51 protein-coding genes and 3 pseudogenes (1 of these 54 only partly in view) are annotated in these 57282 nt (G+C 66.5%); 28 read left to right on the top strand and 26 right to left on the bottom strand.

Annotated elements, in window-relative coordinates; all coding sequences use genetic code 11:
- The 9 genes from E7744_RS16420 to E7744_RS14805 form a co-directional block, all read left to right on the top strand.
- Positions 1 to 670: the 3' portion of an NAD(P)/FAD-dependent oxidoreductase gene (locus E7744_RS16420; protein ID WP_256376045.1), read on the top strand. It extends 242 nt beyond the left edge of the window; only the last 670 of its 912 coding nucleotides appear in the window; its start codon lies beyond the left edge, outside the window; the stop codon is at positions 668 to 670.
- A 36-nt stretch (positions 671 to 706) separates the two neighbouring features.
- The gene (locus E7744_RS14840) at positions 707 to 901 is read left to right on the top strand and encodes a ferredoxin (protein WP_137775129.1); all 195 of its coding nucleotides are present in this window, start codon (positions 707 to 709) and stop codon (positions 899 to 901) included.
- A 29-nt stretch (positions 902 to 930) separates the two neighbouring features.
- Positions 931 to 1716, top strand: coding sequence for an SDR family NAD(P)-dependent oxidoreductase (locus E7744_RS14835; RefSeq protein ID WP_246858704.1), 786 nt, complete (start codon positions 931 to 933; stop codon positions 1714 to 1716).
- Positions 1717 to 1792: 76 nt separating this feature from the next.
- The gene (locus E7744_RS14830) at positions 1793 to 2023 is read left to right on the top strand and encodes an MFS transporter (RefSeq protein WP_137775128.1); all 231 of its coding nucleotides are present in this window, start codon (positions 1793 to 1795) and stop codon (positions 2021 to 2023) included.
- A 14-nt stretch (positions 2024 to 2037) separates the two neighbouring features.
- A complete protein-coding gene (locus E7744_RS14825) occupies positions 2038 to 2961 on the top strand; it encodes an MFS transporter (RefSeq protein WP_137775127.1) in 924 nt (307 codons plus the stop codon).
- 65 nt (positions 2962 to 3026) lie between these two features.
- Positions 3027 to 4430: an FAD-dependent oxidoreductase gene (locus E7744_RS14820; RefSeq protein ID WP_137775126.1), complete on the top strand. Its 1404-nt coding sequence runs from the start codon at positions 3027 to 3029 to the stop codon at positions 4428 to 4430.
- A gap of 58 nt (positions 4431 to 4488) precedes the next feature.
- A complete protein-coding gene (locus E7744_RS14815) occupies positions 4489 to 5238 on the top strand; it encodes an HpcH/HpaI aldolase/citrate lyase family protein (protein ID WP_246858703.1) in 750 nt (249 codons plus the stop codon).
- A 112-nt stretch (positions 5239 to 5350) separates the two neighbouring features.
- On the top strand, positions 5351 to 6046 hold the full coding sequence (locus E7744_RS14810; RefSeq protein WP_137775124.1) for a GntR family transcriptional regulator: 696 nt from the start codon (positions 5351 to 5353) through the stop codon (positions 6044 to 6046).
- Positions 6043 to 6555 carry an HtaA domain-containing protein gene (locus tag E7744_RS14805; protein WP_137775123.1) on the top strand — a complete coding sequence of 171 codons (513 nt, stop codon included), beginning with the start codon at positions 6043 to 6045 and terminating at the stop codon, positions 6553 to 6555. The genes E7744_RS14810 and E7744_RS14805 overlap by 4 nt, the downstream gene beginning before the upstream one ends.
- 88 nt (positions 6556 to 6643) lie before the next feature.
- On the opposite strand, the gene E7744_RS14800 is transcribed toward E7744_RS14805, so the two are convergent.
- The 3 genes and pseudogenes from E7744_RS14800 to E7744_RS14790 form a co-directional block, all read right to left on the bottom strand.
- Positions 6644 to 8152, bottom strand: coding sequence for an aldehyde dehydrogenase family protein (locus tag E7744_RS14800; protein ID WP_138424645.1), 1509 nt, complete (start codon positions 8150 to 8152; stop codon positions 6644 to 6646).
- A gap of 117 nt (positions 8153 to 8269) precedes the next feature.
- The gene (locus E7744_RS14795; protein WP_168199874.1) at positions 8270 to 9589 is read right to left on the bottom strand and encodes an MFS transporter; all 1320 of its coding nucleotides are present in this window, start codon (positions 9587 to 9589) and stop codon (positions 8270 to 8272) included.
- A 91-nt stretch (positions 9590 to 9680) separates the two neighbouring features.
- Positions 9681 to 11008 (bottom strand): annotated as a pseudogene (locus tag E7744_RS14790) (cytochrome P450).
- Positions 11009 to 11217: 209 nt separating this feature from the next.
- Here E7744_RS14790 and dctP point away from each other — a divergent pair.
- From dctP to E7744_RS14760, 6 genes are all read left to right on the top strand, one after another.
- Positions 11218 to 12426 (top strand): TRAP transporter substrate-binding protein DctP, encoded by a 1209-nt coding sequence (dctP, locus tag E7744_RS14785; protein ID WP_137775121.1) that lies wholly within the window; start codon positions 11218 to 11220, stop codon positions 12424 to 12426.
- A gap of 61 nt (positions 12427 to 12487) precedes the next feature.
- Complete coding sequence (locus E7744_RS14780; protein WP_168199873.1) at positions 12488 to 13045, top strand: TRAP transporter small permease subunit; 558 nt, start codon at positions 12488 to 12490, stop codon at positions 13043 to 13045.
- Complete coding sequence (locus tag E7744_RS14775; RefSeq protein ID WP_137775119.1) at positions 13038 to 14597, top strand: TRAP transporter large permease; 1560 nt, start codon at positions 13038 to 13040, stop codon at positions 14595 to 14597. The genes E7744_RS14780 and E7744_RS14775 overlap by 8 nt, the downstream gene beginning before the upstream one ends.
- A 20-nt stretch (positions 14598 to 14617) precedes the next feature.
- The gene (locus tag E7744_RS14770; protein ID WP_168199872.1) at positions 14618 to 15154 is read left to right on the top strand and encodes an HtaA domain-containing protein; all 537 of its coding nucleotides are present in this window, start codon (positions 14618 to 14620) and stop codon (positions 15152 to 15154) included.
- A gap of 119 nt (positions 15155 to 15273) precedes the next feature.
- Positions 15274 to 16731: an aldehyde dehydrogenase gene (locus E7744_RS14765; RefSeq protein WP_137775117.1), complete on the top strand. Its 1458-nt coding sequence runs from the start codon at positions 15274 to 15276 to the stop codon at positions 16729 to 16731.
- An 83-nt stretch (positions 16732 to 16814) separates the two neighbouring features.
- On the top strand, positions 16815 to 17972 hold the full coding sequence (locus tag E7744_RS14760) for a zinc-binding dehydrogenase (RefSeq protein ID WP_137775192.1): 1158 nt from the start codon (positions 16815 to 16817) through the stop codon (positions 17970 to 17972).
- Positions 17973 to 18039: 67 nt separating this feature from the next.
- Here the strand turns inward: E7744_RS14760 and E7744_RS14755 are convergent, their stop codons facing one another.
- From E7744_RS14755 to mobC, 5 genes are read right to left on the bottom strand one after another with little or no spacing between them, the layout of a single operon-like run.
- Positions 18040 to 18471: a DUF4913 domain-containing protein gene (locus tag E7744_RS14755; protein WP_137775116.1), complete on the bottom strand. Its 432-nt coding sequence runs from the start codon at positions 18469 to 18471 to the stop codon at positions 18040 to 18042.
- A complete protein-coding gene (locus E7744_RS14750; protein ID WP_137775115.1) occupies positions 18468 to 19070 on the bottom strand; it encodes a hypothetical protein in 603 nt (200 codons plus the stop codon). Before E7744_RS14750 ends, E7744_RS14755 begins: the two co-directional genes overlap by 4 nt.
- Positions 19031 to 19384: a hypothetical protein gene (locus E7744_RS14745; protein WP_137775114.1), complete on the bottom strand. Its 354-nt coding sequence runs from the start codon at positions 19382 to 19384 to the stop codon at positions 19031 to 19033. The genes E7744_RS14750 and E7744_RS14745 overlap by 40 nt, the downstream gene beginning before the upstream one ends.
- A gap of 11 nt (positions 19385 to 19395) precedes the next feature.
- Positions 19396 to 20799: a relaxase/mobilization nuclease domain-containing protein gene (locus E7744_RS14740; protein ID WP_168199871.1), complete on the bottom strand. Its 1404-nt coding sequence runs from the start codon at positions 20797 to 20799 to the stop codon at positions 19396 to 19398.
- A 38-nt stretch (positions 20800 to 20837) separates the two neighbouring features.
- Positions 20838 to 21230, bottom strand: a complete 393-nt coding sequence (mobC, locus tag E7744_RS15885; protein WP_168199870.1) for a plasmid mobilization relaxosome protein MobC — start codon at positions 21228 to 21230, stop codon at positions 20838 to 20840.
- Between the two features lie 418 nt (positions 21231 to 21648).
- Between mobC and E7744_RS14730 the strand changes: the two genes are divergently transcribed.
- From E7744_RS14730 to E7744_RS14705, 7 genes are all read left to right on the top strand, one after another.
- On the top strand, positions 21649 to 21957 hold the full coding sequence (locus E7744_RS14730; RefSeq protein ID WP_137775111.1) for a helix-turn-helix domain-containing protein: 309 nt from the start codon (positions 21649 to 21651) through the stop codon (positions 21955 to 21957).
- 5 nt (positions 21958 to 21962) lie between these two features.
- On the top strand, positions 21963 to 22166 hold the full coding sequence (locus tag E7744_RS14725) for a helix-turn-helix domain-containing protein (RefSeq protein ID WP_137775110.1): 204 nt from the start codon (positions 21963 to 21965) through the stop codon (positions 22164 to 22166).
- A 26-nt stretch (positions 22167 to 22192) separates the two neighbouring features.
- Positions 22193 to 22483 carry a hypothetical protein gene (locus E7744_RS14720; protein WP_137775109.1) on the top strand — a complete coding sequence of 97 codons (291 nt, stop codon included), beginning with the start codon at positions 22193 to 22195 and terminating at the stop codon, positions 22481 to 22483.
- Between the two features lie 119 nt (positions 22484 to 22602).
- Positions 22603 to 22935, top strand: a complete 333-nt coding sequence (locus tag E7744_RS14715; RefSeq protein WP_137775108.1) for a hypothetical protein — start codon at positions 22603 to 22605, stop codon at positions 22933 to 22935.
- A complete protein-coding gene (locus E7744_RS14710; RefSeq protein WP_137775107.1) occupies positions 22932 to 24434 on the top strand; it encodes a hypothetical protein in 1503 nt (500 codons plus the stop codon). Before E7744_RS14715 ends, E7744_RS14710 begins: the two co-directional genes overlap by 4 nt.
- Before the next feature lie 35 nt (positions 24435 to 24469).
- Positions 24470 to 24592, top strand: coding sequence for a hypothetical protein (locus tag E7744_RS16415; protein ID WP_256376042.1), 123 nt, complete (start codon positions 24470 to 24472; stop codon positions 24590 to 24592).
- A 21-nt stretch (positions 24593 to 24613) separates the two neighbouring features.
- A complete protein-coding gene (locus tag E7744_RS14705; RefSeq protein WP_168199869.1) occupies positions 24614 to 25693 on the top strand; it encodes a DUF4192 family protein in 1080 nt (359 codons plus the stop codon).
- Positions 25694 to 25724: 31 nt separating this feature from the next.
- Here the strand turns inward: E7744_RS14705 and E7744_RS14700 are convergent, their stop codons facing one another.
- From E7744_RS14700 to E7744_RS14680, 5 genes and pseudogenes are all read right to left on the bottom strand, one after another.
- Complete coding sequence (locus tag E7744_RS14700; RefSeq protein WP_137775105.1) at positions 25725 to 26438, bottom strand: hypothetical protein; 714 nt, start codon at positions 26436 to 26438, stop codon at positions 25725 to 25727.
- Positions 26435 to 28252, bottom strand: coding sequence for a DEAD/DEAH box helicase (locus E7744_RS14695; protein WP_137775104.1), 1818 nt, complete (start codon positions 28250 to 28252; stop codon positions 26435 to 26437). Before E7744_RS14695 ends, E7744_RS14700 begins: the two co-directional genes overlap by 4 nt.
- 2 nt (positions 28253 to 28254) lie before the next feature.
- Complete coding sequence (locus tag E7744_RS14690; protein ID WP_137775103.1) at positions 28255 to 30039, bottom strand: site-specific DNA-methyltransferase; 1785 nt, start codon at positions 30037 to 30039, stop codon at positions 28255 to 28257.
- A gap of 122 nt (positions 30040 to 30161) precedes the next feature.
- Positions 30162 to 30536, bottom strand: coding sequence for a recombinase family protein (locus tag E7744_RS14685; RefSeq protein ID WP_246858702.1), 375 nt, complete (start codon positions 30534 to 30536; stop codon positions 30162 to 30164).
- 122 nt (positions 30537 to 30658) lie between these two features.
- Positions 30659 to 31933, bottom strand: a pseudogene (locus E7744_RS14680) (IS3 family transposase).
- A 1317-nt stretch (positions 31934 to 33250) separates the two neighbouring features.
- Between E7744_RS14680 and E7744_RS14675 the strand changes: the two are divergent.
- The gene (locus E7744_RS14675) at positions 33251 to 33910 is read left to right on the top strand and encodes a DUF6308 family protein (RefSeq protein WP_137775101.1); all 660 of its coding nucleotides are present in this window, start codon (positions 33251 to 33253) and stop codon (positions 33908 to 33910) included.
- A gap of 386 nt (positions 33911 to 34296) precedes the next feature.
- Here E7744_RS14675 and E7744_RS14670 read toward each other — a convergent pair whose 3' ends face one another.
- The 3 genes from E7744_RS14670 to E7744_RS14660 all read right to left on the bottom strand — a co-directional run bounded on the left by E7744_RS14670 (position 34297) and on the right by E7744_RS14660 (position 38260).
- Positions 34297 to 35547: an IS256 family transposase gene (locus E7744_RS14670; protein ID WP_137774762.1), complete on the bottom strand. Its 1251-nt coding sequence runs from the start codon at positions 35545 to 35547 to the stop codon at positions 34297 to 34299.
- A gap of 382 nt (positions 35548 to 35929) precedes the next feature.
- Positions 35930 to 36907 (bottom strand): MBL fold metallo-hydrolase, encoded by a 978-nt coding sequence (locus tag E7744_RS14665; RefSeq protein ID WP_168199868.1) that lies wholly within the window; start codon positions 36905 to 36907, stop codon positions 35930 to 35932.
- Positions 36908 to 37213: 306 nt separating this feature from the next.
- On the bottom strand, positions 37214 to 38260 hold the full coding sequence (locus tag E7744_RS14660; RefSeq protein ID WP_137775099.1) for a carbon-nitrogen hydrolase family protein: 1047 nt from the start codon (positions 38258 to 38260) through the stop codon (positions 37214 to 37216).
- A 159-nt stretch (positions 38261 to 38419) separates the two neighbouring features.
- Between E7744_RS14660 and E7744_RS14655 the strand changes: the two genes are divergently transcribed.
- On the top strand, positions 38420 to 39358 hold the full coding sequence (locus E7744_RS14655; RefSeq protein WP_137775098.1) for an AraC family transcriptional regulator: 939 nt from the start codon (positions 38420 to 38422) through the stop codon (positions 39356 to 39358).
- A gap of 272 nt (positions 39359 to 39630) precedes the next feature.
- Here E7744_RS14655 and E7744_RS14650 read toward each other — a convergent pair whose 3' ends face one another.
- From E7744_RS14650 to E7744_RS14620, 7 genes are all read right to left on the bottom strand, one after another.
- Positions 39631 to 40233, bottom strand: a complete 603-nt coding sequence (locus E7744_RS14650) for a recombinase family protein (protein ID WP_305764219.1) — start codon at positions 40231 to 40233, stop codon at positions 39631 to 39633.
- A gap of 550 nt (positions 40234 to 40783) precedes the next feature.
- Positions 40784 to 41989: an MFS transporter gene (locus E7744_RS14645; RefSeq protein ID WP_246858701.1), complete on the bottom strand. Its 1206-nt coding sequence runs from the start codon at positions 41987 to 41989 to the stop codon at positions 40784 to 40786.
- A 408-nt stretch (positions 41990 to 42397) separates the two neighbouring features.
- On the bottom strand, positions 42398 to 43741 hold the full coding sequence (locus tag E7744_RS14640) for an MFS transporter (protein ID WP_137775096.1): 1344 nt from the start codon (positions 43739 to 43741) through the stop codon (positions 42398 to 42400).
- Positions 43742 to 43942: 201 nt separating this feature from the next.
- Positions 43943 to 44683 (bottom strand): SDR family NAD(P)-dependent oxidoreductase, encoded by a 741-nt coding sequence (locus E7744_RS14635; RefSeq protein WP_137775095.1) that lies wholly within the window; start codon positions 44681 to 44683, stop codon positions 43943 to 43945.
- A gap of 37 nt (positions 44684 to 44720) precedes the next feature.
- Positions 44721 to 45485, bottom strand: a complete 765-nt coding sequence (locus E7744_RS14630; protein WP_137775094.1) for an SDR family NAD(P)-dependent oxidoreductase — start codon at positions 45483 to 45485, stop codon at positions 44721 to 44723.
- Between the two features lie 59 nt (positions 45486 to 45544).
- On the bottom strand, positions 45545 to 46873 hold the full coding sequence (locus tag E7744_RS14625; protein ID WP_137775093.1) for a dihydrolipoamide acetyltransferase family protein: 1329 nt from the start codon (positions 46871 to 46873) through the stop codon (positions 45545 to 45547).
- Between the two features lie 29 nt (positions 46874 to 46902).
- Positions 46903 to 49119: a thiamine pyrophosphate-dependent enzyme gene (locus E7744_RS14620; RefSeq protein ID WP_137775092.1), complete on the bottom strand. Its 2217-nt coding sequence runs from the start codon at positions 49117 to 49119 to the stop codon at positions 46903 to 46905.
- A 173-nt stretch (positions 49120 to 49292) separates the two neighbouring features.
- Between E7744_RS14620 and E7744_RS14615 the strand changes: the two genes are divergently transcribed.
- Positions 49293 to 49946 carry a GntR family transcriptional regulator gene (locus tag E7744_RS14615; protein WP_210417239.1) on the top strand — a complete coding sequence of 218 codons (654 nt, stop codon included), beginning with the start codon at positions 49293 to 49295 and terminating at the stop codon, positions 49944 to 49946.
- Positions 49947 to 49970: 24 nt separating this feature from the next.
- The gene (locus E7744_RS14610; protein ID WP_246858700.1) at positions 49971 to 50519 is read left to right on the top strand and encodes a VOC family protein; all 549 of its coding nucleotides are present in this window, start codon (positions 49971 to 49973) and stop codon (positions 50517 to 50519) included.
- A 74-nt stretch (positions 50520 to 50593) separates the two neighbouring features.
- Here E7744_RS14610 and E7744_RS14605 read toward each other — a convergent pair whose 3' ends face one another.
- On the bottom strand, positions 50594 to 52009 hold the full coding sequence (locus E7744_RS14605; RefSeq protein ID WP_137775090.1) for an MFS transporter: 1416 nt from the start codon (positions 52007 to 52009) through the stop codon (positions 50594 to 50596).
- Positions 52010 to 52441: 432 nt separating this feature from the next.
- Positions 52442 to 53476, bottom strand: a complete 1035-nt coding sequence (locus E7744_RS14600) for a zinc-binding dehydrogenase (protein ID WP_137775089.1) — start codon at positions 53474 to 53476, stop codon at positions 52442 to 52444.
- Between the two features lie 1323 nt (positions 53477 to 54799).
- On the opposite strand from E7744_RS14600, the gene E7744_RS14595 reads away from it, so the two are divergent.
- Positions 54800 to 55426, top strand: coding sequence for an SUMF1/EgtB/PvdO family nonheme iron enzyme (locus tag E7744_RS14595; RefSeq protein ID WP_137775088.1), 627 nt, complete (start codon positions 54800 to 54802; stop codon positions 55424 to 55426).
- A gap of 270 nt (positions 55427 to 55696) precedes the next feature.
- Positions 55697 to 55825 (top strand): annotated as a pseudogene (locus tag E7744_RS16320) (recombinase family protein); the annotation flags it as partial.
- A gap of 71 nt (positions 55826 to 55896) precedes the next feature.
- Here E7744_RS16320 and E7744_RS14585 read toward each other — a convergent pair.
- On the bottom strand, positions 55897 to 57282 hold the full coding sequence (locus E7744_RS14585) for an aspartate aminotransferase family protein (protein WP_246858699.1): 1386 nt from the start codon (positions 57280 to 57282) through the stop codon (positions 55897 to 55899).

Genomic DNA, 57282 nt, shown 5'->3' with positions numbered 1-57282 from the left:
CGTCGTAGAACCGGCCCCGAGCGCGCTGATGGGCAAGTTCCCGGCGGAACTGGCTGAGCGCATCCATGACACCCATGTGGACCGCGGTGTGCGCTTCCACTTCGGCCAGGTCGTCGATCAATGGCACGTTGAGAACGGTGAGATCACCTCGGTGACCCTGTCGCAGGGTCAGACGCTGCGTGCCGACGCTGCCCTCGTGGGCATCGGCACCATCCCCGCGGTGGGCTGGCTCGAGGGCGCGGGCCTGGAGCTCGCCAACGGCGTCGTGTGTGACCACGTGGGACGGGCCGCCGAGGATGTCTACGCGGTCGGCGATGTGTCCAATTGGCATCATCCCCGGTTGGGGGAGAACCGGCGGATCGAGCACCGGCTCAGTGCGGGGGAGCAGGCCCAGGTGGTGGCGTCCGTCCTGACCGGAGATGCCGTGCCGGCCTTGGACCCGCCGTTCTTCTGGACCGACCAGTACGACGAGAAGTGGCAGGCCTACGGCTACATCCATGCCGACGCCGAGGTGGAGATCGTCCTCGACGACCCAGAGGCCAACCGCCTCGTGGCCACGTTGAAGCGTGGCGGCAAGCTGGACGCCGTCATCGGGAAGAACGCCGCCAAACACCTGATCCCGTTCCGCCGTGAGCTGCGGGCCGCGGAAACCCAGACCATCGAACAGTGACAGTACAGAAAGTTCAGAAGGACAGAGGAGAGTGCCATGAGAGTGACCGTGGATACGGAGAAGTGCATTGCCGCCGGAGCCTGCGTCATGGAGGCCATGGAGGTCTTTGACCAGCGCGACGAGGACGGGGTGGTGATCCTGCTGTCGGAGCGTCCGGACGCAAGCCAGCACGAGGCTGTCCGCCGCGCTGTCGGCGCCTGCCCGGCCAAAGCCATCGCCGTCACCGAGTGACCGGTGCCAGGGAGACGGGACTGAGGAACATGATGGAGATAACCGGACCGCGGACCGGGAAGACCGCCGTGGTGACCGGCGGGGCCAGCGGCATTGGCCTGGCGACCGTCCAGCGATTGCACCAAGATGGGCACGCCGTGGTCATCCTCGATCGTTCGGATCAGGCTGGGGATATCGCCCGGGACCTGTCCACCGGTGAGGCCCCCGTCTATGCCGAGATCGCCGACCTGAGCTCGATGGACGACATCGGACGTGTCACTCGCCGGATGGCGGAAACCTACGACTCCGTCGACATCCTGGTCAACAACGCCGGCATCCATCCCAAACGCCCCGACGGCAGCCACGTCCCCATCGACGAGATTTCGTTGGAGCAGTGGAACCAGGTCATGGCCGTGAACCTCACGGCGACCTTCCTGCTGTCCCAGTGGGCCATGGGCCCCATGAGGGCGCGCGGATGGGGCAGGATTGTCAACGTCGCCTCCCGCGCGGGTCGGATGTACATGCCGATCAGCGGTGCCCATTATTCGGCGAGCAAGGCCGCCGTCATCGCCTTCACCCGCACCCTGGCCGGTGAGTGCGGGCCTGAGGGGGTGACAGCCAACACCGTGGCCCCGGGACGCATCCGGACGCCATTGTCTGACGTCAGTGGGCTGGACTCGTCCCAGAATCTGCACGAGGCCTTTGCCCAGTCGGTGCCGCTGCGCCGTGTGGGTCGACCGGAGGAACTCGCCTCGACCATCTCGTTCTTGGCGTCCGATGACTCGAGCTTCATCACCGGCGCGGTCATTGATGTCAATGGCGGGGTGTTCGGCTGACTTGAGCTCTCCCGGCCAGGGCCGCTTCGGACGGCGACAGTGGTCCTTCCACGGCGCCACCTTCCCTGCCGCCCTGATGTCCGCCATGGGGGTGGCCGCGTTGATGACCTCCGGGGTCAGCGCGTTGGGCCCGCTCATCCGGGCCGACCTCGGCCTCTCCATGGCCGGGCTCGGGCTCTTCGCGGTGGCGGTCTTCCTGTCGACGGCGGCGGGCTCCGTACCGCTCGGTCGGTTGGCGGACCGCATGACGCCCGAGACGGGAGTGGCCGCGACCTACGGTTGCGCGGCGCTGGGGCTGGCGGGGTAGGACTCTCGCAGTCCATGGCGGGACTGTTGCTGGCGGCGGCGACCGGCGGCGCGGCATTGGCCCTGTCCACCTCGGTCACCAATGGTCTAGTGGCCCGTTACGTCCACGTGGATCACCGCGGACGCTTGATCGCCACCAAACAGATAGGCGTTCAGGTCGCCCAGATGGCTGCGGGGCTGGCCTTACCCCTGGCCGCAGCCTCCGTGGGGTGGCGCCAGGGCATGTTGGCGGGCGCGCTGGGGGTCTTGGTGCTCCTGGTGCCGTCAGTACTGGCACTGCGCACGGCGACCGGTCCGCTCGCCGACGCCACCAGGCCGGCCCGCTCTTCTGTCGGCGCGACCGCCACAGCCCGTCCCCGTCACCTCACACCCATGATGTTTGGCTACGGAATGCTCACCGGGGTGTGTTTCCAGGCCGTTCTCTTCGGCCTGCCGCCCACCGGGCTTGAGGAGCTGGGGCTGGATCTTCCGGTCGCATCGCTGGCCGTCATGGCCTTGGGGGTGGCTGGATTCGCCGCGCGGTTCGGCTGGGGATTCGTTGCCGATCGGTTTACCAACCTGCTCACCCTCATGGTCGCGCTGGGCCTGGCCCTGGCGGCCAGCAGTGGGGCGGTTTTGCTGTCCATGGGCGCCCATTCCTTGTGGGCCTATTGGGCGGGTGCGGTGCTTTGCGGTGCCGGGTTCGCTTTGGTGCCCGTAGTACTGTCCTCGGCCGTTCTGCGGTACTTCCCACCCGAACGGGTAGGCCTCGTCTCCGGGGTGGTCACCGCCAGCACGTTCCTCGGATTCGCCGGGGGACCTGTCCTCTTCGGTGCGACGGTCGACGAGCTCGGTTACCCCGCCGCTTGGTGGGGTCTGCTGGTGGCAGGCCTGCTGTCCTCCCTCATCCCCCTCGTGTTCTCAGTGCGACGGCGCCCCAGAGGAGCGCCGGCCCCCTGAACCCGGGGTGCCCCACGGTGGGGCGCCCAGTTCCCCGTACCCTTCAGAAAGGATGTCTAGAAGCCATGACTGTGAACCACGAGTGTGACCTGGTGGTCATCGGGGCGGGCATCGCCGGTCTCACCGCCGCGACCGCGGCTGCGGAATCGGGGCTGGACGTCGTGCTCCTCGAGAAGATGGACGCCATCGGCGGGTCCTCCGCCATGAGCGGCGGATGGTTCGCCTTCGCCGGAACCCAGGAGCAGGAGGCGGAGGGTGTGGCGGACTCACTCGACCAGTTCCGCCAGGACCTGATGAACGTCGGCGCGCACCGCAACGACCCGCGCCTGGTGGACGCCTATCTGGAGCACCAGTTGTCCACCTACGACTGGTTGAAGGATCACGGGGTCGAATTCGGTGAGGTCGAGATCAGCTCGGGCCAGTCGGTCCAACGCGGCCACAGCACCAGGATCCGGGAGGTCCTCGAGGGGCTGTACGCCAGTTTCCTGGACGCTGGCGGCCGGGCCCTGTTCGGCCACCGGGCTCGATGGCTACGGCGCGATGAGTCGCAGCGGGTGAGCGCCGTCGAGGTTGAAGGACCGGAGGGGCACTTCTTGCTCGATGCCCGGGAGGGCATTGTCATCGCCGCCGGCGGGTTCTCGCGTTCTCGCGAGTTGCTCCGGGTCTTCGCTCCCGAGCAATTGGACGGCATCCCCTACGGCGGCTTGGGCAACACCGGCGACGGGCTCCTCATGGGCTGGCGGTTGGGCGCCGGCCTGGCGGACATGTCTTCGATCTCCGGCACCTTCGGTTCCCATCCCGACACGCGGGACGACCGGCAGGAACTGCTGACGTCCTTCTATATGGGCGGCATCATCGTCAACGCCCACGGCCAGCGCTTCATCGACGAGTCGCTGGATTACAAGACCCTGGGCTCTGCCGTGCTCGCCCAACCCGGTTCCGTGGCCTTCCAGATCTTCGATGCGGAGGTCCGGGCCAAATCGCACCGGGGTGTTGCCCTGAAGGACATGGACACGCTGGAAGAGCTCGGGCACTTGTGGAGGGCCGACACACTGGAGGACCTGGCGGGCATGGCGTCCATTCCACCGGAGGCACTGCTGGACACCGTCGCTCGGTACAACGGCGGCATTGCCGATGGCCGTCCCGATGAGGTGGGGCGGACGCACCTGTGCAATGGCGTCGGTGCCCTGGTGCCCGTGGCGAAGGCACCCTTCTACGCCTACCCATCCAAGACGCTGATGACGACTACCTACGGAGGGCTGACCATCACCCCCCATGGCGAGGTCACGGACGTCGCCGGCGAGGTCATCGAGGGCCTCTACGCCGTCGGGGAGGTGACGGGGGGATTCCACGGGGCCGCGTACATGACGGGTACCTCCCTGGGTAAGGGCGCGGTGTTCGGCCGGATTGTGGCCCACCGCATTGCCTCCCGTCGACGCGCCCACGCCGTGGGGGTCGGTCATGCGTGAGCGGGGCCGAACCAATGCCGTGTTGCGGGCCCTGCGCCAGGGTGGGACGTCCGTGGGGGTGAACGTGCAGACCAATAGCCCGGAACTGGTGGAGATGGTGGGCCTGGCCGGTTATGACCACGTCATGATCGACTGGGAGCACGGCTCCTTCGGAACCGATGCCGTGGTGTCGATGATCCGTGCGGCCGAGGCCGTGGGCCTGACGCCGCTGGTGCGGGTGCCGGCCAACGAGGAGGTATGGATCAAGCGGGTCCTCGATGCCGGCGCCCTGGGCATCGTCGTGCCGCATGTCGCCACGCCCGGGCAGGCACGCGCCGCCGTGAGCGCGGCCCGCTACACGCGCAACCGCGGGCAGGGGGCTCGGGGCGCCTGCCCGAGCGTGCGCGCGGCCGGGCACCTCACCGCGGACTGGCGGGAATTCGCGCAGTGGTCCGACGAGAACGTGTTCGTGGCCGTGGCCGTGGAGAGCCAGGAGGGCGTCGACGCACTGGAAGAGATCCTCTCCGTAGAGGGCATCGATGCACTTTTCCTGGGCAGCTTCGACTTGGCCCACGAGATGGGGCATTTCGGGGACAATAGCGCCCCGGAAGTGGCCCGGGAGATCGACCGGATCGTCGACGCGGCCCGCAGGGCTTCGGTACCGCTCTTCGCCACCCTCTACCGTGGCTCCACCCTGGAGGACGCGCGTCAGGACTTCGACCGGTGGATCGGGGCGGGTGCTCGGGTGGTGAATGCCGTCAGCGACCGGCGGCTCGTCCTTCAATCGCTGGGCGCCCGGATCAGTGCGCTCCGGGAGGACCGAGAGTGAGGCGGCTTGCGATCGCGGAACCCGCCAACCTGACTGAGATGCCCTGCGGGGTCTACTGTAGAGCTGTAGCACAAGAAAGCATTGAGCAGTGTCGAGCGGGGCGGGGGCCACTATGACCATCGAGCGGACACCGGTACGGGATGCCGGGAGGCTCCACACCGTCTCGGTCGTCGACGCCCTCGAGGCCCGGTTGCGGGAGGACATTTTCGCCGGGAGCATTCCGCCGGGGGAGAGGATCAAGGAAGCTCCGCTGGCCAAAAAGCTGGAGGTGTCCAGGCATACCCTTCGTGCGGCGATGTCGCGGCTGGAGAACGTGGGACTGCTCCGGTACCGGGAGAACCGGGGGTGGTCCGTCCCGGTCTTCGACCGGGAGGAGTACACCGACATCCTCTTGCTCCGCGAGAGCCTGGAAGCATCGGCCTATCGGGCGGCCCTCAAGGCGGGGACCAAGCCCGGGCCCGCCGTCGACGAGGCGATCGAACGCATCCTGAGCATGCCCGAGGGTGAACCGTGGTCCGTGCGGATCCAAGCGGACTGCGACTTCCACCAAGCCGTAGTCGACATGGCCGGCAGCCCCCGGTTGAGCAAGGCCTTCGCTGACATGCTCGACGAGTTCCGCCTGTGCCGGCTCCAGTCCCTGGACTGGCTCGAGCAGCTACCACTGGACACGTGGAAGACCAAGCATCGGGCGCTGATCGATGCGCTGCGGCAGGGGGACGTCGAAGCGGTGGAGCAGTCCAGCGACCACTTCTCGAGCGATCCGTGGAAGACGCCCCGGTTGCGCCAGCTGGACGCCGCGACGCCATGACCAACACCACCGCGAGGCAGGACGCCCTTGCCGAGGAATCGGCCCAGTGCCTCAGTTGGAGCATCAAGGCCAGCTTCCTGCAGTACTTGGACACTATCGAGGACTTTTCGATTGATGCCCGGGACGGCGCGCGACACGATACGGGTTCGCGGTCATTCCTCTTTCCCCTCACGGCCCGCGAGGCCCTTCTCCAGGGCGGTGTCCGACTCAAGTTCGGCGGGCAGGTGCGCTTGAAGGCCCACGGCGGAATGCTGCTGTTGATCCTCATGGATCCATGGCTGGAGCTCAGCGCCGCGGGTACGGAACTCAGTGTCGTCGACCTGATGTCTTGGCCCGACACCACCCGTCGAGAGCTCATCGGGTGGTCAGCCGAGCGCCCGCTAGCGGCCGGCCGGGAGCTGGTGGAGGTGCCTCTGCAATTGGCCGACAGCGGGGTCGAGATGTTCAACGGCGTCTACCCGGCCGGCACCGATCTCGCCCCGGCGCGGTTCTCCACGCTCTGGCCGTAGGCGGTCGGCGCCTCGCCCGGGTGCGGCGAGACCTTTCGGTCTCGCCGCACCCGGGCGAGGTCGCCGGCCTACGGCTGTACCACCAGGATCAGCGCGCCGCTGCCCAGCCGATGGACTTGGTCTGCAGGTACTCCTCCAGCCCCCATTCGCCGTACTCGCGGCCGATGCCGCTCGCCTTGTAGCCGCCGAACGGCATGCTGATATCCGGGAAGGCCCCGCCGCCGCCGTTGAGGACCACGGCGCCGGTACGCAGCCGACGGGCGATGTCATAGGCGCGCCGGGGATCGGCCGTGTTGACGGCCCCCGAGAGCCCATAGGGGCTGTCGTTGGCGATGCTGACGGCCTCGTCGTCCGTGTCGAAGCCGATCACGACATTCACGGGACCGAAGATCTCTTCCCGAGCGATGCGCATGCTGTTGTCCACGTCGGCGAACAGTGTCGGTTCCACGAAGTACCCGCGGTCCAGGCGGGCGGGGCGGCCCCCGCCGGTGACCAGTCGAGCCCCGGAGGCGACGCCGTCGGCGATGAGGCTCTCCACCTTGTCCCGTTGCGCCGCCGAGATCAAAGGGCCCATCTGGGTGGCCGGATCCGTGGGGTCACCGACCGTGACGGCGGCCAGGCCGGCGGCGACCTTCTCCACCAGCTCGTCGTACCGGGACCGGTGGACCAGCGTCCGCATCAGCAACGAACATCCCTGGCCTGCCTGGATGATGGTGTGGGTCACCACCTGGGCGGCCACGGCGTCCAGGTCGGCGTCCTCGAGCACGATGTTCGCGCTCTTGCCGCCCAGCTCGAGCACGACCTTCTTGATGGAGGCGGCCGCCTGCTGGTAGATCTCCGAGCCGACCGCGTCCGAGCCGGTGAAGCTGACCATGTCCACGCCGTCATGGGTCGTCAGGGCTTGCGTCGGGACGCGCCCGCCGACGATGACGTTGAGGGCCCCTGCCGGAAGACCGGCCTCCTCGCCGATCTCGGCCAGGATGAGGCCCTCCAGCGGAGTGACGGTGGCCGGCTTGAGGATGACCGAGCAGCCAGCCGCCAGGGCCGGGGCCAGCTTCGTCATGTTGAGCCACAGGGGGAAGTTGTAGGCACTGATCAGGGCCGCAACACCGTAGCTCTCCCGAACGATCTGCCCCTGGCCGATGCCATTGCCGAAGTGAACCTGAGAGGACCGCTCCCAGTCGAACGTGTCCATGGCATCGATGGTGGATCGCAGGTGGGCGATGGCCCCACCCACCTGGCCGGCCTCGGCGAACCACCGCACCGAGCCGCACTCGGCGATGTTCAAGTCGACCAGTTCGTGCTTGCGCCGTTCCATGATCTCTGCGAACCGGACGAGAACGGCCTTCCGCTCGGCCGGCGTGGTCTGCCCCCAGCCGTCCACGTCATGGGCCCGGCGGGCGGCCAGCACGGCCCGGTCCACGTCCTCCACGCTAGCCACGCCCACTTGAGCGATGGCCTCTTCGGTGGCCGGATTGGTGACGTCCACCAGGTCGCGGTCCTCGGCGGTGGTCCACGCACCGTCGATGTAGGACCCATACCGCCGCAGGTCCGCGGCGGCTTCTCCCGTTGGGGAGAAGAGAGTGGGAGTGGTCATGAATAGGTCCTTCCATGTCACAGGAAATCTCGGGCGTACCAAGGGATGCAAGACCGCGACGCCGAAACTGTGGAAGTGTTCCACAGATCACTATGCTGGCCTTTTATAGACAGTTGTTCAAGAGGCGTGGGGCAATTTTTCCGGAGCTTGGCGCGGGATCAGGAACCCGAGGCCGGCCCCGACCCCGGTGGCAGCCGCGGCGGTGAGCCCGGCCCAGATGAAGCCGGCCGGGGTCGGCGCACCCGCGATCGTCTGGGATGCCAGGACGGCACCGATGGCGGCCGCGGCAGCGGCCGTGCCGAACATGCGGATCTGGGCGTTGAGCCCGTGAGCCGTCGCGATGTCCGAGGGGGACACCGCGTCATGGATCACCAACGGGACGGCGGCGAGGGCGATGCCGATGGCCGCCCCACCGGCGATCAGCACCAGGACAACGGCCCACAGCTGAGCTCCGGCCGCGACCCCCAGCACGAGTGCCAGCGTCAGAAGCAGGGCCGCCAGGGCCAGGATTCGCCCCGGGTCCAGCGACCGGCTCAACCGTGCCGAGAGCGGGGTGACGCACAGTTGAGCCAGTCCACTGGCCGCCATGATCGCACTGGCCGCTCCGGCCCCAAGCCCCAGACCGCCAACCACCGGTGGCAGGACCAGCAGTTGCGGGAAGAACACCAGCATGCTCATCATGCCGAAGTTGACCGCAGCGGACGCAACGTTTGTCAGCAACAGCCGGGGGCGCAATGCCAGTCGAACGTTGATGAGGGGTGCCCGGTGATACCAGAGATGCACGCCGGTCAGCCCTAGCACCGCCAGGCCTACCGCTGCCGGCACCACGGTCGATGGCGCATCCCAGCCCTGCACCAGCAGCCCGGACAAGCCCACCAACACGGCCACGGCGCCCAGGCTGCTTCCCGCGGCGCCCACCACGTCGAAGCGGCCGTCAGGCCGGGGCCCATCGACGGGCACTCCCCATCGGATCCACACCACGCACCCCAACCCGAGGACACAGCAGAGCCAGAACATGACCCTCCAGTCGACATGGGTGGCCAGCACAGCGCCGAGGGGGATACCGAAGGCAGAACCGACGCCCATGGTTCCCGCCACCACGGCGAAGGCCAACGGCAGGCGCGGGCCGGACACCACATTTCGCAGCATGGACGTAGCCACCGGGATCACCCCGACCGCCGCGCCCTGCAGCGCGCGCCCGACGATCAGTGACCAGACCGACTCCGCCACCCCACAGACCACTGAGCCCACCACGAAAACGCCCAGAAGCGACACGATCACTCGGCGATGCCCGTAGAGGTCACCGAGCCGTCCGGCCACGGGGGCAACGGCGCACCCCGTCGTGATGGTGGCCGTGATCGCCCAGGCGGTTTCCTCGCGACTGGCATCGAGGAGCCGGGGCAGGTCCGCCTGGACGGAAACGATGATGGTCTGCACCAGGGCACCGAGCAGGCAGGTGAAAACCAGGGCCGCAGTGGCATTCCATTCGTGAGCGCGGACGGGGACCCCCACGGCCAAGACCGCCGACTCAGTCGACGAGTTCGAAGCGGACCGGCAGGGATTTCACGCCGCCGACGAAGTTGGTCTGGAGCACCTTGCGGCCCTCGAGCAGCTCGATGTTGCGGACCCTGGGCAGGAGCTCTTCGAGCAGGATCCGCAGTTCCAGACGCGCCAGGGGCTGCCCGAGGCACGAATGGGGTCCACTGCCGAAGGCGATGTGCGGGTTGGGCTTGCGGTCGTGGCGGAATTCGTCGGGTGCCTCGAAGACCTCCTCGTCGCGGTTGGCCGACTGGAACAGCAGCATGAGCCGGTCGCCCTTCTTGATCTCGGCACCGCGCAGGGTGTAGTCGACGGCCGCTTGATGGACGAAGTGCTTCACCGGCGACGTCCATCGCAGGCCTTCCTGGATGAGCGTGGGGATCAGGGAGGGGTCGTCCTGGACGGCCCGGAGCTGTTCGGGGTGCTTGGCCAGCTGTTCGAAGATCGTTGCCGCGGTCGTCGACGTTGTGTCGTGCCCGGCCCCGGAGATGGCGATGTAGTAACCGATGCAGGTCTTCATGGGGTAGTACTCGCCGTCGGGCTGGCGGGCGTTCGCGATGAGACTGGCCAAGTTGTCCTGCGGCTCTTCCCGGAGACTGTTGACCAGGCCGGTGTAGTACGCCTCGAATTCCTTGATGTTCGCCACGTTCAGCCGAGCGGCCAGGGTGGCCGGGTCCACGGACTGTCCCGCCGGGCGGTTCTCCGGGTCGTTGACCCCGAAGCGCTCATGGGCCAGTCGCATGATCAGCGGCTCATCTTCCTCGCGGACCCCGAACAGCGTCATGATGACGTGCAGGGGGTAGTACCAGGCGAAGTCTCGGGAGAAGTCGATCTCGTTGGTGCCCGGGACAGGTGCCGGGAGATCACCTTGGTGGCGAGTTGCCGGATGCGGTCGTTCCACTTCTTGAGCTCCACCGGACGGAACCAACCTTGGGCGATGTCCCGGATGATGGTGTGCTCCGGCGGGTCCATCATCTGCAGGGACTCCAGGGGGCGCAGGTTGCCATTGACCTTCATGGTCCACGCGTCACCCGCCTTGGTATTGAGGATCGGGTTGTGCGTGCCGGGGGCGTCGGGGCCGCCGCCGTTGGTGAAGAGCTCGGGCTGGCGTTCGATCTCGAGGATGTCGGCGTGCTTGGTGACCAGCCACAGGGGGTCATAGCCGTCCACCTCCGCCTTGCCCAGGGGTGCTTCGCGCCGGAGCCAAGCGTACGCATCGAAGAGGGCCTGCTCATCCAGGTGTCCTGCCGGCAAGACGATCCGGCGGGCGATCTCGTCCGGGATGATGGCCAACTGCTCGGTCTGAGTTGCGGTCACAACTCCTCCTCGTTCTGTGTCAGGTGGAAGCCAGGTCGGGCGTACTGCTGTCGCCCCGGAGTCCCCGGCAAGCTGTTGATTCGCCCATGGCCCGTGTGTATTGTGTCTCGAGTCACAAGCAACAGTTCTACTGTGACACACTTTTCTTGGCAAGGCCGAGTGCTCGTCGGCCCGTTGTGAACCGGTTCCCCCATCGATTCGAGGACCCCATGCCCCGCAATATCACCCGCCACCTGGTCGCCTCCGGTGCCGCCCTAGGCCTTCTCGCCCTGACTTCCTGCGGCTCCGCGGGTGCCGGGGCCGGTCAGCCGGCCCAGTCCCTGGAGGACATGCCGGCCGAAACGTTGACCTACAGCGACCTGACCTCCGCCGCCTCGCCGGCTGGCAAGTCCGTTCAGGAATGGATCTCCAGCCTCGACGAGCAAACCGGCGGCAAGCTCGTTGTGGAGCCCTACTGGACCAGCTCGCTTCTGACGAGCGACGATGCCCTGGCTGGCACGGCTGACGGGGTCTCGGACGTGACCTACACCGTGGTGACCTACCAGCCGCAGGCCCTGCCGGTGGCGAACTGGATAAACGAGAAGGGGTCTGCGCCCCTGGACTCCTACCCGCACAACCAGCTGCAGGTTGTCGGCGTGATGAACGAAATGTTCAACAGCGAAGCTGCCCAGAAGGAATTCGAAGCCCAGGGCGTCAAATTCCTAGCCTCTACCTCCGTGGCCGGCAAGTACGACATGCTCTGCAGCAGGGAACTCGACTCGCAGACCAATCTGCAGGGCATCCGCGTCCGGGCCCCCGGTCCGGTGTGGGCCGCCGAAGCCGAAGCCCTCGGCATGACGGTCGTCAATGTCGCCCAGGGCGAGACCTATGAGGCCCTTCAGCGCGGCGTGATCGACTGCCAGATCGGCGCCCCCTTCATGTACAACGACTACGGGCTCAACGAAGTCGCCAAGGAGTACTACCCGGCGTCCTTCAGCGCCAACATGGGACTGGTGGTGCTCATGGATCTGGACACGTGGAAGGACCTGCCGACGGAGGCCCAGGACGCCCTCCAGACCAGCATGACGGACTACACGGTCAACCGGACGCAGGCAGACATCCAGGCACAGCAGGAGTTCTTCGACCGGCGGGAGGAACTGGGGATCACCACCCATGACGTCACCGAGATGAACCAGGCGCTGGGCGAATTCCAGGAAGAGCACAGTGGCTCCTGGACCGAGCGGGCCCCGCAGGGTGTCGCGGAGCCCCAGGCGCTGGGGAAGGACCTGGACGCCGCCATGGCGAAGTGGGCCGACCTAGTCGAGCAGGACGTGGCCCTGGCCGACGCCGGTGAGGTCGCCACCGAGTCCGTTGAGGATTTCCCGGCCTGGCATGAAGAGCTGACCGGTGTCATTGGGTCGAACGGCGCCTCGTCGTAGGCCGACGGCCCCACGGCGGAACGGAGCGATGATGAAACGACAAGCACTCCGAGGTGGCTCGGTGGTCAAGTTGGCCGAGGCGGTCGGGCGGGGAAGCCGCGCGCTGCTCGTGGTGTCCAGTGTCGCCCTGGTGGCCATGATGGTGTTGGTCGCCCTCGATGTCGTCCTGAGAAACACTGTCGGGACCGCGCTGGTCGGTGTGACGGAGTACGTGAGCGGGTGGATGATGCCGCTGACGGTGCTCTTCGCCATGGCGATCACCGAGCGGCGCAATGAGCACATGCGGGTGACGCTGGTCGAGGACGGCCTGTCGGGTCGTCCCTGGAAGGTGCAGGTCGTCGGCGCTCAAGTGCTGGTGGTCGTGATCTCCGCGGTGATGACCTGGAGCTCCGTGCTGCTGGCCGTGGATTCCGCGGCGATGCGCGAGGCCGTGCCCATGGGCTCGGGCCTGCTGGCCGTGTGGCCGATCAAGGTTGCGATCGTGGTGGCGTGGGCGTGGCTGACCGTCCAGTCGCTGGCGCGCCTTCTCCAGCTCGCACTCACGGACGAGGCCGTGACCGAGGACCTGGGAGACGGCGATTCGCACCGGACCGCAATGGAAGGCAGTATTCATGCTTGAGAATGTCACCTCACCCCAGCTTGAAACCGGCCCGGCGCGACCTGCAGCGGGCGGCGGGACCGTACCGGCGGATGCCCTCCCGACATCGCGATCCGGCGGGGGCGCAACTCCTGGGCGGAGCCGCTCCTGGATCTGGGTGGCCCTGTTGTATGCAGGTGCGCTGGCCATTGCTGGTGCCCTGCTGTTCGGGGGGCTGGAACGGGAAACGGTCGGGCTCCTCACGGTCCTGCTGATGCTCGTGCTGATGCTGGCAGGGGTGCACATCGGGCTGGCGATGCTCGGCGCCGGCGCGCTGGGCCTGTATGCCCTGGGCGGGATCTCGGCGGTGGCCTCCACCTTGGAGCAGTCCGTTTATGAGCCCACAGCCTCATGGCAGCTGAGCGTCATCCCGACCTTCATCCTCATGGGCACCGCCCTCTGGAAGTCGGGGATGACCGGGCGGGCTTTCGAGGCGGCCAAGGCCTGGCTGGGCAACGTCCCGGGAGGTCTGGCTTTGACCACCACGGTTTCTGGAGCCGGCCTGGCCGCGTCGAGTGGCTCGACCATCGCTTTGACACATGCCCTGGGCCGGGTCTCGGTCCCGGAGATGATCCGTGCGGGGTATCGACCAGGATTTGCTATCGGGTCGACCGCGATGGCCGGCACCCTCGGCCAGATCATTCCCCCCAGTGTCCTGCTGGTTGTCTACGCCGGGGCGGCCCAGACCTCGGTCGGAGCGCAGCTGATGGCCGGAATCATCCCCGGCATCGCCTTGGCCGTGGCTTTCTGCCTCTACATCTTCCTGGTAGGTATCATTCGCCCGGACATTGCCCCCCGGACCGGGCTGACCGTGTCCTGGTCGGAAAAGTTCAAGGCGCTCTCGCGGGCCATTCCCCTGGCCGTGGTGGCGGTGATTGTCATCGGTGGCATTGCCTCCGGCGTGTTCACGCCGACCGAGTCGGCGGCGGTCGGGGCCATTGTTGCCATCGTCCTCGGCTGGGCGACCCGGCCGGGAGAGCCGAGGACGTGGAGATCGTTCTACCGTTACTGCATCGACGTGGTCGGCGTGTCAGCGATCTCCACCGCCGGGATCTTCCTGCTGCTGATCGGCGTCCACGCCCTGACACGAGTGGTGACGCTGAGCCGGCTGGCCAATGGACTAACGGACCAGATCGTCGGGCTGGGGCTGAGCACGACCGCGGTCCTGCTGGTGCTGGTCCTGCTCTACCTGCTCCTGGGCATGTTCATGGACACCATGGCCATCATCCTCCTCACCGTGCCGATCCTGGCACTGCCCTTGATGGAAATGGGCGTGGACATGATCTGGTTCGGCGTGTTCTTGGTGATCATGGTGGAAATCGGCATGGTGACCCCGCCGCTGGGGATCCTCGCCTTCGTCCTCCACCGCATCGCCCAGGAACGCGAGGTGAACCAGGGCAAGAACATCTCGCTGGTGACGATCTTCGCCGGCGTGACACCGTTTGCGCTCGTTGCGCTGGGCTTTGTGGTGTTGCTCATCTTCGTCCCCGACCTGGTCACTTGGTTGCCCGGGCAACTCTCCACGAGCGAGTAGGCGAGATGACTAGACACGTTATGCACCAGCCCGTCCCCGCGGTCACAAACCTGGCAGGTCCGGTCGTGGTGCGGTGGGGCCTTCGGACGTCATTCCGCGAGTACTTCGAACGGCTGGCGGACCACGAGTACAGGCTCAGCGGCGGTGCAGGTCTCAGCGAACAGGGACAGTTCGTGTTTCCCGGCCACGCGCAGGCCGGAGCCGCACCGGGCCGTCCCGGGGTCATCCGCTGCCGGGGCCGCGTCCAGATGAGCGCACATTTCGGGGCACTCTCGGTCCTCATCGCCGACCCGGAGATCGTCATCGGTGACGACGGCCAGGGAATCCTGACGGCCGTGGTCGACGAGCACGGCGATGCCCCGGTGCGCATGGAGGTTGCCCGGCTGTCCCTCGACGGTAGTCCTGAAGGCGACCCTGCGCCGCGATGGCAATGGGCTGCCGTGTTGGCCGAAGAGGGGCAATTCCTCTTCATGGGCAGTTACTTCGCCGGTGATCCCTTGGATCCCGTCTGCGTCCACGCAGGCGGCAGGCCGGACCCGGATCCGGGAGCCGAATAGCGCGCGACCGGCACCTCGAGGTCCATCTCCTGTGGGTATCGCCGTGACCGCCCGCCTGGCGGTCTGCCCAGACCGTGCGCCACTGCGCTGTACAGCTATACAGAGAGGAAGAAGTCTTGATGGCAACCATGGAATACGACCGGCTCTACATCGGAGGGGAGTGGACGGCCCCGCACGGGGCCTCCAGCATCGAAGTCCATTCACCCGCCACGGAGGCATACATCGGGCAGGTGCCCGAAGGGACGGAACAGGACATCGACCGGGCCGTCCAGGCCGCCCGCGCGGCCTTCGATGACCCGCAGGGATGGTCGCAGTGGACGGCCGCACAACGGGCCGAGGTGCTGCGCCGCTTCGCCGACGAGTTGGAGGGCCGGGGGTCGGAAACCGCCCGGCGCGTGACGATGCAGAATGGCATGCCCATTGCCCTCTCCCAGAAATGGGAAACCTCGAACCCGGCCATGCTCTTGCGGTACTTCAGCGACCTGGTGGTGGGCCAGGTCGATGACCTACGGCCCGGGCTCAAGGGCAAGCAGGCTCTCGTGACGCATGACCCGATCGGCGTCGTGGCCGCCATCGTCCCGTGGAACGTCCCCCAGAGCATCACCTTCCTCAAGCTCGCACCGGCTCTGGCCGCCGGGTGCACGATCGTCCTCAAGCCTGCCCCCGAAACCGTCCTGGACGCCATGGTGGTCGCCGAGGCGGCGATGGCAGTCGGTCTGCCGGGTGGGGTCCTCAACATCGTCCCAGCCGGCGGACCCACCGGGGCATACTTGGTCAGCCACCCACACGTCGACAAGGTCTCCTTCACCGGCTCCCCGGGTGTCGGTAAGGCGATCGGGGAGGTCTGTGGCCGAATGCTGAGGCCGGTCACACTGGAACTCGGGGGAAAATCAGCCGCCATCGTCCTGGACGATGCCGACCTCGAATCCAGCCTCGAGGCGTTCCTGTCCACCACGATGTCGAACAACGGACAGGTCTGCTGGCTGTCCACCCGCATCCTGGCGCCACGAAACCGTTACGAGCAGACCGTCGAGATCGTCACGAACTTGGTCGCTGGACTGGCGGTGGGGGATCCCCTGACGCCGGAAACGCAGGTCGGCCCCTTGGTGTCCGAACGGCATCGCGAACGGGTGGAGGGACTCATCCGTCAGGGGGTGGCCCAAGGCGGGCGCGTCACCACGGGAGGGGGGCGGCCCACAGGCCTTGACCGAGGGTGGTACGTCCAGCCCACGGTCTTCGCCGACCTCGACCGCAAGGACGTGATAGCCCAGCAGGAAATCTTTGGTCCCGTTCTCGGGGTGATCCCGTACACCGACGAACAGGACGCCATCAACATCGCCAACGATTCCGACTACGGATTGGCCGGCAGCGTGTGGACCACCGACCAGGATCGCGGTCTCCGTGTAGCGCGCCAGGTCCGTACCGGGACGATCGGTCTCAACGGCTACGCCACGGATCCGGTGGCGCCCTTCGGAGGCGTGAAGATGAGCGGCCTCGGCCGGGAGCTCGGCCCGGAGGGGCTGGGCCACTATCAGGTGCCCAAGTCGATCTTCCTGAACCGCCCCAACCAGTCATGACCACCACGCCGACCACACCAGACCGGCCCGGTGCCACTGGGGAAGAATCAACCACAGGGAGAGGAACAAACGTGGGGCACACCATCAAGGCGGCCGTTGTCCACGCACCGGGCGCCGGATTCTCGATTGAAGACATCACCGTGGGCGAGCCCCAGGCGAACGAGGTCCTCGTCAAGGTCAAGGCCGTCGGCCTGTGCCTGTCGGACCTCACCATGGCCAGTGCCGATCTCGGGTTCCCCATGCCTGCCGTGTTCGGTCATGAAGTCGCCGGGGTGGTCGAGCGCGTCGGCCCCGGCGTCCGGTCCCTCCACGAGGGGGACCACGTAGTCGGCGCCCTGATTCGCTACTGTGGCGATTGTCCACGCTGCCTGTCCGGCCGGTCGTACTACTGTCGAAACACACAGCGAACCGAACGACCCGCCGGGGACCCACCGCGTCTGAGTTCGGACCGTGAACCCGTGAATCAAGCATTCGGCCTCGGCGGCTTCGCGGAGAAGGCGCTGGTCCACGAGAACCAACTGGCCCGGATTCCCCAGGACCTGCCGTTCGAACAGGCGGCCCTGCTGGGGTGCGGCGTGATTACGGGCGCCGGTGCCGTGCTCAACACGGCCCAGGTCGGCCGGGGCGAAAGCGTCGTCATCGTGGGAACAGGTGGCGTCGGGTTGAACGCCATCAGCAGCTCCGTGCTGGCCGGCGCCTCGGAGATCGTCGCCATCGACGTCTCCGACGAAAAGCTGGCCCACGCCCGGACGTTTGGAGCGACGCACACCATCAACGGCAGCGAGGAGGACCCCGTGACGGCACTGCGGCAGCACCTACCGGAAGGCGCCGACTATGTCTTCGACTTCGTGGGATCCCAGCAAGTAGCCCAGCAGGGACTGGAGATGCTGTCCTACGGTGGTGGGCTGTACCTGGTGGGGATCGGTGGCAAGGATGTTCCCATCACCTTGGACGCCATGACCTTCATGCGGAATCGAAACCGCATCGAAAGCGTCTACATGGGATCGGCGAACCTCAAGGTAGACGTTCCCTTCTTCGCCGGGCTGGCCTCCCGCGGGCTCCTACATCTGAACGAGCTCGTGACCGAGACCATCGGGTTGGACGAGATCAACGAGGGCTACCAGCGCGTCCGTGACGGAAAGGTCGCCCGTCTCGTGATCACAATGGAGTCCGCGATGTCTGAACCCACGCCCATACTGACCAGCCCTGAGGAAAGCCTGGCAGCACACGCCGAACAGTAGACCAGCCTGCGATCACCTACCGTGCTGCCCTCACGGTTTGCTTCGTCCACACCTGGACACTCTTGGTTCAGAACCAGCCCGGAGGAGCGGGGACTGTCTCCCATTGCTGTGGTACGTCGGTGTTTCGGGGTGGGTCGTAGTCCCAGAAGGGTCCGTCTTCGGCGGTGAGGCGGTCCATGACGGGCCAGAAGTAGTCGCGGTACCAGGCCACGGCGGTCATGGCGTCTTCCCAGCGCATCTGCTCCCACGACTCCCACAGGGCCTCCAGGATGGTGCCGGCTTCCTCGTAGCGCCACCACTGGGGGTCCCAGCGGCGGCCGCCACTCAGCTTGCGCCGGTAGTGGGGGAGGAGCCAGTTCTGCACCCACTGTTCGGCGTTGGGGAAGTACAGCGGGCGGTCTCCGCCTTCGGCGGCGTCCGCTTCGGCCGGCTGCTCGGTGTCGATGGGGCTGACGGGCTCGGTGGTGGGGTCGTCGTCGAACTCGTAGGTGTCGCTCATCGGCTCAGCCCTGCTTCCTGGCCCTGGCCGAGGCCGCGTCCTGCGGCGACCGGCTTGGTGGCCTTGATGCTCTTCGCGCCGGCGGCGATCCGGTCGGCGGTGGGCTGCGGGAACCCGGCGGCCTGTCGGGCCCGGACCAGGGCCAGCTGGGGGGCGTTGGCGTGCCGTTCGATCTGGGCCAGCTGGGCGTCGGTGACCCGCTGGTACTGGCCCGGGTCCCGTCCGCCGGTCTGCTCTGCGGTCTGGGCGTTCACCTGGTCCTGCTGCGCCTCGGCACCGTACCGGCCGGCCAGCACCTGGTGGGCGCCCTCGTCCACGGCCTTGGCATCAGCCTGCTTCTCGGCCTTCTGACTGGCGGCTTGGTCCGCCTCGGTGGTCTGCGCGGTGGTGTCCGGCAGGGACGTGTTCTCGCGGTCGGCAGTGGCGTCTTGGTCCTGCTCCGACCTGGGAGCGAGGGCCTGGTCGGCCTCGGCCTCCAGGCGTTGCCGGGCGAAGTAGTCATCCAGGGCGTCGCGCAGGGCGGCGTGCCGGTCCACCAGGGAGGTCGGGTGGTCCTTGTTCATCCGCTCCAGGTTGATGCCGTAGTCGTTGCGCAGCACGTCGGCGGCGTGTATCCACGCCCCCGGGCTTCGGCGTGGGTGCCGGCCAGGTGCGCGGCCACGGTGACTCGGTCCGCGATGGATTCGGAGCCCGCGGTGCGCCAGAACTCCGGGTGGTACACCTCGCGGTTCACCATCGCGGCGATGGTGGCCTCGGTGCGGGTCTGTCGGTCGGCTTCGGCGGCGCGTTCGGCGGCCTGCATCTGTGCGCGGCGGGCCTGGGCTTCGCGGATCTGCATCCCCGATCCCATGGCCACGCGCAGCAGGTTGCCGAACTGGGCGGCCATCTCGGCTTCTTCTTCGTTCTCAGCCATGACGGCCTCTCCTATCGGTCGATGCCGGTGTCGGGTCCGGGCCGGGTGTACCTGTTCGCCAGGGTCCCGGACCGGGGTGTCTGGGGCGTGGTCGGTCGGGTCGGTTCTTGGGATCGGGTGATGGAGGAGACGGTGTGCATCAGCGCGGTGGTGCGCTCGGCCAGCTGGGGTCGCTGGGCGGTCAGGGTGTGCATGGTCATCGCCCGTGAGAGCCGGTTGGCCTGCTTGAGCACGGCCAGCCAACCGCGGGTGGAGTCCTTGGCCGCGAACCGTGCCCCGAGGCGGACCATGTGGCGGGCGTTGCCGCCGCCCTGGGCGGCCCGCGCGTACTCGTCCGACAGGCGGGAGAACGCACCGGGCCGACCCTGCTCCAGTTGCATGGACACCCGGGCGTAGATGCTGGCCAGGTCGTCCGGGCCGGTGCCGGTCTTGCCACTGAGCAGCGTCTCGATCTTCGCGGCATCGAAGCGGTGCACCTTCAGCGTGCCAGCCTCGGGGCGGGCGCTGTTGTGCCAGGACGCCAACAGGGACTCGGCCTGCTCCTTCCCGGCCCCGCCGAAGCGGCGCAGCACGTTCGGCCAGCCCAGGGTGGCATCCAACTTCGAGGGCGAATACCAGATGGTGTCCGCACCCCCGGCCAGGGCGACCTTGTAGCCCCGCACCTGGGTGGTCGAGCCCTTGGCGAAAGACGGGGCCACGCGCACGTCCAGGTCCCGCAAGTGCTCGATGTACTGCGCTGGACTGGACGCAGTGGCCAGGGCGGTGCGCATCCTGCGGCGCAGCTCCGGCCGCGGTGCCTGCGGGTAGTTCTCTGACTGTGCGCGGGCGACCTCGGCGGGCTTGTCCCCGGACAGTCCGCGGGCAACCTGCCGGGACTCCAGCACGGCCAGCCCGTGTTCCTTCTCCAGCTCTCCGCACACCTGCTGGGCGCGGTGGTAGTCGTGGTGGATGTTGGCCTTGGTGCCGTCCTCGCGGACCAGCTGCACGGCCAGGTGGATGTGGTCGTTGCCGGCCGTCGAGGTGCCGTGGTGGATGGCCACCCAGCGGGAGGACTTCGCCCCGTCCGGGTCGATGAATCCCATCCGCTCCACAAACTCCTGGGCGATCGTTCCCCACTCCTCGCGGGACACCTCTCGGTCGCCCTTCGCCAGGGACAGCGAGCAGTGCCAGACGTGCCCGTCCTTCTCCGCTACCTTGACCTTGCGCTGGGCGGCCTCGTCCCATCCGTAGACGGGGGCCTTGACCTCGGTGCCGTGGACGCGCCGAGGTGCGTCCAGAATGGCCCCGATGCGCTGGCCGTCCGCCACCGATAGCTCCTGCCCGGGGTCGAACTCGATCAGCACCCGGTCATCACCGGAGACGACCATCGGGGCGGTGTGCTCGTTGGACCGGCCCGGGCCGACGAGGTAGCTCATCAAACCCACCATCCGTCCCCCGCGGACCACGTTCGGCATCATGGCGCGCCCCGATCCAGGGCCAGGGTTTCGATGACCTCATCGACGTCGCGCAGCACCCCGCGCAGCTCGTCCAGGGAGCCCCGCACGTCCCCGTGCAGTTCCCCGTCCGTGTTCAGCCCCCGGGCGATCTGGTTGAGGTTGTTCCCGACCCGGGCCAGCTGCCCGGTGAGCACGTTCAGCGCGGTCAGCACCCGCCGGCGATCCGTCGCCGTCTCCCCGGCCGAGACCGCCAGAGCGGACTCCTTCAACAGCCGGGGAACGGTCACGCCCTGCTCCACGGCGGCCAGGGACAGGGCGGCATCCTCGGAGGCCGAGAGCTTGACCACCCGGCGGGCTGGACGGCCACCGACCACGTTGGACTGACGCTTGCGCTCCGCCACCGTGACCACCGCCCATCCGTTCGCTGACTTGCTGCTTTGGACCTCCAGCCCAGTGCAACGCCGCTCACCCGTGAGTGTCCCATCGACCGGCGCGCCAGCGCAAGGGCGCAAGCAGGTTAGGGCACCTAACTGTATAGCTTGCTCCGGCTCCGCCGGTCCCGCTGGGGCGGGAGTAGTGGCGGGCCGCGCCCGCCCGGCTCTGGACCGGGGAACGCGAGCGTTCCTTTCGGCCGTGGAGGGTACTGGTCCGCCAGAACCGGTCAAGCCTCCAGGGCCGGCTTTCGCGGCATATCCTCACTCGCTCGTTCCTCGCTCGCTCCGGTATTCCACGACCGGCCCCTCCGGCTGGACCGAACCTGGCGGCCCGAGTATTTCGGTCTTCGCCGAAAGGAACGGCAGCGAGAGTTGAGCGACAGGAGAGTTCCCCATGCATCTCACCACCACCGGTTTCCAGACCGCCCTGGAGGACTTCCTCGGTGCCGATACCGGCGCCCAGGTGCTGGCCTACGCGGCCACCCACCGCCCGGCCGAGCAGCTCGCCGGCTACCCGGCGCTGCTCACCGTGGCCGAGACCGCCCAGGTGCTCGGCACCGACGCCGCCGGCGTGCTCGCCGTGACCGGCGCCGACGCCCTGCCGGCCATCGAGATCGGCGCCACCATCCGCCGGTACCGGCGCCAGGACGTCCACGACTACCTGCGCTTTCGCAGCGAGAAATCCGCCCCCGCCCTAGCGTGAACGGCATGAGCGATGACACCGCCGACCAGCTCACCGACTACCCCGAACTACTCACCCTCGAGGAGGTCGCCGGCCTGCTCGGCACCGACCTGGCCGGAGCGCTCACCCTCACCGGAAACAGGTCGCTACGCGCCCTCGAAATCGGGGCGTCCATCCGCCGCTACCGGCGCGAGGATGTGGCCGAATTCCTGGCCCAGCGCAGCACGTGAACCGGGCCCGCCCTAGGGTGAGGACCATGAGCGAGAACATCACCGAATCCTTCATTGACCAGGCCCGCAAGCTCAACGACCAGCGCCTGTCCGCGGCCCGCGAGATCGCCGCCGCCGTCCAGGCCCGCGTCGACGCCGAACACGCCCTGGCCCAGGCCCAGGCCGCCGAGCGCAAGGCCTTCAAGGACGCCGAGCGCAAGGGCTGGACCAAGACCGAACTCGACAAGCTCCGCCCGACCAAGCGCACCCGCCGGACCCCCAAGACCGACACCGCCCCGACCCCGCCCGCAGGCACCGCCCCCACCCCGGGACAGTAGCGCCCTACACAGGCGAGACCCTGCGCGGGTTGTCCACAGTTCCACCCGGCACGTGCCCGTCCACCGGCGGGCACGTGCCACCGTCGAACCACCCAGACCGACCCACCCAGGAGACCGCCATGACCACCACAACATCCCCCGAGACCCAGGACAAGCTCCAGCAGATCCGCGCGCTGATCAGCGCCACGTCCACCCAGCTGCTGGACCACCCCGTCGCCCTCGACCGGGCCCCAGACCTGCTGGACCTGCACGTGGCCGAAGGCCAGGTGCGCCTGCACCTGGACCCGGCCCACCAGGACGCCCTCGACGTGCTGGTCACCGATCGCCCCGCCGTGCTGCTCGGCGAGGCCCTGGACCTGATGGACACCCTGCCCGAGTCCGACCGGGCCGCCCTGCACGCCGTGCACGTGGTGCTCACCCGCGCCGCCGACTGGGCCGGGGACGTGGCATGAACCACGAGCCCACCACCGTCCAGGACATGTACGACCTGGCCCGGTCCCATGCGTACGCCTTCAGCCGCCGGCCCCTGCACGACGCCCGCATCAAGCGCCCCTACGGGGACCCCGTGCACGCCGCGGACATCGTCGCCGCCCTGCCCCGGCTCACCGCGAGCCTGCGGTACACCACCAAGACCTACCTGCTCTACGCCACCGGGGCTGGGGCCGCCCAGCTGACCGGGTTCCGCCACCGCCTGGACCGGCTCGAGGCCGCCCTGCAGAACCTGCCCCTGCGCGCCGCCGGCACCCCGGTGCCCGAGGTCGCCGCCGCGTGCCGGTACCTCAACGTCGGCGCGGACCTGGTGCGCACCACCATGCCCTACGCCGCGATCGACGCCGACGGCACCCGCGCCCAGGCCGTGGACACCGCCCTGGGCGAGTACGCCGACATCCTGCACACCCTCACCGGGGCCCTGCACGACAAGCTGCGCCCCGCCACCCGCACCCTCGCCCCCACCGCCCTGCTCCAGGGACTGGACGCGGTGCTCACCGGCGCCGCGCAGCTGCGCGACCTGCCCGCCGACCCCGACCTGCGCCAAATCACCGAACTGGCCGTGGCCCCCGCGCGCAGCGCCACCGTGCACGCCGCCCTGGCCCGATGGCTCACCGAGGCCGCCCCCGCCCTCGGAACCCGACCCGAGAACCTCACCGGAGCCACCACCACCCTCGATTGGGACACCTCCCGGCAGCGCATCCCCACCTCCTCGAACACCAAGCCCGCCCAGTTCGACGCCCGCGGCAGCTCCTACCTACTGCGCGGCATCACCCAGACCGCCCTACTGGTCAACCGGGCCGGCATGCAGCTGGTCAAGGCCGCCCACGACCACGCCCACCTCACCGGCCCCGAGGCCACCGGCGCCCTGCAGGCCATGAACCGGGCCGGCAAGGCGTGGGCCACCACCGCCGGGCACTGGGACGCCACCGTGAAGATCCCCGGCGCCGGACCGACCACCGGCCGGCACCACCTCGAGGGAACCCTGGCCGCCACCCGGGCCCTGAACACCGTCCTGCGCCCCATCGCCGAGGGGAACCCGGACACCCTGGCCGCGATGACCGGCACCCCGCGGGACCTGCAACGGACCATCGCCCTGGTCCAGCACCTCGACGCCACCCTGGACCGGGTCGCCTTCGCCCACCACCGGCTCGCCGGCCGCCTCGCCGACTCCGGCCAGCTGCTGGCCCCCGCCACCGCCCGCACCGCCGGGCACCTGCCCGGCCGGGTCGGGCGCACCACCTGGGCCCCGGTCACCTCCACCGACGCCCGCGTGCAAACCCTCCTCGACACCGCCGGCACCCTCGCCCGGGCCGCCGAGCACTCCACGCAGGCCACCGGCACCCTGCGCCTGGACGCCCCCACCCGACGCGGCACCCACACCCACACCGCCGGCACCCTGCAAATCCCGCGTGCCGGGCGGGCCAGCACCCGCCCGGCGGCCGCCGGCCTGGACCGCTGACCCCACACCGGCACCGACCCGAAAGGACCCCCAACATGGAATCGACCATCACCGACAAGCTGGCCGAGATGCTCGCCACCGCCCCGCCCCAAGCGGCCGTCGTGGACATGCAGCTGCACCACGCCCCGGTCACCGTCACCTACGCGCCCGGGCACTGAGCCATGGACCAGGACCTGCCCATGGCCCCGATCACCACGCCCAATGCCCTGGCCGGGGCCGTGCCCGCCATGGCCGGTTACCAGCCCACCGAGCACCAGCTCGCCGTCCTGGGCTTCAAGGATTCGAACTTCATCGGCATCGCCGTGCAGACCTGGACCGCGGACCTCGGCGACGGCCCGGCCCACGCGGCCGAGGCCGCCGGGCACGTGGACCGGGGCTTCGGCACCCGGGCCGATGAGTACCGGGTCCTCGGGTACGGGCCCGAGGGCCCGGACCGGGCCCTGATGGTCCAGGATGCGATCGCCACCCGCACCGGACGCCCGACCCACGCCTGGGCGGTGCACGAGGACCAGCTGGCCACCTTCACCCCCGGGCACGGGTGGACCCGACAGGGTCCCCTCGAGGACACCGCCGCCACCGCCTACGCCATGGCCTCCGGCCGGTGGCCGGCTGGCTCGCGCGAGGAACTCATCCGCCGCTACGCCCCGGTGCCCGAGCACGAGCAGGCCCACCTCGACCCGGACACCGCCCAGCGGTTCGCCACCCTGGCCCCCACGGCCCAGTACGAGTGGGCGTCCCGCGCTCTCACCGAGGGGGCTGGGGCCAAGACCGGACTCACCGACGAACAGGTCGCCGTCATCGCCCACGCCACCGAGGCCAGCGTCCACATCCGCGACAACCTCTTGGCCGACACCATCGGGGACAAGGTCAAGGCCGACCGCCTCGTGGACGCCTTCCGCCGCACCGACAACGCCCGCCGGCCCGAGCTGGCCGCCCTCGCCGCCGCCGCGCAGTACATCAACCACGGCGGGTCCATCGTCATCGAAGCCCTCCGCCGGCACACCACCCGGGAACTCGGACGCAAGGCCGACCAAGCCGCCCAACTCGGCCTGGACCCCCAACCGCTCATCGACTCCATGGACCGCGGCACGCTACGGACCCGCCTGGCCATGGCCGACCGACACCTCTACCGCAGCCACGTCGCCAGCAACTTCCCCACCCAGCACAACCCCGACCCCCGGGCGCCCACCCGACCAGCAGGCGGACCCTGGCAACAGCCCCAGCGCCACCCCGGCGCCTGGCGGCACATGGACCGGTAGCCGCAGCGGTTCGGCAGGGTGCGGTGAAGGGTTATTCGGGCTTGGTGATATTCACCAAGACCTTCCACGAGGCACCGGCCTTGGCGATGTCGGTTTCAGTGGCGAAGAGATAGTGCCATGGGCCGAACTGCCCGTCATCGCTGACCCTGCGGGCCCAGTTCTCAGCGGCCTTCTTCTTGGCGGCGACGCCTTCATCCAAGGCTTCGGAGTCAGCTTTGCCCTCGAGAAGCCAGTACTGGCCCTCCTTGTCCAGGGCGATGAAGTCGGGGTAGTACCTTCCGTTGTTGGTGGGGATAAATGCCTCGCCATGGACGTACACGCGGGTCCACCATTCGATGTCCGGGTCGCGGTCCATCAGCATGGCCAGTTCCCACTCGGTGGTGCCGGCATCGAACGAGGCAACCGGCATGATGTTCTTCTGCCACCCGATATATTGCACGCCTCGGGCGAATTTCTGGCCGTCGTAGGCGTCCACCGCTGTGGCCGAAACCAACACAGGTTCAACCGGCAGCTCGACGGGGACGATCTCATATTGAGTCTGGGGAGTGCGGCTGGCGATCTTGTCCCGGATCATCCGGCGCATCCCGTCCACGGCCTGCTCGCGCCGCTTCTGCCCCCAGGACTCGACGTGGTCTTCGCTTTCCACTGCGCCAGCACCTCGCAAGAAGGCGTGGACGAGACGGCGGGCGGCGTTCTTGCTGCCTAGTTCGGCGGGCACCTCGGGCTGCTGCATGATGAGCTTCACGAGGGAGTCGTAGACGACGTCAAGTCCCTCGAAGCGTTGGCCGGCTTCGGTACGCCCTTGGGGGTGACCTTGATCGTGACGTCGTCGCCTTGGCGGGTGGCTTCCAGCGCGTCGCGGAACATGAATGTGGGGACTTCATCGGCGAAGGCGGCCCCGGCCCGTTCAGCCTCCGCGTTGGAGATATCCGACAGGGAGAACGGGGCGTGGGTCAGCCGGGACTCCAATCGCGGGAAGATGACCTGGGGCGCCCCCTGGGTTCGGTTGACCGATTTGGGAGCTTTCGTCTGGAGCCGCGAGTCAGTCTCCTGGAACCCCAACGCTGCGGCCGGCCCGACCGCCCCGCCTTCACCGATGGCAGTCGGGACACCAGCCCCGTGAGGGCCGGTCCGTCCCTGCGAGAGGTCATTGTCGAACAGCGACCACTGACCAGGAACCGGGGAATCCACCGGAAGGATGGACTGCTGCCCTCCGGGACTGGTGGTCGCGCCGGCTGGGTCCAATGGCTGGGTCAAGTCCACCGTCGCAGTCGTAGCCGCCCCGTTCTCGTCCACCTCGACCTTCGAGGAGGGCAGCTGGATCCGCTGCCGAAGCACGTCCTTCTGGGCCAAAAGTTGGGCGTAGGAATCGTGGGCGACCAGATCGACCTGATCCACGTCCGGAACACCGGTGCGCCGGGCGAAGGGCAAGCGCAGCCCCCGACCGAGAATCTGCTCGGTAAGGGTTTGCGAGGCCAGCTTGCGCAGCGCGACGATGACCGCGATGTTCTTCACGTCCCAGCCCTCGCGCAGCATATTCACGCTCACGATCGCCCGAATCGGGGAGTCCGGGGCTTCCACCGAAGCCAGGGCTTCCAGCGCCTCATCGGAGGAATGGGAAGTGACTTGGAGGACTTGGGAGCCATCACCAATGAATCCCGGGCCAGCCAGCATCTGGGCGACTTCGGCGGCGTGGTCGATGGTCTGACAGACCACGAACAGGCACGGTTTTACTGCGGGCGCATCCGGGTTTGTCTGCCGGAAGACTCGATAGGACTCCTCCTTGTTGGCCAACAGCCGGCAGGCATCGGCCAATTGGGTGCGTTCGTCCTTGGTGCCGTCCTTGCGGTAGACGATTACCGGTACCTTGACGTGGCCATCGGCAATGGCCTCCCCCAAGGTGTACTCGAAGGCGACCTTCGGCAGGTCCGCTTTGGCGGGGGTAGCGGTCAAGCCCACCAGGGCGACCGGGTTAAGGTCTCGAATTCCGGCTGAGAATGCCTTGGCCTTCTCGTGGTAGACGTGGTGCTCGTCGGCGATGACGAACAAGTCTTCTGCGGCCTCCAAGTGGGAGTACAGGGCATCACCGAGGTTCTCGTCTTCGGAGCGCACCTTCCGGGAGACCTTGTCCGAGGGACGGATCAATTGCTGCACATTGAAGACGAACACCTTCAACTGTCGAGGATCCCTCAGCACCGCCCCGACGTTCGCCGCTTGGAAGTTCTCCGGGGTAACAACGAAGGGGACATGTTCTGCACCGGCTACGAATTTCGCCGAGGCCTCATCGAAGTTCGCCAGCGTCTTGCGCTGGATCGTAGATCCTGGGGTGACGACCAGGACGTGCCGGACCCCTTGGATGGCGAGGTAGTCGATCAGTGCCGACATCAGATAGGTCTTGCCCACACCGGTCGCTAGGTCGGCCACCAATTCCTGGTAGCCGGCGCTCTGGGAGATCCGGTCGACCAGAGCGGACAGGGCGCGCTTATTCGGGTCGCGCAGGTCGAACCGAGCGGCGATCTCCTCGATCAAGGCTTCGTCGTAGGTGATGTCCACGCTCATCTTCACTTCACCGTCCCCTTCGGGAACATGTCGGTCGGCGCCTTCTTGATCCGCGACCCGGGAGAGAGGTCGGCGAGCAACGCTTCGGCCTCGGGCAGGATGCCCTTGGCCACGATGACGGCTTTCTCCTTCTCGCCTAGGTGCTCGACGATGGTCCGCACGACCGTTGCATCAGCCACACCGTCGATCACCGCCAGCCGCTGACGATTCCTCACGCCGCAGAACACCGGGTCCATTGGAGTAAGAGTGAACTTCAACTGGCCAGCCACCGCCTTAGACCACGCTCCGTTCGTCGCCGCTGCGGACAGGTAAACCTCCCCGTCGGTGTCGTCGACGTCATACATAGACGGCCCCATCCGAGCAATGGTGAAACCTCCCCCACCAGTCCAATGCGTAGTCGTCTGATTCTTTGTTCGCACCGCTTGACTCAAGATCCGGATCGTCTCAGCGTCCAGTCCCACTAGGTCGCCTGCAACCTTCTTCAGGCGTGTGGCGAAGTCAGCTGCCTCTTGGGGAGAGAGGCCTCCAGGAAGTGCTTCGGATTTTGTGGGCACGCGCTCCACCGTTTGAGAGACCCCACCATCATCCGCACCTTCAACGACCTTGCGGAGCCTCGGACTCAGAAAGCGATCAACAGTGGTCTGCTGCAACTCCACTGTTGCCCACCGCCGTCCCATTTTGTGGGCGACGGCTGCGGTTGTCCCGGACCCACCGAAGCAGTCCAACACTAAGTCGCCTTCGTCTGTGCCGATAGTCAGTATGCGTTTAATAAGCGATTCAGGCTTGGGGGTGTCGAAAACCTGTTTGGCTGGTAGGCCGAAAAGGGCCTTGAGTTCATTCTTGGCCTTCCGGTTGCTGCCCGTCTCCTCCACGCTGTCCCACAAATTGGACGGAGGCAGATCACCCTGCTCCCGTAGATACGTGCGGTAAACGATTCGCGTACCAGCGTCGTTGAATCGAATTGAGCCTTCCGAAATCATGCGGTCCATCGTGCTCTTCTGCCATCTCCAGCCATGAGGCGGACTGGGGATGGAGTGCCCCTGGGGAGAGACAACGTCGTACATGAGATTCTCGCGGGGATTGGGTGAACCTAAAGGATTCCCATCGAACCACGGTCCGCGCGGATCATTGTCCGGGTTCCGGTAGTGCCTGGACTGCTTTGCACTCCGCGGCAACCCGTTTGCCACCCACCCAGGATTCAGGCCGTAGACCAAGATCGTATTGTGGTCATTAGAGAAGCGCGAGTCGTCGTAGTTTCCGGTATCGGCTGACCTCCAGACGACAGATGCGATGAAGCATTCCGCCCCAAACTCCTCGTCCATCAATACCCGCATTCGGTGTACTTCGGCGTCATCGAGGTGCACCCAGACAGAGGCGTCGGGGGCGAGAAGCGGTTTAATGTCTCGGATCCGGTCGCGCATCATTGTCAGCCATACCGAATGTTCGAGCTGGTCCGCATAGTGCTCGAAGGTTTGCTCGGTGTTGAAGGGTGGATCGATGTAGACCAGCTTCACCTGGCCTAGATACTTCTCTGCGTACTCGGGGATGGTGCCTAAAGATCGAAGCGCATCTCCTGAGTCGCCCACAATCAGCAGATTGTCATTAGCCCCATTCAATCCTTCGGTGGTTCCGACCGTATCGACGAGCTCAATGGACTTAACTTCGAGAGCGCGCGGATCGTACGGCTCGACCCAGGCATAGTCGTACTTCCCGTTCTCGGCGGGGATTAATGCCGAGTCCTTGCCCATCCAGGTGAGCTCTAGCCGCCCCTTCGGAGTGCGCTTCATCTACCTACCTTGCCGCCTTTGTCGCCCGACGTGGACGTTCTAAACATCGTATGCGGCGCCTCGCCTACGTCTTGACGAGGCGAAGGAGGGCCTCTTTTAGAGCGCCGCGCCCCCTCGGGGGCTCAATCGGTCAGTCCCGTGGATTCGGATGCGAACCGTGCTTTCCTGAGGGCCGCGTAAAGGGTCTGACGGGAAACCTTGAACGTGGCTGCGATTTGAGTCTTCGGCATACCTAGTTCCACCATCGCCTGCGCTTGGGCGACGTCCTCCGCAGTGAGCTTCGGCGCCTGGGCATACTTTCCCTTTGCCTTGGCCAGCGCAATCCCCTCGGCCTGACGTTCACGGATGAGGCTCCGCTCGAACTCTGCAAAGGAGGCCATGACACCGAGCATCAGCGCCTCCAACGGGGACGATCCATTCTTGTCCACGGCGATGCGCTCCTTGACGAACTCCACCGCGGCGCCCTTGGCAGCGATTTCGTCCACCAGATTGAACAAGTCTCGGGTTGTCAATGTCAGAAGCCGACGGCACTGATATCAGAAGTGGTCTTCACTGATCGGCCGAGAACGCAGACGATGCGCCGTAAGGGGATTGAACCGTCCCCGGTTCTCTGCCGCTCCTATGCGGGTGCCAGCACCGGGTGTGTTGGCGTGGTGAGGCCAGCGTAGTACTCGGCCTCGTACTCCTCGGGTGGGATGTCGCCGAGGGTGGAGTGCAGGCGCCGGTTGTTGTACCAGTCGACCCAGCCGGCGGTGACCCATTCCACGTCGTCGATGGTGCGCAGCGGCCCGGCTCGGAAGGGGGAGCCGTCGCGGATTGCCTCGTTCTTGAACAGCCCGATCGTGGACTCGGCCAGGGCGTTGTCATAGGCGTCGCCGATGGATCCGATCGAGGCGGCGATGCCCTCCAGCGCCAAGGTTTCAGCGAAGGCCACAGACGTGAATTGGGATCCGGCGTCGCTGTGATGGACCAGCCCGTCCTGGACCGTGTGTCCGGCGCGGTCGCGCCGCCACAGCCCCATCCGCAGCGCGGTGGTGACCAACGGGGTCGTCTTCGTGGTCGCGACATGCCAGCCCACGATCGCGCGCGAGTAGCAGTCGATCACGAACGCGACGTAGACGAATCCGGCCCAGGTACGGGTGTAGGTGAAGTCCGCGACCCAGCGTTGGTTCGGCACCGGCGCGGTGAAGTCCTAAGTCCAGCAGGTCCGGGGCCCGGGCCGCGTTGCGATCCGGGACCGTGGTTCGCACACCCTTGCCGCGCACCAGGCCGTTGACCCCGAGCTGGCGCATCAGCCGATCCACCCGGCGCGTGGACACCTCGTGGCCCTGGCGCCGGAGCAGCGCGGTCATCTTCCGTCGTCCGTACATCGACTCCGGTGAAGCACCGCCGTGCGCGTCCACCCGGGCGGCGAGGATGGCATCGATGATCACCGCGTCGGTGAGGTCGCGGGTGCTGGGTTGGGCGCGTTTCCACGCCCGGTAGGTCCGCTCGGCGACCCGCACGCCCTGCTCGCGCAGGACCGTGCAGATCGACCCGACCGAGCGGCCCTGGGCACGCTGGTCCTCGATGAACCCGAGGATCACCGGCGTCGGGGGTCGAGTTCCCCGGCGAAGAAAACCGCGGCGTCCTTCAGGATCGCGTTGGCCTCGCGCAGCTCGCGGTTCTCCCGCTCGAGCTGCTTGATGCGCTCGTTCTCGCTGGAGGGCACTCCCTCGCGTTCTCCGGCATCGACCTGGGCCTGGCGCACCCAGCGGCGCAGGGACTCCTTCCCGATGCCCAGCCGGTCACCGACGGACTGACAGGCCGCGGTCAGGGTGGGGTACTCATCGAGATGGTCCAGCACCAGGCGGGTGGCCCGCTGTTTGGTCTCCTCCGGAATCCTCTTCGGCATGCTCTCTATCTTCCTTCCAGACTCGAAAGGAAGCGGCATCAAACCGGGGACGGTTCAGATCCTTAACGGACATGCCTGGGTCTGTGGCCGGGACCGCCACAAGTCGACAAAGAAGGCCGCCACTTAGCGGTCAAAGCCACACTCAGAAGGGCGCCCTACATGCCACGTAACCCGTCATCGATACTACGTGGCGCAGACTTTGGCCAGCCGGCAAAGTGAAAGGCTATCTGGGGCGGGACTGGATCGCTCCTATCCCTGCCGTGTGCGCCCGCCCGCGGCCAGGGAGGCCCCGTATGCTCCCTCCCTCAAGTCTGCGGGAGAAATGCCCCTACCGGTTCCTTTCTTGAATGGAGCAAGGGTGGCTTCAGTGCTTGGCGACCCGGCCTAAAACGGCAGACAATGACGCCATGTCATCGAGATGGTGGAAGTCAGACGCGCCCCATTGGAATCGGCGAACCATAGCATTGCTCACTTTGCTCGGCATTCTCGTGACTGTGGTCATCGCAATCCAAGGACCCGGTGTGGTAAAGCAATTGACCGACAACTCAGGGGGTCAATCTGAGCCGCCGGTGAATACGGACGCGTCCTCGACGACGGAACCGTCTACTGGAGAGCCTTCGCCCGAAGGAGGCTTTCAGGAAATTACCGAGGCGAGGATCGAAATCAGTGACACTTCGGACTTGATCGCCCCGGGCACTATCGATGCCGGAAGAAGTCCAGGCTTCGAACCCTACGTATTCACTGCGGACGGTCGCTTGGGACGAGATGACGGCTGCTACGTCAACTGGGAGGTATATGTGAATTCCCAGCTCGTTCATACGGATGACACCCGCTGCGAGAAAGAACCCAGCTTCAGTGAGACTTTCTGGCCCTCGCACCTGGAAGTGGAGCGAGGGACGATGAGAGTCGTCGCCCACATCTCGACTGAGTGGGGCGCTACAGAGAACGCCGAATTGGCGCTCAACGTGCGATAGGGCGACGCACGCCTCAGCCGTCCATTGCGAGTCGCAGCCGGCTATTGATGCAAACTTAGAAACTCTTCGATTGGGGCCTTGGCCCCGAATCGTGGACGGTGTCATTTCGGTTATGCCGCTTCCGCGAGGGTAGCGGACCTGGTCGCCTCGGAGGCGTTGGGCGAGATGTTGCCGATCGCGGAGTGGCATCGGTGAGTGTTGTACCGGTACGGCTTACGGCATGCACCCACCGCAGGCTCCGCCCGAATCAGCAGCGGTGACCGGAAGCAGCCCAAGAAACGTCTTGTGACAACGGACGTCCGCAGCCGGAGCCCCTAACCATGGCCCCTGATACTGTCCGGGCATGGCCATTACTGCCGTCTTCACTGTCGCAGAGACCGAGTATGGAATCGATCAAGCGCTCGACCGTTTCGCGGACTATCCGCGCAAGACGCCCGCCAGGTTCGACTACCCGCCGCGCGGTGACCACGGCACGATCACCCGTGAGGAGATCAGGCGGACTCGGTACGTCAGCTCGAGGATTTCCCACGTCGAAGGTGACTATTTCATCACTCGGGCCACGGATGCCCCTTGGATCCCGACAGATGCGGATCTAGCCGACGCGGACCCGGAAGCGCGCGGTGAGCTCTTTGACGACATGTCAGCCCTGTACTGGCACTTCGCCCGGACGGCGCCGCGCGGGATCTCCTTCGCGAAGGTCTCTAAGGTCCTACACCTGAAGTTTCCCGCCGTGTTCCCGCTCTTGGACTCTCGCCTGTGGAAGGCGTACCGGGCGGCCGCCCGTGCCCACTCAGCTCGACACCCAGAGCTACGACAGAGCCAGCTCAGGTGGATCGCAGTGCGCGACGACCTACTCGCTGCCCGTTCATCCGGTGCCATCGAGAGATTGCGCGACGCCCTGGCCCGGTACGAACACCACGAGCCAGCCGTCCAGCACCGCGTCCGCGACATGACACGGCTAACCGATCTGAGACTGCTCGACATCCTCGTTTGGCGACCTTGAAGGTCTAGTGCAGGTACGCGGAGCGCCAGTCCGTTCCCAGGACGCGTTATAGGTGAAGATGACCAGAGTCCGTCACCGTCCCAGTGACGCTCCTCGCGCCCGGCCCCCGGTCCACCATCGCGTGTCAGCCGATCATGCTGGGCGAAATGCGCGGCATCTCACCGAAGATGGTCACTTGCCGATCCCCTTACGGCGCAGCGTCCACGCCACCTGTGCGGGCAGCGAAGTGCACTACTGGCCTCCGTGCCGTCGAGTATTGAAATCGACACAAGGGCAAGTATGTGCAGGCTCCCAAGCTCAGCGCGGCCGACGTGGGCAGGCCCAGACCATGATTGACCTGAGCCGGGACTGTCCGATAAAGGGTGTGTGGGGTCCGGCGGTTTTCATCAGTGAGTGGTTCTCTCGAACCGTCCGGCGAAGGTGATCGCGAAGGCGTTGAGCGCCGGCTTCCACCTCATCACCCAGCGTGCCCTCCCGCCGCCGGTGGGATCAAGGGACCGGGTGACGAGATACAGACACTTCAGGGCGGCTGCCTCGTTCGGGAAGTGGCCCCGGGCGCGGACCGCCCGGCGGTAGCGGGCGTTGATCGACTCGATCGCGTTGGTCGTGCAGATCACCCGGCGGATCTCCACGTCGTACTCCAGGAACGGCACGAACTCCGCCCACGAGGACTCCCAGAGCTGCACGATCGCCGGATACCGCTGACCCCACTCGTCCCTGAACTCGGCGAAGCGGTCCTTCGCCGCTTGCTCGCTCGGGGCGGTGTAGACCGGCTTGAGGGCCTTGACGATCCCGTCGCGGTGCTGTCGGCCGGCGTAGCGGAAGCTGTTGCGGATCAGATGCACGATGCACTGCTGGACCACCGTCCGCTCCCAGGTGGTCGTGATCGCCTCCGGCAGGCCCTTGAGCCCATCGCACACGGCGATGAGCACATCCTCCACGCCCCGGTTCTTCAGTTCGGAGAAGACCTGCAGCCAGAACCGGGCGCCCTCGGCGCCGTCACCGGCCCAGATCCCGAGGATGTCGCGTTCTCCATTGGTGGTGACGCCCATGACCACGTAGAACGGGGTGTTGCGCACCTGACCGTCCCGGACCTTGACCACAATGGCGTCGACGAAGATCACCGGGTAGAGCGAGTCCAGCGGCCGGGCGGACCACTCCGCGAGTTCCCCGGCGACCTTCTCGGTGATCCTGGAGATGGTGTCCTTGGAGACGGTGGCTCCGTAGACCTCCTCGAAGTGCGCGGCGATCTCCCCGGTCGTCAAACCCCGAGCCGAGAGGGACAGCACGATCTGGTCGATCCCGTCCAGGCGCCGTTTGCGCTTGGGCACGATCACCGGCTCGAAGGACCCCTCCCGATCCCGCGGCACCTCGATCTGCACGGGGCCGATCTCGGTCAACACCGTCTTCGATCTCGTGCCGTTGCGCATATTCTCCGCGATCGGCACCTCACCATGCTCGTGGCCGAGGTGCTCAGTCAGCTCCGCCTCGAGCGCCGTTTCCAGCACGTTCTTCGTCAGCTGGTTGAGCAGCCCGCCGGGGCCGACCAGGCTCACGCCTTGCTCCTTGGCCTGGGCGAGCAGTTGTTCGGCGAGTTGTTTCTGATCGATGATCTCTCCGGTCACGGGATCGATCATCGCCTCTGTTGCCTCGGTCGTGTCAGTCACGGCCGTCTCCTTTCGGATCAGGCCGGACCCTCACACACCGTTTTTCTTACAGTCCCCCTGAGCCTGCCCACGGAGGAGGTGTCCGCGCGGTTTGGCGTGTCCCGTCAGACGCTTTACGCGGCCTTGAGGTGCGCTGTCGCCTAGGTGGATTCATAACCCGCTGGTCGACAGGTCAGGCACACTCGCTACAGCGTCGTTTCAACCCTGTGAATCACGCGGGCTTCACCACCGGTCCCGCCTGCTGAACCTGTCAGGATGGGCTGTGGGATTTGCCGCAGGCCGCTGTCCGTGAATCAAAGAATTGGCCCACACCTGGGGACGCTGAGCGCCGTCCTATGAGAACGCTGGCCGGTCAGAGGGGGACGTCTCGGAGTTCCTGGGCCACAGTAGTCCTTCCGGTGTAGCTGGCGCGGCGGACGGACTTGCGCAGGGCAGCTTGCCATTCCTGGTGGGAGAGGGTGTCCGGCACGAGGTGACTCAGCACAATGTGGCCGGCGTTGGCTTCCTTGGCTATCCGGCCAATCTCGTTGACGTCGGTATGGACGTCACGCATGTGCTTCATCGTGGTCTCGTTCCACCCCATGCGGGACGCAGAGGCTTCTAGCTCTACCGCCTCGTGGACAAGAATGTCGCAGTTGCGAGCAAGCCTGATGAGGTTGTCCGAGGGAGCGGTGTCCCCGGAGAAGACCACGGATCCGTGCTCGGTGTCGAATCGGTAGGCCAGGGCCGGGTAGACGGCTCCGTGCGGCACGAGGGTGGCGGTGACACGCACGTTCTCATCGGCCATGACCTCGAAGGGCTGTGCGGACGGGGCGGTGTTATCGGCTGAAGCGTTGAGCTCGGCGGGTATCTCAATGTCGTGGGCGATGATCATCTTGGCGGGGTCGCCGATGAAGTGTTCCTTCAAGAAAAAGTTCGCCGATCCGCTGAAGGCATTATTGAGCAACTCGAGCATCTCCCGGGTGCCGGGGGTGGCTTGTCCTGCGTTGGCCCACTGGTCACCGTCCTTGAGCTTCCCGGTGGGCTTGCCGGCTGTTCCGGGGCCGTAGGCGTGAATGGGGTTCTTGTAGGTGTACTGCGTTGGGAATTGGGCGGCCAGTTGTGTGTACGTGGCGAAGTCGATGCAGTGATCGGCGTGCAGGTGGGTCAAGAAGATCGACCGTAGGCGCGGGACCGGCAACCCGGCATTGACGAACTGGCTCAGCGAGGCCCGGCCACAGTCAATGAGGTAGACGTCTCCATTGACCACCAGGGCGGTCGAGATTCCGGCCTGGTTGGGGTGCGGGGGCGGCCCACCCTGGATGCCCAGCGGCACCAGGGCGAAATCCATGTCCCGCTTCTTGCTGCGAGGGGCAGCGGAGGTGGCCGGAGCAGTGGCCAGGGCGGTGGCGGCGACTGCGGTGGTGGCCAGTCCGCCCAACAGGGTCTGCCGACGGGAGGGGGCAAGGCCGGGCTTGGGGTGGTCAGTGCACATATGCGAGGGTCCTTTTCGCGGAGCTAGCGGAGGGCCGTAGAGCAGTCGGGGTCCTGACGCATGAGGGGCAGCTCGATGAGGCTTCCCCGTGGGGTGTCGGACGCTGCTGGCCATCGGGCAAGAGGTCGTGCGAGGGCACGGGGCGGGGCCGGAGGGTCGTGTCTAAAGCTGGGTGGGTGCAGGTTCCCGGAGACGGTCCTGTGGCTCCAGCTCAACTGGGCCATTGAAGTCGAGGCTGTCGAGTTCGACGGCGGCCTGCTCCCGGGGGGTGATGACCGGTTTGCGGGGGCGGTCATCGAACACCAGGCGCGTGACGTCGGGCCGAGCGTAGTGACCGGCGGGGTCGACGGTGTTCTTGGCCAGGTCGATGTCCGACAAGTCGAGGTCGGCGTAGACGATGCCTTCTTCCGTGGGATCCAGGGGCTGGGTGATCATGGCGGAGTGAGGACCGTACACGCGGGCATAACCACCTCCACCGGTGTAGACCGGGGTGGGGCCGCCGTCCGCGGTCGGGAACTTGCGGGCGCCGTCGTCGGACATGATCTGGGTGGCGGCGACGACGAAGGCACTGCCTTCGAGGGCGTAGGTCTGGGTGCAGGCCATGATCGACTCCGGGCTCAGGGCCGGTACGTTGCCCAGGATCCCCAGGCAGGGCCAGCCGGCCACGTGGATCTGCTCGTTCTGGGCGTACATGGCGTACTTCGTCAGCGGCTGGAGGTGCTCGAAGCATTGCAGGGCCCCCACCCGGCCCAGGGGGGTGTCGATGACCTTGATGTCACTGCCGTCGCCCTCACCGAAGAGCGTGCGTTCGGCATGGGTGGGCTTGAGCTTCCGGCGATGCAGGACCAGGTCTCCGCCGGGACCGATGACAGCCTGGGACATGTACAGCGACCCGGCGTCCTTCTCGCTGAAGCCCACCACCACGGTGATCGAGTGCTGCTGGGCGGCCTCACGGATCCGTGCGATCTGTGGCCCGTCGATGGCCGGAGAGTTCGCGTGGTACCGGGCCACGAACTGCATCTGCTCGTAGACCGGGTAGGACCACAGGAACACCGGGTAACCCGGGATCCATGTCTCCGGGAAGGCGATCAGGTCCGCCCCGCCGGTTGCAGCCTCGGCGATCAGGCGGATGGTCTTATCCGTCGTGGCCTCCATGTCCAACCAGACCGGTTCAGCCTGAACGGCTGCCACACGCACTGTCTCGCCCATGATTGCTCCTTATGTACACCGGGATCTGAAGAAGATGCCCTCCACGTTATGGCGCGCGTCACACGAATGTGTTGGCGTTTTCTGCACACCGCGTTACGATTCCTGCACTCCTGCCCAACGCCCCTCCGAAGGCAATGGGCGAGGTGTTGAAAGGACGCGATGACCGAGGTAGCCGTCACCGACGTGCGGGACTGGCAGGCCGCGGCCAGTGAGGCCTTCGTCCCGTTGAAATGCCTAAGCGAGGGTCCGCACTTCAGCGCCTCGCTACACGCTGTGCCTCTCTCCCCGGAGGTCTCATTCGCTCGGGTCCGTTCCGGCCCGGTCCGCGTCGAGCGCACTGAGGAGCTGGCCCGCCGCAGCGAGCATGACGACCTGCTGCTGTCCCTGCAACTGCACTCCACCGGGCAGGTCCACCAGCACGGGCGCACTGCCCACCTCACACCCGGCAGCGCCGCGTTGTATGAGACCAACCGCCCTTACGTACTGGACCACCTGCACCCCGATCAAGACCTGCTCGTGCTGCGGGTATCGCGCCAACACCTGGACCTGGACCCCCGGGTGCTCACCGAGATGCTCGGACGAACCATCGAACCCTCGGTGCCGGGCATGCCCGCCTTCACCGGCTACGCCCGCGGACTGGCCGAAGAGCACACCCCCCTGGCCCCAGCCGTCCGAGCTGACCTAGCCACCTTCAGCACGGAATTGCTCACGACGATCCTGCGATCCTTCGCCGCCCAGTACCCCACAGGACAGGACGCCGACCAAGTGCTGTTAGAAAGACTCAAGGCGCACATCCGAATTCACTTGGCCGACCCAGCCCTTTCCGTGGAGCGACTCGCCGCTACTCACCACATCTCGCTGCGCAAGCTCCACTCCCTCTTCACTGCGGCCGGCATCACCCCTGGGGCCTACCTCCGGCAGGCCCGCCTCGATCACGCCACCCGAATGCTGGCCAATCGGACCATCACCGGTCAGACCATCGCCACCATCGCCCGTGACAGCGGCTTCAGCGATGCCTCCACCTTCACCCGGGCATTCACCCGCACCTACGGCCATCCTCCAGCACGCTGGACTCCCACTGACGCGGCACTTCACTAGGAATCCACAGGACAGCGACGTCCCCTGCAAGGCGTTCTACCCTGTGGATCTGATCGCGAAATGGCAGTCTGCTGCGATCGGTTGATGGCGGCCTCGACCATAGGCTGGGACGTTTCCGTATGGGGAACCCCCACCGGACACCCCGCCTCTGACCTGCGCACACTCAAGCACGTCTGGCGGGGCATCCCGTAGGAGCCATCCAGTGCTTCGTCCCGCGACGGTGCGACATACGGAACACCCGTGGCAGGCCTCCCGCCTGTGTTCCGCGGTGGTCATCGGCGCTGAGCCAACACCTTTTGTCCGGCCTCGCGGAGTTCACCGGTGGGTGAGACGTGGCGATAGAGCGTCTGCCGGGTGATGCCCAGCTCCTTGCACAGGGCGCTGACGTTGGTGTCCTTGTTCCCCATCGAGGCCATCGCCAGGCGGATCTTGGCCGGGGTCATCTTGTAGGGCCGCCCGCCCTTGCGGCCCCGCGCCCGGGCCGCGGCCAGGCCGGCCTTGGTGCGTTCGGAGATCAGCTCGCGTTCGAACTCGGCCAACGCGGCGAAGATCCCGAAGACTAGCTTGCCGGAGGCGGTGGTGGTGTCGATGGCCGCGCCTTGGCCGGTGAGCACCTTCAGGCCCACACCCCGCTCGGTCAGGTCGTGGACGACGTTGACCAGATGGCGCAGGTCCCGGCCGAGCCGGTCCAGCTTCCACACCAGCAGCGTGTCCCCGTCCCGCAGCGCCTTCAGGCAGGCGGCCAGGTGGGGCCGGTCGTCGCTCTTGCCGGAGGCCTTGTCCTCGTACAGGGCCTTGGGCTTCACGCCGGCGGCGAGCAGGGCATCGCGTTGCAGGTCCGTGGCCTGGGACCCGTCCGCTTTCGAGACTCGCATGTACCCGACCAGCACCGTGCACCTCCGCTGTCATTTATTCGAACGTTTACGTGACAGAAGACCCGCACTGTCCGAAATTCACGAAAGTTGTCACATAACCCGTCATCTATTCTACGTCTCCTAGAGGGGTAGGCGGTTAGTCAATGTGACAAGGAATCCCAGGGACGTAGGGTCCTCACGATTCGTCCCGGAATTGGTGGACAGCCTCGATAGCTTCTGCCTCCCTTTCGAGAGCAGGAGTGCTGAGCAAGAACTCGGTTAGTGCATAGGACTATTGAGCAGGCGGAGTTCAGAAGTCGACGGCACTACCCGCAAGATCACTGGCCTGGGAGTGCCGTCGGCTTCTGAAACTGACATCGGTCCGCGACGTGGGGGAGTGTCCCAATTCCAAGGAACCGGGACGGTCGCTGTCGGTCAAAAGTCGGCGGCACGGAACTCAGGAGGCGTCCGTGGACTTTGACGCGGGGAGCCCTGTGACTGTCCTCTCGGCCCGATCTAGTAGTCACTCGCACAGGCGAGCACCCTCATTGAGGCCCCGTGCCGGGCGGGCTCACGTTGGTCGCTGGGCCAGCCGGGCGGCCAGGAGGCCGCCGGTGCAGAACATGAGGGCCAAGACCAGCACCAGCAGCAGGGGAGCGGTCCAGTCACCGGAGGTCGCGTTCAGCCAACCGGCCAGGGGCGGGGTGATTGTGGCGACCAGGTAGCCGCCGGTCTGCACCCACGCCGAACCGGAGGCGGCCTGTGCGTCGGTGATGGCCACCCGGGCGATGATGGAGAAGATGGCGGTGAACCCGCCGCCCTGGGCGATGCCGCCGATGATGGACCACAGCACGTAGGCCTCCGGGGCTAGCAGCAGGCCCAGCGGCAGGATGATCCAGAGCACTCCCATCACGGCCACCGGGACCCAGGGCCTGCGGGCCCGGAGCGAGAGCACCGGCAGGCCGAAAGCCCCCACGATCGCCGCGACCTGGAACAGCGAAGCCGTGGCACCCGAGGCTCCCGCCGCCAGCCCCATGGCATCGCTCAGCAGAGTCGGCAGCCAGGTCGTGGTGGCGTAGTAGGCCCCGGACTGCCCGCAGAAGGCCACGGTAAGCAGGACGATGATCAGCCGGAAGCGGGACCGGCCGCGGTCCGGGCCCGGAACCGCCCCCGGGGCCGGGGCGGGACCGGTGGCGGAGGTGCCTGCCGGCGTCGGAGTGTCCTGGGCGCCGTCCGCGCAGGTGCCCGCGGAGCTGTCCGGGGAGTCGTCGGTGAGGCCGGGTTCCGGGGCGGCGCTGGCGCGGGCGCGCAGGCGGCGGGACCACCACAGCCAGTAGGCCAGCCCGCCGGCGGTGACGACTGCCCAGGCTGCGATCGCCCAGCGCCAGCCCACGGCCTCGGCCAGCGGCGCGGTGACCACCAGGGTGATCATGGAACCGACGTTCATGGCCGCCGAGTACGCGCCGGTGGCCAGGGACACCTGGCGCCAGGGCACGTCCCGTCGGATGATCACCGGCACGGCGATGTTGCCCAGGGCGATCGCCACGCCGATGACCGCCGTCCCGGCCAGCACCACCCAGGCCGGTCCGGTGGACCGGATGACGGTGCCCGCGAGCACGCCGGACAGGCACAGCACCACGACCGTCTCGGGGCCGAAGCGGCGGATCCACCCGGTGGCCAGCGGAGTGGCCAGGGCGAAGAGCAGGACCGGCAGGCCGGTCAGCAGGCCGGCGCCGATGGCGTTGAGCGAGGTGTCGGCCTGGATCGGCCCGAGCACCGCGGTCGGCGCGATGATCGGGGCGCGCAGGTTCAGGGCGAGGACGACGATGCCCGCGATGACCCAGGGCAGGGCGGGGCGCAGTGCTGGCGAGCGGTTCGTGGCGGACTCCTTCGGTACTGAGGGCGCCCCTGCCAGTCTGCCAGTCCACGGGCGCCCATCCCGCTGTGAATGCGGCCGGGGCCCCAGCCGAGGCGGTGGCTGGGGCCCTCTGTCATCGCCTGCACCCCCATGAGACCCGCTCCACGTCAGGGGCAATGCCATGCGGTGAGGGACTGCAGATTATTAACATCCTGTCTTGATCTCATCCGGCACGGGGGCGCCGGCGCTTGCTGCGTGGGCGATGAGCCCGATCGCGGTGGCCAGCCGGATCTATGTGGGCAAGGATTCTGGTGTCCCTTGACGCTGTTACTTCTTCTTCGCTCCGAGATCGGCGGTTGGAATCTTCGCGGTCTCGGGGCTGAACAGCGCACACAGGGCCGAGATGGCTATACCTCCGGCTGCGAAGAGAGAGACACCGATCCAGTTGTTCGTCTCTCCGTTGATCGTCTGGGCGATGGCGGGCGAGAAACCTGCGATCACCAGGCCGAGCATGAGGCTGATCGCCATCCCGCTGTACCTGACCTGAGCGGGGAACTGCTCCGGGAAGTAGACCGGATAGATGCCGTTCGCTGCGGCGTATGCGAAGGACATCAGCAGAATGCCCAGGATCCACACCAGCCAGGTGTTGCCGGGTCCGGCATGGGCAAGCGCCCCGAAATACGCGATGACTAACACGATCATCCCGATACAACCGCTGATGAACACTGGCTTGCGTCCAACCTTGTCGGAGAGATGTCCAAGGATGGGAACCATCACGAGAGTGCCCAAGTTGGACACCGTGATCAGGGCGAGCATCTCGCTGTTGGAGATGCCCGCGACCTGGGTGCCGTAGGCAAGGGAGAAAGTGCTGAACAGGCCCACCATCAGCAGGAACAGTGCCATGCCGGCCACTCGCAGCATCTGCAACGGGTAGTTCTTCAACAGGTAGAAAAGCGGGACCTTGACAGTCTCACGATGTTCCTTGACTTCTTCGAAGACCTCAGGCTCTTGTAGTCGTGCCCGCATGAAGACCGTTACGACGGTCACGAGGATGCTGAGCAGGAAGGGGATACGCCAGCCGAAGCTCATCATGAATTCTTCGGGCAACAGGTTCAGTGGGATGAAGATGGCCGAGGAGAGCACGAGGCCAGCGGTGGCGCCTGCGATCGTCCAGCTGGCGTAGAAGCCACGCCGGTGATCTGGGGCTGTCTCCATCGATAGCGAGGCCGAGCCCGGCGATTCACCACCTGCCGAAAGGCCCTGGAACAGGCGCATCAGGACAATGATGATCGGGGCCCAGAGCCCGATGGTTTCGTAGGTGGGGACAAGGCCGATGATGAACGTTGCCACGCCCATGAGCACGATGCATGCCATCAGCGCCTTCTTACGGCCGACCACATCGCCGAGCCATCCCCACATGATCGCGCCGAGAGGACGCGTGACGTAGGAAACACCGACCGTGGCGAGGGCAAGGATCTGGCCGGCGCCACCTTCAGCGGGGAAGAAGAGCGGCTGCAGGTACAGTGCGGCTGCCGTCGCGAAGATGTAGAAGTCGTAGTACTCGAGCGTGGTGCCGACAAAGCCCGAGGCAGCGGCATTGCGGGCGTTTTTGAGTTGTCCCGCCTCTGGCGCGAGGGCTGCGGGGGGCGCAGCTGGGGTCTGTGAGGTCATGACGATCCTTTCGTGAAGAGCGTCGGTGATGATCAAGATGATCAATACGGGTTGCGAGAATGCAGTCACTGCCGCAGGTACTGAGGCGTTTCAGTGTTAGCTTCGGCCTTTCTCGGGGGTGTGGGGTGAGGGCCCAGGCTGCGGGGGTGTTCGAGGAGTTGTGACCCCGTTGTCGAGCGTGGCTACCGAGATGGATGGTCGTCAGCCGGCCATGTAGAGGCCGCCGTTGACCTGGATCAGTTCCCCGTTGACGAAGGACGCTGCGTCCGAGCACAGGAAGGTCACGACGGTGGCTACCTCCCGGGCCGTTCCGTGCCGTCCCAGCGGGGTCTGCTGCAGGAGGAGTTCGCCGTTGGTCGTCACGAGGGTGTCGGTCATCTGGGTGCGGATGATGCCTGGGGCCACGGCGTTGACGCGGATGCCGCGATGCCCGATCTCCAGGGCGAGGCTGCGGCCAAAGGCCACCAGGGCGGCCTTGGTGGCGGCGTAGTGGGCGTGGTTGCGGCTGCCGCGGGATCCGGCCAGGGAGGCGAAGTTCACGATGGCCCCGTGATCGTGCAGGTGGGGCAAGACTGCTTGGGTGAGCTGGAAGACGGAGTCGAGATTGATCGACATCGTCTGTCGCCATTCCTGCAAGCTCATGCTTTCGACGTCGCGGTCCCGGTAGATCCCGGCGGCCGGCACCAGGGCGTCCAGCCCGCCGGCGATTTCCACGGTGGCGCGCACCTCGTTGAGCACGTTGTGGTCGGTGAGGTCACCGGCCACGGTCGTGATCCGCTCGGGTCCGCCCAGAGCGTCCGCGACTTCGCACAGTGCGTTCGGGTCCAGGTCCACGAGGATCAGCTGGGCGCCATCGCCGAAGAACAGCCGGGCGCATTCTTTGCCGATGCCGCCGGCGGCGCCGGTGATGAGCACAGTCTTGTTCGAGAAGTCGTAAGTCATGAGGTCTCGTTTTCCGTGGGCCAGGGGTGGTGGTTCTTCACTGGTACCAGTTGCCGTCGACGGTCATACCACCGTCGACCATGAGGGTGTGGCCGGTGATGTAGGAGGAGCCCGGAGCGCACAGGAACACGATGGCCTCGGCGATCTCCTGCGGTTCGGCGAAGCGCCGCATCGGCACGCGCGCCTCGATGGGGGCGGGGTCGAGCTTGCCTTCGGTGATGAGCTGGTCGGTGAACGGTGTGCGGGTATAGCCGGGGCCGACGGAATTGACCCGGATACCGTCCTGGGCCCATTCCACGGCCAGGGTCCGGGTGAGGCCGTCCAATCCCGCCTTGGCGGTGGTGTAGCTGGCGCGCTGGGGCATGCCGGTCTTACCGGCGACCGAGGACAGGTTGACGATCGCCCCGGTGTCCTGGGCGGCCAACAGGGGATAGGCGGCCCGGCAGGTACGCATCGACCCGGACAGGTGCACGGCGATCAGCGCCTCCCAGTCCTCGTCGGTCATGGTCGCGCTGGGCACCGGACGGGAGTTGCCGGCACAGTTGACCAGGGCATCGAGCCGGCCCTCGGTTTCCTGGATGGAGGTGAAGGCGGCGTCCACGCTGGACCGGTCGGTCACGTTGGTGACCACGCCCCGGGCGTGCTCACCAAGTTGTTCCAGGCCCGCCTGCAGTACGGCCTCGTTGAAGTCCAGCAGCACGGCGGTTCCGCCGCGTTCTACCCACAGCCGGGCCGTGGCGAAACCGATGCCGGAGGCGCCTCCGGTGATGGCCATGACGGGTCGGTTCTCGGTGACAGTCATTGTTCTCTCCTGGGGATCACATGGTGTGAACGGTTAGCTGCGGGCAAGACCGCCGCGGGTCAGAGCAGGATGCTCAGGGGGTGTTCGATGCGCCGTTTGAAGGCGGCCAGCAGCTGGGCGGCCACGGCTCCGTCGATCACGCGGTGATCGGCCGAGAGCGTGCAGCTCATGACGGTGGCCACGGCCAGTTCTCCGGCGCGAACCACCGGGCGGGGTTCGGCGGCGCCGACGGCCAGGATCCCGGCCTGGGGTGGGTTGAGGATCGCGGAGAACTCCCGGGTGCCGTACATGCCCAGGTTGGTCAGGCTGAACGCGCCTCCTTCCAGTTCCCGTTGCCGGATCTGGCCGGTGCCGGCCCGTTCCTTGTAGTCGGTCATGGTCCGGCACAGGGAGCTGAGGGAGAGACTCTGAAGCCCGCGGACCACGGGGGTCAGCAGCCCGTCCTCGGTGGCGATGGCCACGGAGACGTCCACGCTGGTGTAGCGGCGAATGCTCTCGCCCTGCCAGGTCGCGTTGGCCGCGGGCACTTCGGCCAGCGCCCCGCCGAGGGCCTTGAGGAGCAGGTCGTTGACGGTGGCCTTCTGCTCGGTCGCGGCCAGGGCGTCGTTGACCTGGCGCCGCAGGGCCAGCAGGGCGTCCATCTCCACGTCGATGGAGACGTAGAAGTGGGGGACCGTGGTCTTGGACTCGGTCAGTCGGCGGGCGATGGCCCGGCGCATCCCGGACAGCGGGAGATCCTGGAAGTCTGCCTCGGCCGGGATCGCCGGCGGAACGGGGGAGGGCGTCGGGGCCGGGGCAGCCGCCCCCGTGGCCGGGCCTGGGGCGGTGGCCGGAACGTCGGGGGCACCCTGCCGGTCGGCGGCGGCTTCGACGTCCCGACGCAGAATCCGCCCGTTGGGCCCGGAGCCGTTCAGGGCGGTGACTTCGACGCCGAGGTCCTTGGCCAGCTTGCGTGCCAACGGGGAGCTGAAGACCCGAGCCCCGGATGCCGGGGTGGGGGCCGGGTTGGCGGTGCTGTCCACGGCCTGGTCGCGGGTGTCACGGTGGGTGGTGGGGGCCTCGGTGTCCTGGGGTACCGGCTGCTGGGCGGCGCTGTCCGCGGCGCCGCCCGCGGAGGCGATCTGCCGATCGATGGCCGCCTCGTCCTCGCCGGGGTCGACGAGCACGGCGATGGGTTCACCGACCGCCACGGAGGTGCCCGGGTCGATGAGCAGCCGACCGACGGTACCGGCGGCTTCGGCCTCCAGCTCCACGGTGGCCTTCTCGGTCTCGATCTCGGCGATGGGCTGACCGGAGGCGATGAGGTCCCCGACGGAGACCAGCCAGTTCTGCAGGGCGGCTTCAGTGGCGTCGGCCACGACGGCCGGCATGGTGATGAGGGTTGCCATGGTGGGTTTCGTCCTTCGCGGGGGCGGGGTCAGGAAAGGCCGAGGTGGCGGGCGACTTCGTCGAAGCCGGCCAGGACGTCGTCCAGGTCGGCGTTGGCCGCGGCCTCCAGGACCTTGGAGATGCTGGGGGCGGCCTCGTGTCCGGTGACGCGCTGGATCGGCTGGTCGAGGTGGTCGAAGTACCGGCGCTGGATCTCATCGGCCAGCCACCCGCCGTAGGAGGTTCCCGAGGCGCCCTGCTCCACGATCAGGACGTTGTTGGTCTTGGTGATCGAGGCGCCAATGGTGTCCCAGTCCAGGGAGGCCCGGTCGAGCCAACGCAGGTCGATGACCTCGGCATCCAGGTCGGCGCGCTGCTCGGCGGCCTGCAGCGAGAGGTCCACCATGTTGAGGTAGCTCAGCACGGTGACGTCCTCACCGGCGCGACGCACGGCGGCCTTGCCGACGGGTAGCCGGTAGTCCAGGTCCTCCGCGGGGATCTCGCCCTTGACCGCGTAGAGGTCCACGTGCTCGAGCACCAAGACGGGGTCCTGCAGGTCCAGGGCGGTGTTCATCAGCCCGATGTAGTCCCGCGGGGTGGCGGGGGCGACGATGCGCCATCCCGGGTTGGTGGCGAAGATCCCGGCCGGGTCCATGGAGTGCTGGGAACCGTAGCCGGCACCCATGGCGACCTTGGAGCGCAGCACCACGGGCATGCCGGACTGGCCTCCGAACATGTGGCGGGCCTTGCCGATCTGGTTGAAGATCTGGTCGGCGGCCACCCACAGGAAGTCCGAGTACATGAACTCCACGATCGGCTTGTAGCGTCCGGTCATGGACAGCCCGCCGCCCAGGCCCGCGAAGGCGTTCTCGCTGATCGGGGTGCCGAGCACCCGGTCGGGGTAGGAATCCTTGAGCCCGCGGGTGGCGCCGTTGGTGCCGCCCTTGAGCCGGTGCACGTCCTCTCCGAGGATCACGACGCCCGGGTCGGTGGCCATCCGGCGGTCCAGGACATCGGCGATGGCATCGACGAAGCGGCGCTGCGTCGTGGCGGGTTGGGCGCTGTCCTCGAGGACATCCCCGCAGAGGACCGGATCCATCCGCAGGCCCTCATCGACGGTGGCCGGGTCCGGCCACAGTGCCGGACGGATGCGGCGGGCCCCCTTGGCGCTGGCCGGGTCCTTCTCGGTGATGCCCTCGACGACCTGGGTGATGACCGCGGTGATCCGGGCGCGCAGGTCCTCCAGCTGGTCCTCGGTGAGCAGCTCCCGACGCATCATCTCCTCGGCGACCTTGCGCAGCGGATCCCGATCACGCCACTGCTTCTCCTCTTCCTTGCTGCGGTAGCCGAAAGCGCTGCCGGGGAAGGGGCCGTTCTGGTGGAAGTAGCGGTAGGTCTCGGCCTCGATGAGGGTGGCGCCCTTGCCGGCGCGCATGTGCTCCACGGCCGCCCGCTGCGCCAGGTACACCGCCAGCGGGTCCATGCCGTCCACCCGCCAGGAGCGGATTCCGAAGCCGGGGCCGCGGGCGGCCAGCCGGGGATCGCCGGTGACGTCGGAGACGTGGGTGGACACCGCGTAGAGGTTGTTCTCGATGAAGAAGCACAGCGGCAGATCCCAGGCCGCCGCCAGGTTGAAGGTCTCCAGGGTGGAGCCGATATTGGAGGCCCCGTCCCCGAAGTAGGTGACCGTCACCCCCATGTCCTGCGCAGCCCCGGAGCCCTTGACGACTTCGGCGTCATGGCGCTGGGCCCAGGCGTTGCCCGCCGCCAGGGGCACCCCTCCGCCCACGATGGCATTGGTGCCCAGCGCCCCGGCCTCCAGCCACTGCAGGTGCATCGACCCGCCGCGACCTCCGCTGAACCCGGCCTTCAGTCCCAGGATCTCGGACATGGTGCGGTGGATGAACTCGACGATCTGATCGTCCTTGACGCCGTCCACGATGCTCATGCCCTCCGGGCGCAGGAAGGACAGGCCCTTGGCCAGGAACTGGTGATGGCCGCGGTGGGTGCCGTTGACCCCGTCGGCCGCGCGCAGGGCCAGCACGGAGCCGACCGCCGCTGCCTCCTGGCCGATGCTGGAGTGGGCCGGTCCGTGGACCACCCCTTCCCCGGCCAACTGCAACACGACCTCCTCGAAGATCCGCACCGTGTGCATCTGCACCAGCATGGATTCGAGCAGTTCGGGCGCCGCGGCGTCCCAATCATCCCGCGTCGTGCGCAGCTCGGTGCACTCCGTCGAGTAGGTCAGTGGCGTGCTCGTGGACATAGGGGCTCCCCGTGGCGCGTAAAAGTGGTGGAAATGGATGTGCTTCGCCTCACACTACTGGTAGATTGGATCCAATACAAGCCGGAAGGCGCGGTAAACGCGTCGTTTCTCTCGCGAAAGGATCCATTCGGTGCGTTTCTATGCTGGAGGGATCCATGACGACAGGAGCTGTGATGTTGAAGAAGTCCGGTGCGGCCAGCCAGCGCATCGCCGATGAGTTGAGGCGGCGCGTGCTGGCCGGGGAGCTCGCACCGGGGACACGGATCCGTCAGGAGCAGATCGCCGAGGAGTTCGGCGTGAGCCGGCTGCCGATCCGGGAGGCGCTGCGCATCCTGGAATCCCACGGTCTGGTGACGCTGGTGGCCTCCACTGGTGCGTGGGTGAGCTCGATGAACTTGGCCGAGTGCCAGGAGACCTACTTGATCCGTGAACGGGTTGAGCCCCTGGCCTTGGGTCAGGCCATCGAGCAGATCACTCCGGAGACCATCGAGCAGCTGGGCGCGTTGACCATCCAGATGGAGAGCGCGGAGGCGGTGGATGATTTTGTTGAACTGGACCGCCAGTTCCACCTGCTCAGCTTTCAGGCTGCCGGCATGTCCACCTTGCTGGAGATGGTCGAGCGGCTGTGGAACACCACTCAGCACTACCGCCGCGCCTACGTCCAGTTGATCGGGTCCGAAGGGCTGGGGGAGACCCACCTCGAGCACCGCCTGTTGGTGGCCACCATCCAGCATCGAGACCGTAGGTCCGCCGAGGAGCTGTTGGGGATGCACATCCGCAAGACCCGGCTGTCCTTGCTCAACCACCCCGAAATCTTTGACCGCTAAGCCCACCTCGATGGAGGACAGACCATGAGCGAGACGACCCACACGCCAGCGCAGACGATGCGGCGCGGCCTACCGGGCATCACCGGCACGGACCACATCGGTTTCACCGTGCCCGACATCGACCAGGCCCACGAGTTCCTGGTCGAGGTCATCGGTTGCGACCACGTCTACTCCCTGGGGCCCTATCCCCGGAATCCGGAGCTGATGAGCACGAAGCTCAACCTTCACCCGGAGGCGGTGATGCAGCAAATCCGCTTCTACCGGTGTTTCAACGGGGCCAACTTCGAGGTGTTCCACTACGAGGCCCCCGACCAGCGCCTCGAGCAGCCGCGCAACAGTGACGTCGGCGGCCATCACATCGCCTTCTACGTCGAGGACCTCGAGGAGGCCGTGGCGTACCTGAAGGACCGTGGCATCCAGGTCCTGGGAGAGCCGACCGCCAGCTCGGGGGCCAGCGCCGGGCAGCGGTGGGTGTACTTCCTCTCCCCGTGGGGCATGCAGTTCGAGCTGGTGTCCTTTCCGCAGGGCAAGGCCTACGAGGCAGACGCTGCGGTGTTGCTCTGGAAGCCGTAGAGGCCCGAGGCACACCCGGAAGCACGAAAGCGGGGCGGGGACCGATCGGTCCCCGCCCCGCTTTCGTGCCGGGCTCAGACGCTGAGGTCGATCTCCCGCTCGGTTCCCGCAGGCGCCGGCGCGTGGTTTGCCGGCACGGCATCGACGTCGCGCAGGTCGATGCCGCGGGTCTCTCGCATCATCAAGGTGGTGATGAGGGTGAACAGGCAGAGCACCATGATGTAGACGTGGAAGACCCATTCGGTGCCCCAGCCCACGAACAACTGGTTCAGATAGGGGGCTGTGCCACCGAAGACCGCTACGCCCATCGAGTAGGCGAAGCCGATGCCCCGGGTGCGCATGTGGGTCGGGAAGTTCTCCGCCTGCATGGCAGCGAAGATCGACGACGCCAACGCCCACAGGCACAGCGCCACGGTTTGAGGTACCAGCAGGGTCCACCAGACATCACCGACCATCGCGGTCAGTGGCATCACCAGGATGGCCGAGGCCACGGCAAAGAAGAGTATCTGGGGCCGGCGTCCGATGCGGTCGGAGAGCATGCCGAACAGCGGCAGGCTGACCAGGACGATGCACTGGGCCACCAGGCTCACCCAGTAGGCCGTGCTGGGATCCATGCCCTGGGAGGAGATGGCGTAGGTGGAGATGTAGCTGCTCCACGTGTAGTGCACGGCGGTGATCCCGGCGGTAAAGAGGATCATGCGCACGGCCACACGAATGGTGCGCCACCGGCCCCAGACGGGAACGGCGGCCGCGACCGGAGCGGACCCCATCGAGGCCACGGCTTCGGAGCCCGGATCTGCGGAGGTCTTGCTGACGGCGGCATCTTCCTCGAAGACATCTGATTCATCCATGTGCCTGCGCAGGTAGAGCACTCCCAGTGCAGCCACGGCACCAATCAGGAACGGAACACGCCAGGCCCAGTCGAGCACGGCCTGATCACCGAAGGTGGTGGTGATCACCGCCCCGAGCCCGTACGCCAGGACCGAGCCGCCGACGATCGCGATATGCACCACGGAGGACCACAGCCCTCGACGCGCGCTCGGGGCGATCTCCGCCACGTAGGTGGTCGAGGTGGCCGACTCCCCGCCATGGGCGAATCCCTGAATGACCCGGGCCGCCAACAAGATCACGGCCGACCACACACCAACGGCGTGGTAAGTCGGCATGATCCCGATGATGAGACTGCCAGCAGACATCATCAGCATCGTAAAGATCAGGACGAACTTACGCCCCTTACGATCTGCCAGCCAACCGAAGAGGATGCCGCCGAGGGGACGGAAAAGGAAACTGACGGCGAAGACACCGAAGGTGGCCAAGATTCCGGCGGCCGTGGAACTCGGCTCGAAGACCACCTGGGCAATGAACGGGGCGAACACCGCGTAGGCGCTCCACTCGTACCACTCCAGAATGTTGCCCGCCGTGGCGGCAATCATTGACTTCTTCTTGGACGCACTCGCGACGACGGCCGTATCCGGCGCTTGATAGCTCATGGGTTCCCCTCAGACTCGAGTCTGCTCGGTGAGATGTATCACAACAGCGTGACACCAGTTGGATCCAATGGCAAGTCCAAATTCGATTTTATGGCCATATACCCCCTATTTGGGATCCATTCGTCTGGAAACGCTGGGGAAGGCCGCTCGAAGGTACGCCGCGATTGACCTCGTCGACCTGGAGTCGGGGGTAAAGCGGAAGCGTCGATCAAGCCAACCGGCAGCCAGGGAGGGGACCCGCACGAGGGGGCGATGAACCGGACGCCCCCCAGGCAGAATCGTCCCCAATTGTTCCCAGCGCCTCACGGCGCCTCCAGGGGCCGAACCAATGTTCCAGAGGCCACCGCCAGGGCATGATCTGTCGCCACTGATGAGCCGCTACTGGGTGGCCCCGCCAGCGGGCACCCGGCGCGTTACCGGACCATTGGAGGGTCAGGGGAGTGCGGGGGCGATGGCAGCCTTGATCAGGGGACGACCGTCAGACGTCCGACCTCCCTCTGCAGTGAGCCGGAGTGCTTCGGTCGCCTCGGACATACGAAAGACGCTGACGAGTTCCTCGCCCAATAGCTGCCGGGATACGAGGAACCGCAGAGTCTGTTCGTAGTCCGTGCGTGTGGAGGCATAGCTGAACAGCACAGCGATTTCCTTGCGCACGGCCCGGTTGACATCGAAGTCCGGATGCTGCGCATACAGGGCAACGGGGACGAGCCTGCCACCGGGTCGCAGAGCCTCGACTCCAGCGTCCAATTGGGCAGATGAGCCGGATGCTTCGATCCAAAGGTCCACCGATTGCGGGGCCGGCCGGGATGAAGTAATGGACAGGCCCAGCCGGTCTGCCAATGCCATTTTGGCTGCGGCTGAAGGGCCGGCGCGGCCCAGTAACGTCACGTCCGCGCCCTGGTGCTGCGCGGCCAGGGCCGCGAGCAACCCGATGGCGCCGGTGCCGGACACGACCACGCGATCGTCCTGACCGGCGCTTCCAATGCTGACCGCCGCGCGCCACGCGACCGACGCAGGTTCGGTCAGGACCGCCGTCGCATCCGGCAGTGCATCGGGAACTGGAACCAGGCAGTGCCAAGGAACGATGCAACTGCCCGCGGCCGCCCCGGGCACGCTCAGACCCAGCGTCCGGCGCTGCGGGCAGACCTGCGGCAGCCCGCCTGCGCAGGTGCTGCAGGCGCCGCAACCGGTCAAAGACATCGGCACCACCCGCAGACCCGCTGCCAGCCAGTCAGGTGTTCCGCTGCCGACCGCGGTGACGACGCCCACCGCCTCATGCCCGAGTACGGTGGCCGGCGCAACCCATTCATAACCTGCATCGGCGCGGTAGACGTGCGCATCCGAGCCGCACAGACCGCACAGCGACACGGCCACCCGGACCTCTCCCGGGCCGGGCTGCCGCTCGCGCACGTCCACGACTTCGACGTCGCGCGGAGCGTGGGAAATCCGAACAAGGGCCTGCATCATGCTCTCCTCGAAATCTACTGACCCATCTCGTCAAATGGCGCCTCAGGCGCAGTCGACTGGCTCTGGAGCCCCCCGAGGTCCAGTAAGGGCACAGCAATCAGACCCACCGTGAGGGGGGCGGTGGCAATCACGGTCCGTTCAATGACTCCCCAGTGGCCTGCTCAGCGGAGTCCATGACCATGGGCCGAAGAAGCCTTCAGTGGTGGCGATGGTACCCATCAGAACCAGGCCCATCCCCCAGATGACGCCCCTCAAGCGCGTTCATCTCTACTGTTGGCCTGGCGTATTCGGGACCGGCGTATTCCGCTGGCTATCCGGCTGCGGGGCTGGTCAAAGGCTTCCGGCTCCGGCAGTGCCGTTCGCATAATCTGCGAAAACTTCGCAAGGGACGCGAATGCCGGTGAGAACATCAAGCCAGTCCAGGTCGGGGCGGGGTCTGATGTCGACTCGTGCAGAGCCCGGCCGCCATGGACGATCGAGGGCGTCCTCGGAAACCGGATGCACGGCCTCCATCACGGGGAGTCGTCCTGGCTGGCAGTGTCCGGTCTCAATGAGGTTGGCAACGTCGACCAGGGGATTTGCCAATCTCATTGCGACAAATTGCGCTCCAACCGTCTCATTTGAGTTGGCAAACCCGTACATGTCAGTTCGTCGTGAGATGCCTCTGTCCGCTGCACCCAAGGCGACTCAACCAATAGCGTTGCCAAGTGCGGTGAGACAGAGGCCAGGAATCCACCAATTGCCATGTCTATTGAGATTCTTGCCAACAATACTGAGACCGGACAGACAGATTCGCGCCGATTGCGAACATGTCATGCTCTACTTGACGTAATCGGGCTTACAGGCCCGCATGGACACTTCTCCGTGGATAGGGGTGCCGCCCAACGAGATCTGCAAGAATGCCGCCGTCTCTCGAAAGCCACACTCGGACATTGCCTTGGGGCAAGGTTCCAGTTCCAAGGAAGTGGAACACCCACCCGAGACCGGTCAACCCGTCGATCACCCGGAGCCTGACCGACCCGACAACCTCGATCGAGCCACATGACTTCGATGCCGTCATTTAGCTCCGCCAGAACATCGCCACTTGTCGCTGCAATGCACAGATGATAGATGTCACGATGTTCCGCTCTTTTACTCGCGTAGCTAACCTTCGCCCGCTGACGCCTGGAATCGCATGAAGACCTGACCTAGGCTCATTCTGTGCGGTTCTCTCATATCCCCGGCGGTCAGGTTCGTCTCACAGACGCGCGACGCGGGACCGAGAGGCACGTCGCCCTCGTCTCATTCTGGCTGAGCACAGTTGCTGTCAGCGAGACCGATCTCATGGCTGGACGGAACACAGAAACAGCTCCCGACGATCGCTCTTTGCCCGCGTCCGGTGTGACGTGGCGAGAGGCCGTCGCATGGTGCAACAGTGTATCCAAGCACGAGGGATTGCAGCCCGCCTACCTCATCGGCAGTGACACTGTTCACTGGAATCCGCGGGCCGAGGGGTATCGGCTGCCCACCGAAGCCGAATGGGTTCACGGCAGCATGGGCGGCTCTATAGGGCCCCGCCACGGTCCGCTCGATCAGATCGCTTGGACAGAGGAGGACGGCACGACCGGCCCGCAGCCTTCTGCAAGCAAAGACGCTAATGCATACGGACTCTTCGACACGCTCGGCAACGTCTGGGAGTGGTGCTGGGACCGCCTCGACCCTGCACGATACGGCGACTACAGAGTACTCAAAGGCGGCGGTTGGGCAGACCCACAATGGAGTTGCCGGGTGGGTGTTCGCAGAGGGAATGCACCGGATGCCACAGTGGACGATGTCGGCTTTCGTGTAGCTCGCGGAGCTGTAGCTGAGCACGAACTCGCCGACGGCGGACAGGGGTGGTCGGAGCGCGCCGACCGTCAGCGTGCAATGCTCGACGGCCCGCTACCCGTGGGCTGGACGCCGTTGAAATAGACAATTCGCGAATGATCGACTTACGGGCATCAGTAGGTGACAAATAGCGCTGTCAGAACACGGCCAATTAGCGCTGCGATTCACACTCTTCTGACATCCGTGCCGTCGACTTCTGAGAGCGACAATGAAAGTCAGGTTGGGGTACACCCCAACCTGACGTCAGGCGACCATTTCGACCCGCGTCAAGATAGGGTCTGATTTTGCATTACTTGACACCTTGGGCCCCGGGTCTCAGATTTCAACCTGACAGTTCCAGGGTTGGAGGTCCCGGTGGCGGGTCAGCGGATCGGGTATGTGCGGGTCAGCACGCTGGAGTAGAACGAACAGCGCCAGCTCGAGGACCAGGCCCTGGACCGAGTCTTCACTGACAAGGTTTCCGGCCGGGACGCCAACCGCCCCGACCGGTGTCTCATGAAACTGTGCCTTGATGAGGCATGTTGGAGATCCTGCAAGATGGTCCCGATCGAGGCTTAGACAGTCTGGGCGACCGGTAGGTCGGCTGTCATCGCACCCTCAGATTCAATGTCCCTGACGATGGACTTCAGGGTCTCGATCAGTCCGGTGATGTCCTGCGCGGTCATGGCCAAGGACAATGACATCTCTCCCCGGTGGACGGGGAAGTACCCCCGGTTGGCCAGTTCGAGGGAGATCGTCTGCGTCGTATCGCCGTCGACGATGCGCCAGTAGTCACGGTGAGTCCGCACGGCCTCGCCGGGTGAGGTCATGTAGGCGTAGCCCAGGTGGGAGAAGCCCCGGCCGTGGATCCGGAACGGGCTGTTGCGTGCCTGGCTCCACTCGTTGAGCTCCGCGGCGATCCGCTGGGCATGTCCGTTGAGCGTGGCATAGGCATCCTCCGTGAGCTCGCCCAGGCACGCGGCCCCGGCCACTACGGAGAGCTTGTGCCCATGGTGGGTCCCCGAGACGGAGACCCGCCCGTCCTCCAGGGCATTCATGATCTCGGCACTGCCGCCCACCGCGCCAAGCGGCAGGCCACCACCGATGATCTTGCCCATCACGGTCAGGTCGGGGGTGATCCCGTAGAGTCCCTGCAGCCCCTGGTAACCGGCCCGCAGGCTGATGGTCTCGTCGAAGATCAGCACGATCCCCAGTTCCCGGGTGACATCACGCAGCATCTGCACAAAGTCCTGATCCAGCGCCACCATGCCACCGGCCCCGCTCTGCAGCTCCATGATCAGGCAGGCCAGCTCTCCGCCGTGAGCCCGCAAGAGGGCTTCCGTGCCGGGCAGGTCGTTCTGGGTCAGCACCAGGACCTGGTCCGTCGTCGCGGCGGGGATGCCACCGCTGTCCGGCACGGCCACCGGAGCCTCGGGCGAGCCGCCGTTCTCCGGTGTGGGGTGGGCGGAGATCTGCAGGACATCGCTGAAGCCGTGATATCCGCCTTCGAACTTGGCGATCCGGGTACGCCCCGTGGTCGCCCGTGCCAGTCGGACGGCCGTCATGCAGGACTCGGTGGCGGAGCAGGAGAACTGCACCTTCTCGACCGAGGGGATCCGCTCGATGAGCATTCGGGCCAGTTCGCCCTCCTGGGCGCCCGGATTGCCGAAGGAGACCCCCGCTGGAATGGCCTCCACCAGGGCAGATGTCAGGGCAGGGTGATCGTGCCCCAGGACATTGACGGTGTAGTTGTTGTTCAGGTCCAGGAGGCGGTGCCCGTCAACCGTCTCGATGTAAGCTCCCTCCCCCTTGGTCACGAACACCGCATGAGGGCCGAAGTTGAAGGAGTTCCGGCTGTAGCCGCCCGGCACGGACCGGCGGCTCTCCGCAGCCATCCGTCCGGAGACGGCGAACCGTTCGGTGAAAGTCTGCTGTGCCCGCTGAAGCGATAGTGCCGCCAC

This window comes from Citricoccus sp. SGAir0253 (assembly GCF_005877055.1).
In the GTDB taxonomy this organism is placed as follows: Bacteria; Actinomycetota; Actinomycetes; order Actinomycetales; family Micrococcaceae; genus Citricoccus.
This window is presented reverse-complemented; position numbering and strand designations above follow the sequence as displayed.

Coding starts and splice junctions, on each gene's coding strand:
- E7744_RS14840 (WP_137775129.1), top strand. CDS start 707: ATGAGAGTGACCGTGGATACGGAGAAGTGCATTGCCGCCGGAGCCTGC.
- E7744_RS14835 (WP_246858704.1), top strand. CDS start 931: ATGATGGAGATAACCGGACCGCGGACCGGGAAGACCGCCGTGGTGACC.
- E7744_RS14830 (WP_137775128.1), top strand. CDS start 1,793: ATGTCCGCCATGGGGGTGGCCGCGTTGATGACCTCCGGGGTCAGCGCG.
- E7744_RS14825 (WP_137775127.1), top strand. CDS start 2,038: ATGGCGGGACTGTTGCTGGCGGCGGCGACCGGCGGCGCGGCATTGGCC.
- E7744_RS14820 (WP_137775126.1), top strand. CDS start 3,027: ATGACTGTGAACCACGAGTGTGACCTGGTGGTCATCGGGGCGGGCATC.
- E7744_RS14810 (WP_137775124.1), top strand. CDS start 5,351: ATGACCATCGAGCGGACACCGGTACGGGATGCCGGGAGGCTCCACACC.
- E7744_RS14805 (WP_137775123.1), top strand. CDS start 6,043: ATGACCAACACCACCGCGAGGCAGGACGCCCTTGCCGAGGAATCGGCC.
- E7744_RS14800 (WP_138424645.1), bottom strand. CDS start 8,152: ATGACCACTCCCACTCTCTTCTCCCCAACGGGAGAAGCCGCCGCGGAC.
- dctP (WP_137775121.1), top strand. CDS start 11,218: ATGCCCCGCAATATCACCCGCCACCTGGTCGCCTCCGGTGCCGCCCTA.
- E7744_RS14775 (WP_137775119.1), top strand. CDS start 13,038: ATGCTTGAGAATGTCACCTCACCCCAGCTTGAAACCGGCCCGGCGCGA.
- E7744_RS14770 (WP_168199872.1), top strand. CDS start 14,618: ATGCACCAGCCCGTCCCCGCGGTCACAAACCTGGCAGGTCCGGTCGTG.
- E7744_RS14765 (WP_137775117.1), top strand. CDS start 15,274: ATGGCAACCATGGAATACGACCGGCTCTACATCGGAGGGGAGTGGACG.
- E7744_RS14755 (WP_137775116.1), bottom strand. CDS start 18,471: ATGAGCGACACCTACGAGTTCGACGACGACCCCACCACCGAGCCCGTC.
- E7744_RS14745 (WP_137775114.1), bottom strand. CDS start 19,384: ATGGCTGAGAACGAAGAAGAAGCCGAGATGGCCGCCCAGTTCGGCAAC.
- E7744_RS14740 (WP_168199871.1), bottom strand. CDS start 20,799: ATGAGCTACCTCGTCGGCCCGGGCCGGTCCAACGAGCACACCGCCCCG.
- E7744_RS14730 (WP_137775111.1), top strand. CDS start 21,649: ATGCATCTCACCACCACCGGTTTCCAGACCGCCCTGGAGGACTTCCTC.
- E7744_RS14725 (WP_137775110.1), top strand. CDS start 21,963: ATGAGCGATGACACCGCCGACCAGCTCACCGACTACCCCGAACTACTC.
- E7744_RS14720 (WP_137775109.1), top strand. CDS start 22,193: ATGAGCGAGAACATCACCGAATCCTTCATTGACCAGGCCCGCAAGCTC.
- E7744_RS14715 (WP_137775108.1), top strand. CDS start 22,603: ATGACCACCACAACATCCCCCGAGACCCAGGACAAGCTCCAGCAGATC.
- E7744_RS14710 (WP_137775107.1), top strand. CDS start 22,932: ATGAACCACGAGCCCACCACCGTCCAGGACATGTACGACCTGGCCCGG.
- E7744_RS16415 (WP_256376042.1), top strand. CDS start 24,470: ATGGAATCGACCATCACCGACAAGCTGGCCGAGATGCTCGCCACCGCC.
- E7744_RS14705 (WP_168199869.1), top strand. CDS start 24,614: ATGGCCCCGATCACCACGCCCAATGCCCTGGCCGGGGCCGTGCCCGCC.
- E7744_RS14695 (WP_137775104.1), bottom strand. CDS start 28,252: ATGAGCGTGGACATCACCTACGACGAAGCCTTGATCGAGGAGATCGCC.
- E7744_RS14690 (WP_137775103.1), bottom strand. CDS start 30,039: ATGAAGCGCACTCCGAAGGGGCGGCTAGAGCTCACCTGGATGGGCAAG.
- E7744_RS14675 (WP_137775101.1), top strand. CDS start 33,251: ATGGCCATTACTGCCGTCTTCACTGTCGCAGAGACCGAGTATGGAATC.
- E7744_RS14670 (WP_137774762.1), bottom strand. CDS start 35,547: ATGATCGATCCCGTGACCGGAGAGATCATCGATCAGAAACAACTCGCC.
- E7744_RS14665 (WP_168199868.1), bottom strand. CDS start 36,907: ATGGATTTCGCCCTGGTGCCGCTGGGCATCCAGGGTGGGCCGCCCCCG.
- E7744_RS14660 (WP_137775099.1), bottom strand. CDS start 38,260: ATGGGCGAGACAGTGCGTGTGGCAGCCGTTCAGGCTGAACCGGTCTGG.
- E7744_RS14655 (WP_137775098.1), top strand. CDS start 38,420: ATGACCGAGGTAGCCGTCACCGACGTGCGGGACTGGCAGGCCGCGGCC.
- E7744_RS14650 (WP_305764219.1), bottom strand. CDS start 40,233: ATGCGAGTCTCGAAAGCGGACGGGTCCCAGGCCACGGACCTGCAACGC.
- E7744_RS14640 (WP_137775096.1), bottom strand. CDS start 43,741: ATGACCTCACAGACCCCAGCTGCGCCCCCCGCAGCCCTCGCGCCAGAG.
- E7744_RS14635 (WP_137775095.1), bottom strand. CDS start 44,683: ATGACTTACGACTTCTCGAACAAGACTGTGCTCATCACCGGCGCCGCC.
- E7744_RS14630 (WP_137775094.1), bottom strand. CDS start 45,485: ATGACTGTCACCGAGAACCGACCCGTCATGGCCATCACCGGAGGCGCC.
- E7744_RS14625 (WP_137775093.1), bottom strand. CDS start 46,873: ATGGCAACCCTCATCACCATGCCGGCCGTCGTGGCCGACGCCACTGAA.
- E7744_RS14620 (WP_137775092.1), bottom strand. CDS start 49,119: ATGTCCACGAGCACGCCACTGACCTACTCGACGGAGTGCACCGAGCTG.
- E7744_RS14615 (WP_210417239.1), top strand. CDS start 49,293: ATGTTGAAGAAGTCCGGTGCGGCCAGCCAGCGCATCGCCGATGAGTTG.
- E7744_RS14610 (WP_246858700.1), top strand. CDS start 49,971: ATGAGCGAGACGACCCACACGCCAGCGCAGACGATGCGGCGCGGCCTA.
- E7744_RS14605 (WP_137775090.1), bottom strand. CDS start 52,009: ATGAGCTATCAAGCGCCGGATACGGCCGTCGTCGCGAGTGCGTCCAAG.
- E7744_RS14600 (WP_137775089.1), bottom strand. CDS start 53,476: ATGATGCAGGCCCTTGTTCGGATTTCCCACGCTCCGCGCGACGTCGAA.
- E7744_RS14595 (WP_137775088.1), top strand. CDS start 54,800: ATGGCTGGACGGAACACAGAAACAGCTCCCGACGATCGCTCTTTGCCC.